This is a genomic window from Nocardia sp. CA-119907 (assembly GCF_050955995.1).
Taxonomy (GTDB): domain Bacteria; phylum Actinomycetota; class Actinomycetes; order Mycobacteriales; family Mycobacteriaceae; genus Nocardia.
This window is the reverse complement of record NZ_CP192091.1, coordinates 2,590,492-2,648,162: the sequence shown is the minus strand read 5'-3', so window position 1 is coordinate 2,648,162 and position 57,671 is coordinate 2,590,492. Positions and strand designations below refer to the sequence as shown.

50 protein-coding genes (2 of these 50 only partly in view) are annotated in these 57,671 nt (G+C 66.4%); 21 read left to right on the top strand and 29 right to left on the bottom strand.

Translation table 11 applies throughout. The features are described 5' to 3' along the window. A protein-coding gene (locus ACQP2D_RS11890) for an MFS transporter (RefSeq protein WP_433685620.1) crosses the window boundary here: on the bottom strand, window positions 1-777 show its 5' portion. 738 nt of this gene lie to the left of the window's left edge; the window shows 777 of its 1,515 coding nt (coding positions 1-777); the start codon lies at window positions 775-777; the stop codon falls past the left edge of the window. A 133-nt stretch (window positions 778-910) separates the two neighbouring features. Beyond that, complete coding sequence (gene cobA / locus ACQP2D_RS11885) at window positions 911-2,131, bottom strand: uroporphyrinogen-III C-methyltransferase (RefSeq protein ID WP_433685619.1); 1,221 nt, start codon at window positions 2,129-2,131, stop codon at window positions 911-913. Between the two features lie 268 nt (window positions 2,132-2,399). On the opposite strand from cobA, the gene ACQP2D_RS11880 reads away from it, so the two are divergent. Beyond that, on the top strand, window positions 2,400-3,809 hold the full coding sequence (locus ACQP2D_RS11880) for a purine-cytosine permease family protein (protein WP_433683764.1): 1,410 nt from the start codon (window positions 2,400-2,402) through the stop codon (window positions 3,807-3,809). A gap of 382 nt (window positions 3,810-4,191) precedes the next feature. On the opposite strand, the gene ACQP2D_RS11875 is transcribed toward ACQP2D_RS11880, so the two are convergent. Beyond that, the gene (locus tag ACQP2D_RS11875) at window positions 4,192-5,727 is read right to left on the bottom strand and encodes a PucR family transcriptional regulator (RefSeq protein WP_433683763.1); all 1,536 of its coding nucleotides are present in this window, start codon (window positions 5,725-5,727) and stop codon (window positions 4,192-4,194) included. An 84-nt stretch (window positions 5,728-5,811) separates the two neighbouring features. Here ACQP2D_RS11875 and ACQP2D_RS11870 point away from each other — a divergent pair, with 84 nt between their 5' ends. Both ACQP2D_RS11870 and ACQP2D_RS11865 read left to right on the top strand, forming a co-directional pair. Then, the gene (locus ACQP2D_RS11870; RefSeq protein WP_433683762.1) at window positions 5,812-6,285 is read left to right on the top strand and encodes a nucleoside deaminase; all 474 of its coding nucleotides are present in this window, start codon (window positions 5,812-5,814) and stop codon (window positions 6,283-6,285) included. A gap of 55 nt (window positions 6,286-6,340) precedes the next feature. Next, window positions 6,341-7,300, top strand: coding sequence for an isopenicillin N synthase family dioxygenase (locus ACQP2D_RS11865; RefSeq protein WP_433683761.1), 960 nt, complete (start codon window positions 6,341-6,343; stop codon window positions 7,298-7,300). 22 nt (window positions 7,301-7,322) lie between these two features. On the opposite strand, the gene ACQP2D_RS11860 is transcribed toward ACQP2D_RS11865, so the two are convergent. Next, entirely contained in the window at window positions 7,323-8,606 is a 1,284-nt protein-coding gene (locus ACQP2D_RS11860; RefSeq protein ID WP_433683760.1) for a DoxX family protein, read from the bottom strand. Window positions 8,607-8,963: 357 nt separating this feature from the next. Here ACQP2D_RS11860 and ACQP2D_RS11855 point away from each other — a divergent pair, with 357 nt between their 5' ends. Beyond that, complete coding sequence (locus ACQP2D_RS11855) at window positions 8,964-10,094, top strand: phosphotransferase family protein (RefSeq protein ID WP_433683759.1); 1,131 nt, start codon at window positions 8,964-8,966, stop codon at window positions 10,092-10,094. A gap of 8 nt (window positions 10,095-10,102) precedes the next feature. Further along, window positions 10,103-11,233: a hypothetical protein gene (locus tag ACQP2D_RS11850; protein WP_433683758.1), complete on the top strand. Its 1,131-nt coding sequence runs from the start codon at window positions 10,103-10,105 to the stop codon at window positions 11,231-11,233. Window positions 11,234-11,320: 87 nt separating this feature from the next. On the opposite strand, the gene ACQP2D_RS11845 is transcribed toward ACQP2D_RS11850, so the two are convergent. The 6 genes from ACQP2D_RS11845 to mqo form a co-directional block, all read right to left on the bottom strand. Continuing rightward, a complete protein-coding gene (locus ACQP2D_RS11845) occupies window positions 11,321-11,770 on the bottom strand; it encodes a cobalamin biosynthesis protein (RefSeq protein ID WP_433683757.1) in 450 nt (149 codons plus the stop codon). After that, on the bottom strand, window positions 11,748-13,484 hold the full coding sequence (locus tag ACQP2D_RS11840; protein WP_433683756.1) for a cobyrinate a,c-diamide synthase: 1,737 nt from the start codon (window positions 13,482-13,484) through the stop codon (window positions 11,748-11,750). The genes ACQP2D_RS11845 and ACQP2D_RS11840 overlap by 23 nt, the downstream gene beginning before the upstream one ends. A gap of 103 nt (window positions 13,485-13,587) precedes the next feature. Next, on the bottom strand, window positions 13,588-14,202 hold the full coding sequence (gene cobO / locus ACQP2D_RS11835; RefSeq protein WP_433683755.1) for a cob(I)yrinic acid a,c-diamide adenosyltransferase: 615 nt from the start codon (window positions 14,200-14,202) through the stop codon (window positions 13,588-13,590). 204 nt (window positions 14,203-14,406) lie between these two features. Further along, window positions 14,407-16,572, bottom strand: a complete 2,166-nt coding sequence (locus ACQP2D_RS11830; protein ID WP_433685618.1) for a VWA domain-containing protein — start codon at window positions 16,570-16,572, stop codon at window positions 14,407-14,409. Window positions 16,573-17,603: 1,031 nt separating this feature from the next. Continuing rightward, window positions 17,604-18,053, bottom strand: a complete 450-nt coding sequence (locus ACQP2D_RS11825; protein ID WP_433683754.1) for a GNAT family N-acetyltransferase — start codon at window positions 18,051-18,053, stop codon at window positions 17,604-17,606. Between the two features lie 38 nt (window positions 18,054-18,091). After that, the gene (mqo, locus tag ACQP2D_RS11820) at window positions 18,092-19,585 is read right to left on the bottom strand and encodes a malate dehydrogenase (quinone) (protein WP_433683753.1); all 1,494 of its coding nucleotides are present in this window, start codon (window positions 19,583-19,585) and stop codon (window positions 18,092-18,094) included. A gap of 261 nt (window positions 19,586-19,846) precedes the next feature. Here mqo and ACQP2D_RS11815 point away from each other — a divergent pair, with 261 nt between their 5' ends. Further along, entirely contained in the window at window positions 19,847-20,914 is a 1,068-nt protein-coding gene (locus tag ACQP2D_RS11815) for an alpha/beta hydrolase (protein ID WP_433683752.1), read from the top strand. On the opposite strand, the gene ACQP2D_RS11810 is transcribed toward ACQP2D_RS11815, so the two are convergent. The 3 genes from ACQP2D_RS11810 to map form a co-directional block, all read right to left on the bottom strand. Further along, window positions 20,894-21,457: an alpha/beta hydrolase gene (locus tag ACQP2D_RS11810; RefSeq protein ID WP_433683751.1), complete on the bottom strand. Its 564-nt coding sequence runs from the start codon at window positions 21,455-21,457 to the stop codon at window positions 20,894-20,896. The two genes, ACQP2D_RS11815 and ACQP2D_RS11810, sit on opposite strands and share 21 nt — an antisense overlap. Before the next feature lie 107 nt (window positions 21,458-21,564). Next, window positions 21,565-23,121: a cobyric acid synthase gene (locus ACQP2D_RS11805; RefSeq protein WP_433683750.1), complete on the bottom strand. Its 1,557-nt coding sequence runs from the start codon at window positions 23,119-23,121 to the stop codon at window positions 21,565-21,567. A 130-nt stretch (window positions 23,122-23,251) separates the two neighbouring features. Continuing rightward, complete coding sequence (gene map, locus ACQP2D_RS11800) at window positions 23,252-24,115, bottom strand: type I methionyl aminopeptidase (RefSeq protein WP_433683749.1); 864 nt, start codon at window positions 24,113-24,115, stop codon at window positions 23,252-23,254. Between the two features lie 154 nt (window positions 24,116-24,269). Here map and ACQP2D_RS11795 point away from each other — a divergent pair, with 154 nt between their 5' ends. After that, a complete protein-coding gene (locus ACQP2D_RS11795) occupies window positions 24,270-25,280 on the top strand; it encodes an LLM class flavin-dependent oxidoreductase (protein ID WP_433683748.1) in 1,011 nt (336 codons plus the stop codon). Between the two features lie 120 nt (window positions 25,281-25,400). Here ACQP2D_RS11795 and ACQP2D_RS11790 read toward each other — a convergent pair whose 3' ends face one another. Further along, window positions 25,401-26,123: a GntR family transcriptional regulator gene (locus ACQP2D_RS11790; protein ID WP_433685617.1), complete on the bottom strand. Its 723-nt coding sequence runs from the start codon at window positions 26,121-26,123 to the stop codon at window positions 25,401-25,403. 135 nt (window positions 26,124-26,258) lie between these two features. Between ACQP2D_RS11790 and ACQP2D_RS11785 the strand changes: the two genes are divergently transcribed. The 7 genes from ACQP2D_RS11785 (at window position 26,259) to ACQP2D_RS11755 (ending at window position 33,008) form a co-directional block, all read left to right on the top strand. After that, window positions 26,259-27,386, top strand: coding sequence for a TIGR03364 family FAD-dependent oxidoreductase (locus ACQP2D_RS11785; RefSeq protein ID WP_433683747.1), 1,128 nt, complete (start codon window positions 26,259-26,261; stop codon window positions 27,384-27,386). An 8-nt stretch (window positions 27,387-27,394) separates the two neighbouring features. Beyond that, window positions 27,395-28,084, top strand: a complete 690-nt coding sequence (locus tag ACQP2D_RS11780) for a phosphonatase-like hydrolase (protein ID WP_433683746.1) — start codon at window positions 27,395-27,397, stop codon at window positions 28,082-28,084. Between the two features lie 112 nt (window positions 28,085-28,196). Beyond that, window positions 28,197-29,267, top strand: coding sequence for a 2-aminoethylphosphonate ABC transporter substrate-binding protein (locus tag ACQP2D_RS11775; protein ID WP_433683745.1), 1,071 nt, complete (start codon window positions 28,197-28,199; stop codon window positions 29,265-29,267). Window positions 29,268-29,298: 31 nt separating this feature from the next. After that, the gene (locus tag ACQP2D_RS11770; protein WP_433683744.1) at window positions 29,299-30,522 is read left to right on the top strand and encodes an ABC transporter ATP-binding protein; all 1,224 of its coding nucleotides are present in this window, start codon (window positions 29,299-29,301) and stop codon (window positions 30,520-30,522) included. A 157-nt stretch (window positions 30,523-30,679) separates the two neighbouring features. Next, entirely contained in the window at window positions 30,680-31,582 is a 903-nt protein-coding gene (locus tag ACQP2D_RS11765; RefSeq protein ID WP_433683743.1) for a 2-aminoethylphosphonate ABC transporter permease subunit, read from the top strand. Window positions 31,583-31,584: 2 nt separating this feature from the next. Then, complete coding sequence (locus tag ACQP2D_RS11760; protein ID WP_433683742.1) at window positions 31,585-32,382, top strand: ABC transporter permease; 798 nt, start codon at window positions 31,585-31,587, stop codon at window positions 32,380-32,382. A 29-nt stretch (window positions 32,383-32,411) separates the two neighbouring features. After that, window positions 32,412-33,008, top strand: coding sequence for a DUF4126 domain-containing protein (locus tag ACQP2D_RS11755; protein ID WP_433683741.1), 597 nt, complete (start codon window positions 32,412-32,414; stop codon window positions 33,006-33,008). Window positions 33,009-33,060: 52 nt separating this feature from the next. On the opposite strand, the gene ACQP2D_RS11750 is transcribed toward ACQP2D_RS11755, so the two are convergent. Next, the gene (locus tag ACQP2D_RS11750; RefSeq protein ID WP_433683740.1) at window positions 33,061-33,696 is read right to left on the bottom strand and encodes a class I SAM-dependent methyltransferase; all 636 of its coding nucleotides are present in this window, start codon (window positions 33,694-33,696) and stop codon (window positions 33,061-33,063) included. A gap of 235 nt (window positions 33,697-33,931) precedes the next feature. Between ACQP2D_RS11750 and ACQP2D_RS11745 the strand changes: the two genes are divergently transcribed. Both ACQP2D_RS11745 and ACQP2D_RS11740 read left to right on the top strand, forming a co-directional pair. After that, window positions 33,932-34,378: a DUF4190 domain-containing protein gene (locus ACQP2D_RS11745; RefSeq protein WP_433683739.1), complete on the top strand. Its 447-nt coding sequence runs from the start codon at window positions 33,932-33,934 to the stop codon at window positions 34,376-34,378. 230 nt (window positions 34,379-34,608) lie between these two features. Further along, window positions 34,609-37,905: a HEAT repeat domain-containing protein gene (locus ACQP2D_RS11740; protein WP_433683738.1), complete on the top strand. Its 3,297-nt coding sequence runs from the start codon at window positions 34,609-34,611 to the stop codon at window positions 37,903-37,905. A 220-nt stretch (window positions 37,906-38,125) separates the two neighbouring features. On the opposite strand, the gene ACQP2D_RS11735 is transcribed toward ACQP2D_RS11740, so the two are convergent. Next, complete coding sequence (locus tag ACQP2D_RS11735) at window positions 38,126-38,485, bottom strand: DUF4254 domain-containing protein (RefSeq protein ID WP_433685616.1); 360 nt, start codon at window positions 38,483-38,485, stop codon at window positions 38,126-38,128. Window positions 38,486-39,284: 799 nt separating this feature from the next. On the opposite strand from ACQP2D_RS11735, the gene ACQP2D_RS11730 reads away from it, so the two are divergent. After that, the gene (locus ACQP2D_RS11730; RefSeq protein WP_433683737.1) at window positions 39,285-40,145 is read left to right on the top strand and encodes a helix-turn-helix domain-containing protein; all 861 of its coding nucleotides are present in this window, start codon (window positions 39,285-39,287) and stop codon (window positions 40,143-40,145) included. Here ACQP2D_RS11730 and ACQP2D_RS11725 read toward each other — a convergent pair whose 3' ends face one another. Genes ACQP2D_RS11725 through ACQP2D_RS11715 form a run of 3 tightly spaced genes read right to left on the bottom strand, consistent with a single transcriptional unit; the run spans window position 40,146 to window position 42,429 of the window. Beyond that, window positions 40,146-40,970: an ABC transporter permease gene (locus ACQP2D_RS11725; protein WP_433683736.1), complete on the bottom strand. Its 825-nt coding sequence runs from the start codon at window positions 40,968-40,970 to the stop codon at window positions 40,146-40,148. Continuing rightward, on the bottom strand, window positions 40,967-41,857 hold the full coding sequence (locus tag ACQP2D_RS11720; protein ID WP_433683735.1) for an ABC transporter permease: 891 nt from the start codon (window positions 41,855-41,857) through the stop codon (window positions 40,967-40,969). The genes ACQP2D_RS11725 and ACQP2D_RS11720 overlap by 4 nt, the downstream gene beginning before the upstream one ends. A 56-nt stretch (window positions 41,858-41,913) precedes the next feature. Further along, window positions 41,914-42,429 carry a hypothetical protein gene (locus tag ACQP2D_RS11715; RefSeq protein WP_433683734.1) on the bottom strand — a complete coding sequence of 172 codons (516 nt, stop codon included), beginning with the start codon at window positions 42,427-42,429 and terminating at the stop codon, window positions 41,914-41,916. A gap of 285 nt (window positions 42,430-42,714) precedes the next feature. On the opposite strand from ACQP2D_RS11715, the gene ACQP2D_RS11710 reads away from it, so the two are divergent. After that, a complete protein-coding gene (locus ACQP2D_RS11710; RefSeq protein WP_433683733.1) occupies window positions 42,715-43,215 on the top strand; it encodes a hypothetical protein in 501 nt (166 codons plus the stop codon). On the opposite strand, the gene ACQP2D_RS11705 is transcribed toward ACQP2D_RS11710, so the two are convergent. Together ACQP2D_RS11705 and ACQP2D_RS11700 are read right to left on the bottom strand one after the other, a co-directional pair. Then, window positions 43,212-43,652: a DUF4254 domain-containing protein gene (locus ACQP2D_RS11705; RefSeq protein WP_433683732.1), complete on the bottom strand. Its 441-nt coding sequence runs from the start codon at window positions 43,650-43,652 to the stop codon at window positions 43,212-43,214. The two genes, ACQP2D_RS11710 and ACQP2D_RS11705, sit on opposite strands and share 4 nt — an antisense overlap. Before the next feature lie 221 nt (window positions 43,653-43,873). Beyond that, a complete protein-coding gene (locus tag ACQP2D_RS11700) occupies window positions 43,874-44,638 on the bottom strand; it encodes an SDR family oxidoreductase (protein WP_433683731.1) in 765 nt (254 codons plus the stop codon). Window positions 44,639-44,703: 65 nt separating this feature from the next. Between ACQP2D_RS11700 and ACQP2D_RS11695 the strand changes: the two genes are divergently transcribed. Then, complete coding sequence (locus ACQP2D_RS11695; protein ID WP_433683730.1) at window positions 44,704-45,042, top strand: winged helix-turn-helix transcriptional regulator; 339 nt, start codon at window positions 44,704-44,706, stop codon at window positions 45,040-45,042. 103 nt (window positions 45,043-45,145) lie between these two features. Here the strand turns inward: ACQP2D_RS11695 and ACQP2D_RS11690 are convergent, their stop codons facing one another. Continuing rightward, window positions 45,146-46,516 (bottom strand): TIGR03118 family protein, encoded by a 1,371-nt coding sequence (locus ACQP2D_RS11690; RefSeq protein WP_433683729.1) that lies wholly within the window; start codon window positions 46,514-46,516, stop codon window positions 45,146-45,148. 109 nt (window positions 46,517-46,625) lie between these two features. Between ACQP2D_RS11690 and ACQP2D_RS11685 the strand changes: the two genes are divergently transcribed. Continuing rightward, on the top strand, window positions 46,626-47,132 hold the full coding sequence (locus ACQP2D_RS11685; RefSeq protein ID WP_433685615.1) for a peroxynitrite isomerase: 507 nt from the start codon (window positions 46,626-46,628) through the stop codon (window positions 47,130-47,132). A 66-nt stretch (window positions 47,133-47,198) separates the two neighbouring features. On the opposite strand, the gene ACQP2D_RS11680 is transcribed toward ACQP2D_RS11685, so the two are convergent. After that, on the bottom strand, window positions 47,199-48,314 hold the full coding sequence (locus tag ACQP2D_RS11680) for a hypothetical protein (RefSeq protein ID WP_433683728.1): 1,116 nt from the start codon (window positions 48,312-48,314) through the stop codon (window positions 47,199-47,201). 284 nt (window positions 48,315-48,598) lie between these two features. On the opposite strand from ACQP2D_RS11680, the gene ACQP2D_RS11675 reads away from it, so the two are divergent. Then, on the top strand, window positions 48,599-49,690 hold the full coding sequence (locus ACQP2D_RS11675; protein ID WP_433683727.1) for a BTAD domain-containing putative transcriptional regulator: 1,092 nt from the start codon (window positions 48,599-48,601) through the stop codon (window positions 49,688-49,690). A gap of 29 nt (window positions 49,691-49,719) precedes the next feature. Here the strand turns inward: ACQP2D_RS11675 and ACQP2D_RS11670 are convergent, their stop codons facing one another. The 6 genes from ACQP2D_RS11670 to dxr form a co-directional block, all read right to left on the bottom strand. Beyond that, window positions 49,720-51,507: a penicillin-binding transpeptidase domain-containing protein gene (locus tag ACQP2D_RS11670; RefSeq protein ID WP_433683726.1), complete on the bottom strand. Its 1,788-nt coding sequence runs from the start codon at window positions 51,505-51,507 to the stop codon at window positions 49,720-49,722. A 66-nt stretch (window positions 51,508-51,573) separates the two neighbouring features. Continuing rightward, complete coding sequence (locus tag ACQP2D_RS11665) at window positions 51,574-52,437, bottom strand: GNAT family N-acetyltransferase (protein ID WP_433683725.1); 864 nt, start codon at window positions 52,435-52,437, stop codon at window positions 51,574-51,576. Between the two features lie 124 nt (window positions 52,438-52,561). Then, complete coding sequence (gene ispG / locus ACQP2D_RS11660; protein ID WP_433683724.1) at window positions 52,562-53,722, bottom strand: flavodoxin-dependent (E)-4-hydroxy-3-methylbut-2-enyl-diphosphate synthase; 1,161 nt, start codon at window positions 53,720-53,722, stop codon at window positions 52,562-52,564. A gap of 1,044 nt (window positions 53,723-54,766) precedes the next feature. Then, window positions 54,767-55,510: an AAA family ATPase gene (locus ACQP2D_RS11655; RefSeq protein ID WP_433683723.1), complete on the bottom strand. Its 744-nt coding sequence runs from the start codon at window positions 55,508-55,510 to the stop codon at window positions 54,767-54,769. A 47-nt stretch (window positions 55,511-55,557) separates the two neighbouring features. Further along, window positions 55,558-56,757, bottom strand: coding sequence for a M50 family metallopeptidase (locus ACQP2D_RS11650; RefSeq protein ID WP_433683722.1), 1,200 nt, complete (start codon window positions 56,755-56,757; stop codon window positions 55,558-55,560). Between the two features lie 216 nt (window positions 56,758-56,973). Next, window positions 56,974-57,671 carry the 3' portion of a 1-deoxy-D-xylulose-5-phosphate reductoisomerase gene (gene dxr / locus ACQP2D_RS11645; RefSeq protein WP_433683721.1) on the bottom strand. It continues 442 nt past the right edge of the window, so 698 of the gene's 1,140 nt are visible here — the last part of the coding sequence; its start codon lies off the right edge, out of view; its stop codon occupies window positions 56,974-56,976.

The following is a 57,671-nucleotide window of genomic DNA, read 5'->3' as shown; positions in this document are numbered from 1 at the left end:
CAGCGACCACGGCAGCAGTGGATCGTCGACGGTGCGCTCCACGACCACGAAGACGATGAGCAGCACCACGCCCGCCACCAGCGCGCCGATGATCGCCGGACTGCCCCAGCCCATTTCCGGCCCTTCGGTCGCGCCGAACACTATCGAGGCGCAGGCCAGGGTGCCGAGCACCGCGCCGCGGATATCGAGTGCGGACCGATGGTGTTCGGTGTCCGCGAGCTGGAACAGCGCGCCGATGATGATCAACGTGCCGATCGGCACATTGATCAGGAAGATCCAGCGCCAGGACAGCTGGGTCAGCGCACCGCCGACCACCAGACCGCCGACCGATCCGATACCGACCATCGAGCCGACGATCGCGACCGCCTGATTGCGTGCCTTGCCGGGCGCGAAGGTCGTTGCCACCAGCGCGAAGGCCGTCGGCGCGGCGATCGCGGCACCCGCACCCTGCACCGCGCGCGCCGCGATCAGCATGCCCTGACTCTGTGCGAGCCCGCAGAGCAGCGATGCGACCGTGAACAATCCGACGCCGAGCATCAGCATCCGTTTACGCCCGAACGCATCGCCGAGTCGCCCGCCGAGCAGCATGAGACCGGCGAAGGTCAGTCCGTACGAGGTCACCGTCCACGCGGCCCCCGCGCTGGTCATCCCCATCTCCTGCTGCAGTCGCGGCAGGGCGAAGATCACCACCGTGCCGTCGAGCACAACCATCAGCTGCAACCCGCTCAATACGAGAATCGCGAGGCCGAAGGCCCGCTCCGTCACCGGATACTTCATCGTCGCCGCGGGATTATCGAGCACGGTGAGCCACTGTAATTGATACCGATCTCACCCCCGCGCCCGCGCGGGCGCGATCCGCGCAGTCATAGCGAGCGCCACTGGGCCTTGTGACATGCCCCAATGGTCTGTGCTACCCGGCCGACGACGCCGCCCGCGGCTCGTCCCGATCGGCCGAAAAACCTGCTGTCGGGCCGATGACGACGATCGCGGGCGGGCGGATGCCCTCTGCACGGACCCGGGCCGCGACGGTGCCGAGTTCGGCACGCAGGATGCGCTGGGTGCGCAGGGTCCCCTCCTGGATGACGGTGGCCGGGGTGTCGGCGGGGCGGCCGCCCTCGATCAGGGCCGTCGCGAATTGTTCGATGCGCTCGACCGCCATCATCAGCACGATGGTGCCGCGCAGCCGGGCCAGGGCGGGCCAGTCGACCAGCGAATCCGGGTGGTCGGGTGCGACATGGCCGCTCACCACGACGAACTCGTGGGTGACGCCGCGGTGGGTCACCGGGATGCCGGCGGCGGCGGGGACGGAGATGGGGCTGGTGATACCCGGCACCACGGTCACCGGAACGCCCGCCTCGACGCACGCCTCGAGTTCCTCGTAGCCACGTCCGAAGACATACGGGTCGCCGCCCTTGAGCCGCACCACGAATTTGCCCGCCTTGGCACCCTCGATCAGCGCGGAATTGATCGCCTCCTGCGCCATCGCCCGCCCATACGGAATCTTCGCCGCATCGATCACCTCGACATCGGAACCGAGCTCGGCCAGCAGCTCCGGCGGTGCGAGCCGGTCGGCGACAACGAGATTCGCGCGCGCGAGCAGGCGGCGGCCGCGCACTGTGATCAGATCCGGATCGCCGGGACCACCGCCGACCAGCGCGACACCCGGGGTGATCGGCGTCGAATCATCGGACACCACACCCGATTGCAGCGCCTCCAGCAGCGCATTGCGCACCGCCGCGGAGCGCCGGTGCTGACCACCGGCCAGCACGCCGAGGGTGAGTCCGTCATGCCGGGCGGTCGCTGGAGTCACCGCGGTGCCGAGCCGGGCAATGTCGGCGCGCACACAGAAGATCCGGCGCCGGGTGGCCTCCTCGACCACCGCGGCATTGGTCTCCGGTTCGTCGGTGCAGGCGATCGCGTACCAGGCGCCGTCCAGATCGCCATCGGCATAGGCGCGCAACGTCAGCGTGAGCTGCCCCGATGTCGCCATCCCCTCCACCGCCGGGGTGACTTCGCGACTGACCACATGCACATCCGCCCCGGAAGCGATCAGCAACCCGAGCCTGCGCTGCGCCACCGTCCCGCCGCCGACCACGACGACACGCCGCCCATGGAGATCGAGGCCGACCAGGTAGTTCGGATCGCTGGCTGGACGGGCATCGGAGTCGCGTTCCGACTGGTCATCGGTGGGTACTGGCGTGTTCGGCACAGTGTTCGAGCCTACGTCCTGCGTGCGCGCTCGCAGCAATCACCCGCCTCAGCAAGTGTGCGGCAAGGCATCGCCCGCGAGCTGGCGGTCCGCGACCAGCAGACAGGCCGACGAACTGTCCGCAGCGCGGCTCGCGCTGGCGTACGATTCGTCGGTTGTCCCGAACCCGATCAGCAACCAGTGTTCAGGGATGGCATTGACCGATGACACGCCGCTGGCATCCGAATACGCCGATCGCGTCATCGCGGTGGAACCGGGCGGCAACGAATACATTCCCGACGACGCGCGGCACGGCACCCCGCGGCAACTCTTCTGGACCTGGACCTCACCGAACCTGGAATTCGCCACCATCTTCATCGGCGTGCTGTCGGTGACCGCCTTCGGCATGAACTTCTGGCAAGCCGGACTCGGGCTGGCAGTCGGCGTCGGACTCGGCGCGGCCGCACATTACGTACTGTCCGCGCGCGGCCCACTCTTCGGTGTCCCGCAAATGGTGTTGGGCCGCACAGCATTCGGCTATCGCGGCAACGCGCTGCCCGCGGCGTTCATGACGGTCATGTGCGGCGTCGGCTGGTTCGCTACCAATAGCGTCAGCGGTGCGTTCGCGCTGAGCACCCTGACCGGGATGCCCAAACTCGCCGCGCTGGTGCTGATCGTGGTGGCGCAGACCGGCTTTGCCGTCTTCGGTCACAATCTGGTGCACGCGTTCGAGCGGATCGTCTTCCCGGTGCTGGCCATGGTGTTCCTGATCGTGACGGTCGTGATCTTCACCAAGGCCGACCTCGGTGCCACGGCGCCGTCCGGTGGCGTGGGCGGTATAGGCGGGTTCCTGCTCACCATCGGCACCGCGTTCGGGTACGCGGGTGGCTGGAATCCGTACGCGGCGGACTACTCTCGCTATCTGCCCGCCGCGGTGTCGAAGGTCGCGACCGGCGGTTACGCGGCGGCCGGATTGTTCGTTTCCTGCCTGTGGCTGTCGGTGCTCGGCGCCGCGTCGGCGACCATCGCCAGCACGGTTGTCGGCAGTCCGACCGATATCTTCACCGCGAATCTGCCCACGGCGCTTGCCGATCTGACATTGTTGGCGATCGCCATCGGGGCCGTCGCCGCCAATGCGCTCAATGTGTATTCGGGTGCGATGGCTTTCGTGACCATTGGTGTCAAGTTGCCGCTGCGCACCCAGCGCGCCGTTGTATCGATCGTGTTCGGCGCCATCGGATTTCTGGTCGCGTGGTGGGCACTGCCCGACGCGGCTGCGAGTTATGAGTCGTTCCTGCTCGTCGTCGCCTACTGGATCGGCCCCTGGCTCGGCATCATGTTCGCCGACCAATACCTGCGACGCGGCCGCAAACTCGACGGTCTGCTGTACAACCGCTCCTACACCAATTGGGGTGGTGTGGCAGCATCCCTGATCGGTCTGGTCATCTCCGTATTGTTGTTCTCCAACCAAGCCAAGTTCACCGGCTACGCGGTTCGCGCGCTACCGGACCTCGGCGATATCACCTTCTTCGTCGGCTTCCTGCTCGCTGGAGTCGCATATTTGGTGCTCGCGCGTCCGCGTAACTCCGCCGACGATTCGGTCGCCGCGTCTACCGAGTGACCGTGTCGGGGCGGTATATGGGCCGACGATCGCCGATTCGGGGGACCTGATCAGGCACGGGCCGTACAGTTGAGCTGTCACGCGAGTGATGCTGGCGATGGGAGGCCGCTGCTACGACGTCCCATCTTGTGGGGTTACTCAGCCCGCAACCAGCGGACCAGAACGAGGGCCCCGGCGACCACGGCAGCTAACCCAAGACAGATGCCGTAGTCGACCGGGGCCTTGCTCTTTTTCCGGCGATGTTTCGCCATCCCCACCACCTCCCTTCTGGGCGCGGAGTAGGACCGAGTCCTCCGCCCCTCGAAGAGAGGTGGCATCACCGTACGTGAGCCCATCGACGAAAACTGTTGTATTGCTGGGATTTTCCGACACCTACGGCGCGTCAGCCCACTGCGGCGAGTCGGTGGGCGCACAGGGCTAGCAGCAAGGTTCCGGCTAATGCCGGGTCGCTCGGGTCGTAGCCGAGGAGTTCGCGGATGCGGTCGAGGCGTTGGTAGAGAGATTGGCGTCCGATATGCAAGGCGGTGGCGCTGCGGGTCGGGCTGGCGCCGTGCCGGAGGTAGACCTCCAGGGTGCGGGACAAATTGCTGTGATGGGTTGCGTCCCAGGCGATCAGGGGTGCGACGGTGGTGGCTATCAAGCGAGTTCGTTCGGATTCCGGGAGAGATTCGACCACCAACTCCGTAGCCAGCTCGCGGCAGGTCGAGATCGGACTGCCCGCCAGCCGATCCCGGCGGTGAAGAGTAGCGAGCCGAAGTGCGGCACGTGTGGCTTGCAGCGAGCCGGTGAGCGCGACCGCGGTGAACTCACAGGGATCACCGACCACGATCGTGACCCCGTCGACCGTATTGGTGGCAAACGACTTTCGCAGTACGCGCACTGCCGCACCGACCGCATCCGCACCACCTCGCTCGACCGTGAGCAGCCCATACGTCGTGGCATGAACCTCACCGACGAGCCCCGGTCTACCGAGTTCCTTTGCCGCGGTATCCAATAGACGCGCGGCAATACGCGCATCAGGCGCGTCGATCGCGACCGGGACCAGTATCCGTCCCGACAGCGCGGGAACTCCGGCTGCGGTACCGCGCACCTTCAGATCGGCCTGCCGAATCGGCTTGCCGTCCAACAGATCCGCCAGCAGCGTCATCGCCGCAAGTTGCGGCCGCCCGGTCGGCGCACTCGAATTCGTCAGGGCCAAACCGAGGCTCGGCGCGGATTGCTCCAGCACCTGCGCCAGCGTGGCCTCGTCGAGAACGGATCCCGGTCCCGCCGTGAGCGTTCCCCAGTTGTTCTCCCGCGCACGGATCGGTGCCGAGGCGACCGCCGCTTCGACGGCGGCCCAAGCCGATCGATCATCGTCCACGCCGTGCGCCGCGATCAACGCACCATTGCCGCTGGTCACGATCAACGCACAGCCGGTAGCCGCACCGATCCTGGCGAGCAGATGCGCCAACCCGTTACCCGCCGCGAGTTCCTTGGTGACATCACGCGCGAGCTCGTTGAGCAACCGCAGCGCCGACACCTCCCGCGACACGATCTCGGTATTGGCCGCCCGGCACAAGTCGATGAACGGCACCACAGCGCGCAGCGCGATCAGCGGCAGCCCATTGCGTGAGGCCTCCGCCACCATCTCCGGCGGCATGGCGTCGAAGGTGCGCCCCAACTCGAACGCCACCCCGGCCACCCCGCGACCCGCTATCTCGCGCAGATAGTGCCGCCGCGTCCCCGCATCGACACCGGCCAAGCCCAGGCCGGTGGTGAGCAGCAGTTCACCACCGGACAGCAGCGGGCTGATCTCGTAGATCTCGCTGGAGTGCACCCAGCGAACCGACCGCCCCAATCTACTGTGACCAGCGAGAACGAGCGGATCGGCCGCACTGAACTGGTCGGCCAGTAGCTCGCGGACGGTGGGCAACATATGGTCATCTTGTCATCCCGACCACGGATCCGAGCGGACGAACTGTACGTTGCGATAGCCGCCCGGTTCCTGGAGGTTGGAGCCATGACGCAGGCGATACCGGCACGGCAACTGCTAGAGGTGGCTTATGACGAGGCGCTGCGGGGACTGGCGGAAGGCGGGATCCCGATCGGCGCGGCCCTGTTCGCGGCCGACGGCACCCTGCTCGGACGCGGGCACAACCGCCGGGTGCAATCCGGCGATCCCAGCATCCACGCCGAAACCGACGCGTTTCGCAATGCGGGCCGCCGCCGCGACTACGGCTCGACCATCATGGTGACCACCCTCTCGCCGTGCTGGTACTGCAGCGGGCTGGTACGCCAGTTCGGCATCGGAGCGGTCATCATCGGGGAGTCGCAGACCTTCCACGGCGGCCACGACTGGCTGGCCGAACACGGCGTCGCGGTGACCGTGCTCGAGGACCAGCGCTGTATCGACCTGATGACCGCGTTCATCGCCGACCAGCCACTGCTCTGGCACGAAGACATCGGGGTGTCCGACCAGGTCGACGCGCAGTAGCAGAACGCCTCCGTCGAGCTTTCCGGCACGCTGGCCGTATTGAAGGGACCGAAGCATGAACGCGATCACCTCGATCGACCTCACCCGGTGGCGGGCGGGCGGACCGGCCGCGGCAGAAGTCGAACGCGACGTGGACGAGGGGTTGCGTCGCGCCGGATTCCTGCTCGTCTACGGGCACGGCATACCGGCGGAACTGCCGGCGCAGGTGCGTACGGCGGCCCGCCGCTTCTTCGCGCTGCCGGACGAGGTCAAGCAGCGCTACGCCGTCACCGTCGGTGGCCGTGGGTGGATCGGTCCTGGTAAGGAGGCCAACGGTTATGCCGAGGGCACCGAAACGCCACCCGATCTCAAGGAGACCTACGCCGTCGGCCCCGACACCCGCACCGGCGATCCCGAGGTCGACGAGGTCTGGTTCCTGCCCAATGTCTGGCCCGAGGAGGTGATCGAACTGCGCAAGCTGATGACGGCCTATACCGCCGCCATGCGCACCCTCTCCGATGAACTGCTCGCCCTGTTCGCCGCCGCACTTCAGTTGCCCGCCAACCCTTTCCGGGGTCTGGCCGCACGTCCTACCTGGACCTGTAATATCAACCACTACCCGCCGCTGAGCGCGGTCGGCGCACCCGAACCCGGTCAGTACCGCATCGGCCCGCATACCGATTTCGGCACCGTCACCGTGCTCGATCGCGAGCCCGGCGCGGGCGGATTGCAGATCTACACCGAAGCCGGAGGCTGGGCCGACGCACCCTACGATCCGGCCGCGCTGACCGTGAATATCGGTGACCTGCTCGCCTATTGGAGCGGCGAACGCTGGCCGTCCGGCAGGCATCGGGTGCTGCCACCGCAACCGGATGCGCCCGAGGAGGATCTGGTCTCGCTGATCTACTTCTACGAACTCGATCACGATGCCGTGGTCACCCCGCTGGACCCGCCGATCGGCCGAGTGAGCGGACTGAAGCCGGTGGTGTCGGCGGCCTTCCTGCGCACCAGGCTGGACGCCATCACCATCGGCTGATCCGGTACTCCGGCAAGGGATTTCAGCGGAAGTACGGATAGTCCTGCACCCAATTGAAGCCACGGCCGCGCAGTGGGAAGCTGTTCAGACCGACCTGCTGCAGGGAGATGGTCACCGGCCGACCGTTCAACTGCCCGTTCAGCATCAGCCGGTCGGGCGCGGGCTGTTCGAAGGTGAACGTGGCGACCGAACTCGGCTGCGCGTCCGGCCGCGGCGGCGGTGCGGATACCGCGATCGTGTGCGCGGCGGTATCGACGGTGGGAACGACCGGCACCAGCGTGCCGTCCATCTTCTGATAGGTCATCCCCGGCACGTCGAAAACAACTCGCTGCCAGCGTGTTTCATCGGTAGTGAGCGGCGGAACCGGCACCCCGTCCTGGGTGAACTCCGATACCGTCCAGATCCCGTACAGCGGCGGCTTCGGACTGCCACCGCCGCCCTCGTTCCAGTACTTCAGCCCCGTGTGCACGAAACCCAACGCCATCCACACACCGAGCGCGACCTGCAGCGCGATCGCGAACCATCGAACTCGGTTGCCGCGGAACGGATCCGGCTGCGTAGCGGGTTCCGACGGCCGGTTCAGCACCAGCACATTCGCCAGCCGCCGCGCCTGCGGCGCCAGCAGGACCATGCTCAGCAGCATGAGGTGGAAGGCCAGGATCTTGACCGGGACGTCGAAGGTCATATTGAGCACGAAGACCTGCGCCAAGCTCACCAGGCTCAACATCGCGCCGAGCGTCGCGGTGCGCGGCAGGAAAAGCAAGAGCCCGCCGAGCACTTCGGCGCAGCCGAGCAAGATCTCGTAGATCGGTGCACTCCCGACCTGATGCCACAGCACCGAGGCAGGGCTGAACTCACCATAGGGTTGCAGCAGTTCAGCGAGCGAGGGCTCGGGCATCTGCGTCGGAATCGCCTTGGCGAACCCGTACAGCAGCATCTGTCCACCCAGGCAGATCCGGATGAAGAGCAGGAACCAGGCCTGCAGCCGCTGATAGTTCGGCCGGTGCCGGTCCAGCACCGTCCAGATGAGCGTCGCCACCACCGCGACGATCAGCAGGCAGCAGACGAATGACCAGAAGAACCACTGATCGCCGCTGCCGGAATCCTCCCGCAGCACTACCTCGGTATCGAAGAACCCTCGTCCGGCCCATTCGATGACCGGGCTCATCACGCGAAGTTCCCAGATCGCCGCGTTATCGGGCAGAGAATCGACCAGTAGTCCGGCGAATGCGAAGGGAATCTGGGAAAAGAGCAGGCAGAACAAGCCGAAATAGCCGAAGCAGAACCGAAACACTATCCGGGCCAACGGATTCCACCGAACCGGGCCCCCGAGCGGTATGACGCTGTCCGTCCGATCCAGAACCTCCGTACCGACCGCACTCACACCGATCCCCTCACTCTCACCCGACGACGCCACGTCAGCCGACGGTATCCGCGCGCTCACCCACCCGCTTCCAGGAAAACCCCGATTTCCACCCCGACCCATCGGGGTACGCGCGTCCGCCGGAAGGATGACCGCCGGCGCGCCGAGCTCTCGGCGCGCTGGAATGTCAATACCGAATATCACCCAGTGAGGGTCGTACGTTTTCTTCGAATTTTTGCGGTAAGCACTGACTAGAACGCGTTACAGTCGCCGCAGGCACATGCGTCAGGAGGACAGAGAATGGCCGAAGATCCGGACCCCACCGCGCGGCGGCAGCTGACCGTCAGCGCGCGGGACCTCGACACCCTCGCCGAGGACCTGTCCCGGTGGCTGGGCGGCAGGGTCGGCGCGGATCACCCGCCCAAGATCTCGGCGCTGTCGCGGCCGCAGGGCGCCGGGATGTCGAGTCCGACGGTGCTGTTCGACGCCGAATGGAGTGTGGGCGGGCGGACCGAGCACGGCTCGTTCGTGGCCAGGATGACGCCGGAGGCCGATTCCTTCCCGGTCTTCGAAAACTATGACCTGGAACTGCAATATCGGATCATGGCGGGGGTCGCGGCGGCCTCGGAGGTGCCGGTACCCGAACTGTGTTGGCTGGAGACCGACGAGAAGGCTCTCGGCACCAAGTTTTTCGTCATGCGCCGGATCGAGGGCAGGGTGCCCTCGGACAATCCGCCGTATGTGTTCATCGGCTGGCTGTTCGACGCAAGTCCCGAGGAACGTGCCGAACTGACCGCGAAGACCGTCGAGGTCATCGCGAAGGTGCACGAAATCCCGGACCCGGCAACGCGATTCCCGATGTTGGACGGTCCCGGGCAGGCGCTGCGCCGCCATGTCGAATGGCACCGCGACTGGTATCGCTGGGCGTTGGCCGATGACGGTTACCCGATCCCGTTGATCGAGCGGACCTTCGATTGGCTCGATGCGCACTGGCCCGCCGATCCCGGCCCCGACGTGCTCAGCTGGGGCGACTCCCGCCCCGGCAATGTGCTGTACGACGGATTCACCCCGGTCGGCGTACTCGACTGGGAAATGGCCGGACTCGGCCCGCGTGAGCTGGATATCGCCTGGCTCATCTTCATTCACCGCTTCTTCCAGGACATCGCCACCCGCTTCGACCAGCCGGGGCTGCCGGACTTTCTGCGGCGCGCGGATATCGTCGCGAAATACGAAGAGATCACCGGATATAAGGTCCGCGATCTCGACTTCTACATCGTCTATGCGGCGCTGCGGCACGCGATCGTCATGGCCAGGGTCAAGCGCCGGATGATCCATTTCGGCGAGGACACCGACACTGCCGATCGCGACGACTACGTGATGCACCGGGCAAGCCTGGAGGCATTGCTCGACGGAACCTACGAATGGGATTAGAGGAAAACATGGCTGTATCCGAGGGTCGCTCCGTAGGCTCCGCGCCTTCGCCCCTTGATGAATACCCGATCCACCAGACCCACCTGTCGATGGCCCGAGTCGCCAGCAGCGACCGGAACTTCTACGACCGAAGCTACTTCAACGGTCACGACCGCGATGGCGGCACCTTCTTCGTCACCGGCGGCGGCGTCTATCCGAACCTCGGCGTGATCGACGCGTACGCCTGCGTCCGGCGTGGCGATATCCAGCGCACGGTCCGCTTCTCCGACGCGCTCGGCGATCGCGGCGTCGACCTGCGGGTCGGCGGCTACCGCATCGAGGTGCAGGAACCGCTGCAGCGCATCCGGGTGGTCTGCGAGCACGATGATCTCGGCTTCGACCTCACCTGGCACGGATCGTTCCCCACTGTCGAGGAGCAGCCGCATCTGATCCTCAACGGCAACCGCCCGATCATCCAGGCGACCCGCTTCGCGCAGGTCGGCTCCTGGGAGGGGACGCTGCACGTCGACGGCACGGACCTCACCGTCGACCCGGCCGTCTGGATGGGCACCAGGGACCGCTCCTGGGGCATCCGCCCGGTCGGCGAACCCGAGCCGCCGGGCCGCGCCGCCGCCGAACCCTCCGGCGGATTCTGGTGGATGTACGTGCCGATTCGCTTCGACGATTTCGCCATCGTGGTAATTCTGCAGGAGGAGCCCGACGGCAAGCGCACCCTCAACGACGCCGTCCGCATCTTCCCGGACGGCCGCACCGAACAGTTGGGATGGCCGCGCTACCACATCGAATACCGTTCCGGCACCAGGCATCCCGTAGGCGCTCGGTTGGAGCTCACTACCCAGGACGGTAAGCCGCTCGAGGTCGAGATCCGCACCGTCACCAATGTCGCCCTGCACGTCGGCTGCGGCTACGGCGGCGACCCGGACTGGCTGCACGGCCGCTGGATGGGCCGCGACTGGTCCTCGAGCAGCACCTACGACCTCACCGACCCGGCCATCGCGGGCCGCGTCCCCTTCGGCGTCATCGACCACGTCGCGCATGCCCGCTGCGGGGAGTCCGAGGGGTGGGGTCTGTTCGAGCACGCGAGTCTCGGTCGACACGATCCGACCGGCTTCGCCGACTGGGGGTCCTTGGCGCCGTAGGGCTTTCGGGCGGGCGCGTCCGCGCGGGCAGGTCTGCGCGGACACGTGCCGCCTATCGAACTCGGCAAACCTTCCGATCGACTCGCGTTATGCCGAAGGCGATTCGGCGACGAGCGCGGCAGCAATCACGATTCCATCGACCATCCGCTTGGGGATGACAAGCGGCCCACCGGCGGCGAGCAGCGCGGCAGCCTCCGCGACACTTGTCGTTCCGAGCGCGTCACCGGTGCGGGCCGACGGATTGGGAACATCAACCTGGGCAAGTTCGGCCGCCGCATAAGCACGGACCACAGCACCCAACCGGCTCGCGACACCGAGCAGGCCACGCTCCCCAGCGCGCCGGTCGATGGTCGCGAGACAGGCAATGGGCTTGTCACCCAATACTTCTCGCAGCGCAGCCAGCAGGCGTTCGCTCGATGTCCCCGGCCGAAACCCGATCCCGACGGCCAACTCACGTGATCGCGCTGGTCTATTGGGCGATGCGACCACGATCGGCGATACGTCGGGTCGCACCTCAGGGGTGTCGGACGGCGGCACGGGTTTGGGCGTAGTGGGCGGCTGCGGCGACGAAACGGCTTGTGGCTTGGGGGTTTCCGGCGGGGTGGGTGTGTAGGTAGGAGGCGTGTACGCGATGGATGAGGGCGCCCTCGCGGATGCGGGCACCTGCGGTGTGCCAGCCCCACGCGGGGGTGTCGGCGCCGGAGGCCACCAGTCGGGTGCGGTGGAATTCGTGGCCGCGTACACGCTCACCCGCTCGCCACAGTGCGGAATCGGTGAGCGCCACGGCATCTCGGTAGCCCAGGGTAAGGCGGGGGCCGAATTCCGCCGTTGCATCGACCACACCCGCCATCGGGTGACCGTCGAGCGAACGGGTCAGATACAGCAGCCCAGCGCATTCGGCATGCACCGGAAGCCCGGCCCGCGCCCCCGCACCCACCTGCGCCAACAGCCGGGTATTCGCTGCCAATTCCGCCGCATGCTCCTCCGGAAACCCACCTGGCAGCACCAATCCCGCTGTACCGGTAGGAAGTTCATCGCGCATCGGATCAAAAACCACAACGCGAGCCCCCGCCGCCACCAACAACTCCCGATGCTCGGCATACCCAAACGTAAACGCAGGCCCACCAGCCATCGCAATCACCGGCCCAACCCCCAAAGCCCCACCGCCGCCCCCCGCCGCAATCGCACCGCTTACCGCAATCCCACGACTTGCGCCCACCACAGTCACGTCGTCCACGCCCCCGGCAACACCTGGGCCACCAGCAGCTCCCCTAGCCTCGGCAGCGTTCGCGACTTCCACACCTACGGAGGCTCCCGCGGCGTCCGTGAGTCCCACACCTCCGGTGCCTCGCGCAGCTCCCACTGCCTCGGCAGCTCTGGTACGCCCCGATCCGGCCGCAATCCCATCGTGCGGACCAGCGGTCACGTGCTGCGCGTCCGCTTCCGGACGCGCTGCGCTCCGCCCGGCGAGCGCATCTCGTTCGGACAGCGACTCGGCGGCGGCGTGGATTGCGGTGGCTGGATCCCATGCGGGGCCGGTGACGGCTGTGTGGGCCAGGCGGGCTATGGCGAGGAGATCTACGTGGGTGGCGACGAGATCTGTCATTGCTTCGACAGCGGCGGTTGCGGCGGGCCCGTGTTCTACGGCGGGGATGAGGCCCAGGTGGCGGGACGGGACCTCGAGTTCGGTCATGCGGGGCAGGGAGCCGAGGACGGGGAGGCCTACTCGGTCGCAGGCGGCGCGCAGGACCTCCTCGTGGCGTTCGCTGCCGACGCGATTCAGGATGACGCCGCCCAAACGGATTCCGGAGTCGAAGGTGGCGAAGCCGTGCAGTAGGGCGGCGAGGCTCTGGCTGTGGCCGCGGGCATCGACGACCAATATCACCGGGGCGCCGAGCAATCCGGCAACCTGGGCGGTGGAGCCCTCGGCGATCGGTGCGGCCTGGTTCTCGTCGATGCGCCCGTCGAACAGTCCCATCACACCTTCGACCACCGCCAGATCACAGCCATTCGCACCATGGCGATAAAGCGGCACAACACGTTCCGCGCCGACCAACACCGGATCGAGATTGCGCCCCGGCCGCCCCGCCGCCAACCCGTGATAGCCCGGATCGATGTAATCCGGCCCCACCTTGAACGGCGCCACCCGATGCCCCGCCCTCCGCAGCGCCCCGATCAACCCCGTAGCCACCGTCGTCTTCCCACTCCCCGAAGCCGGAGCCGCAATAACCACCGCCGGAACTCGCCTCACAACCCCGACCCCCCATCCCCCAACCCGCTGGTCAATTGATCACCATGCACTGATGCAGGCAAACGTCGAGTACCGGCCTGCACCAGCGCATTCTCGCGGGGGATTACCATTCGATGCCTCGTTGGCCTTTGCGGCCTGCGTCCATGGGGTGCTTGATTTTGGTCATTTCGGTGACCAGGTCGGCGACGTCGAGTAAGGGTGGGGGGGCGTCGCGGCCGGTGATGACTACGTGTTGGGTGCCTGGCCGGGTTCGTAGGGTGTCGACTACCTCGTTGAGGTCGATCCAGCCCCATTTGAGGGGGTAGGTGAATTCGTCGAGGACGTAGAAGCGGTGCTGTTCAGCTTGTAATCTGCGGGCGATTTCGCGCCAGCCTGCTCGGGCCGCGGCGGCGTGGTCTTCATCGGTGCCCTGCTTGCGGGTCCAGGACCAGCCTTCGCCCATCTTGTGCCATTCGACCGGGGCGCCGGTGCCGGTCTCCTCGTGTAAGCGGCCGAGGGTACGGAATGCGGCCTCCTCGCCGACCTTCCACTTGGCGCTCTTGACGAACTGGAATACCGCGATATCGAAGCCCTGATTCCACGCCCGCAATGCCATCCCGAAGGCGGCCGTCGACTTCCCCTTACCCGGCCCGGTATGCACCGCGAGCACCGGCTGATTGCGCCGCTGCCGCGTGGTCAGCCCGTCATCCGGAACCGTCTCCGGCACACCCTTAGGCATCGAAACTCCTTGGAAATCCATTGATCAGAGCGCCCGCGCGAGTCGCGGCCCTATCGTTGACCGCCCTCGAGTCGCGTCGGCACCCGGACGACCCGATCCGACGCGAACGACAACCGCCACCGAATCGCCCGTCAGCTCGCCGAGCGAGAGATATCGGGGCCGCACGCCGTAGGCCGAGTCGGCGGCCAGCCTGTGGCACCGCGATCATGCGGCTCGGGTCGCGCTGACACCCGGACGACCGGATCCGGCACGGACTACATCCGCGACCGAATCGCCTGTCAGTTCGGCGAGTTGGAGGTATCCGGCGCGGAGGTTGCGGGCCAGGTCGGCGGCGAGGCCGAGGCGGATCATGCCGCGTTCGCAGTCGACGACGATCGAGGTGATCGACTCGTTGGCAAGCAGATTCGCGGCGGCACGGGCGCGGAGCACCGGGTCGGTGCCGCCGGTGGCGCGGCCGTCGGTGAGCAGCACCAGCATCGGGCGGCGGCGGGGATCGCGGACGCGCTCGCGGTGTACTACTTCGCGCGCCTTCAAAAGTCCTGCGGCGAGGGGGGTTTTGCCGCCGGTGCGCATGTCGGACAGGCGGCGCACGGCGATATCCACCGAGGACGTCGGCGGCAGGACCAGTTCGGCTTCCTGACCGCGCACGGTGATCACCGCTACCTTGTCGCGGCGCTGATACGCATCGCGCAGCAAGGCGACCACGGCGCCGGTGACCGCCGAAAGTCGGTCCCTGGCCGCCATGGATCCGGAGGCGTCGACCACGAAGACCACCAGATTGCCTTCGCGCCCTTCGCGATACGCGCCGCGTAGATCATCGGCGGCCAACTTCAACGGCCCATCGGCGCGACCACGGGAGCGCTGGTGCGCCGCCGCGGCGAAGACGGTGCCGAGCAGATGTAGGCCAGCGGAGGTGTCGGTGCTGGAGCGAACGGTGCGGCCCTGTCTGGTCTGTGCGCGCGAACGGCGACCCGCCGCGCCCTCACCGACGCCGGGCACCTCCCAACGTGGCGGTGTCACAATGGATGTCGTGGGTGCGCCGGTGCGCCCCCCGCGCGCGGACGGCGATTGCCCGCCACCGGGCCCACCGCTCGGCGAATCCGGACCATCGTCATCGGGACCGCCCTCGGGGCCGGCACCATCCGGGCCACCGTTGCGTTCCGTATCGTCCCGATGATCACTCAGACCGGTGTCATCGGCATCGCTCGGGCGGCCGTTGGATGCCACATCGTCCCGATGGTCACTCAGGCCGGCATCGCTCCGGCTGCCAGGGCCGCCTTCTGATGCCGCATCATTCGGATGGCTGTCTGCACCATCGTCCACCGAACTCGACCGCTCCAATTCATCACGCCCACTGGACTTTTCGGCTCGCGCGGCCTCTTCCCCCGCCTCGCGCATCGCCTCGTCCAGCTGCTCTTCGCTGATCCCCGGCTCATCGAACGGATCCCGGCGACGCCGATGCGGCAGTGCCAGCTCAGCGGCGACGCGCACATCCTCCTCGGCCACCGCATCCGCCCCACGCCAAGCCGCATGCGCGGTAGCGGTTCTGGCCACCACCAGATCTGCCCGCATCCCATCGACATCGAAAGACGCGCACAGCGCGGCAATCCGCCGCAGCTCGACATTGTCGAGCGCGACAGCGGCGACCCGATCGCGGGCCGTGAGAATCCGCTCGGCCACTTCCCGATCGGCGGTGGCATAGCGCCCGGCGAATCCGGCCGGGTCCGCCTCGTAGTCGAGGCGACGGCGCACCACCGCCATGCGGACGTCCACATTCCGCGAGGCCGCGACATCGACGGTGAGCCCGAACCGGTCCAGCAGCTGCGGCCGCAGCTCCCCCTCCTCCGGATTCATGGTGCCGACCAACACGAATCGGGCGGGATGCGAATGCGAGACCCCATCGCGCTCGACGTGCACCCGCCCCATCGCCGCAGCATCGAGCAGGACGTCGACCAGGTGGTCGTGCAGCAGATTCACCTCGTCGACGTAGAGCACGCCGTGATGTGCGGCCGCCAAAAGCCCGGGCCGGAACGCCTGCTCACCATCGCGCAGCACCCGCTCCAGATCCAATGAGCCGACGACCCGATCCTCGGTGGCGCCCACGGGCAGTTCGACCAGCCGAGCGGGCCGCGCACCGGTCTCATCGACAACGGGCGGCAGCAACTGCGCGAGTGCCCGCACCACAGTCGATTTCGCGGTCCCCTTCTCCCCGCGCACCAGCACGCCCCCGATCCCGGGATGCACCGCGCACAGGATCAGCGCCAGCTGCAACCGTTCCTGCCCGACCACCGCCGAGAAAGGGAAGCCCGCATCACCGTCCGCGTCCGGACGCGAACCGGTCAGCGAAGAGGCATGCGGCGCGGTTTCCATATGGGACAGGGACACGCCCCAACTGTATTCGCGCCGGAACCACCACCCAGCAGCACCCTCCACCGGCCCGAACCGTACTGCCGCACCGCGCGCATCCGGCCCACCATCGATCGGACCCTTGCGGCGAGACCGCATACGGCGTTTCCACCTCAATGCCCCGGCGATGGCCTCACACGGTCACACCGTGTGCGAAGTAGCAACTCGAACACACGACCGGTCGAGCATGTGCACATGCGCCCGGTCGAACACGCACCGCCCGCACCAAAGCGCCACACTCGACAAGCCAACGGCCCCACCTCGGAGCCGCCTCCACATCCCCCCGGCGACCACTCAAAGGTCCCGCCTACGCGCGCTCCCCCCGGCGACCACCGCACAGGCCCGCTTCCACACATCACCGCCGCTCGAACTCTCAGCGACCAACCTCGCACACCCGCCTTCACGCACTCCCCAGCGACCACCACACAAGCCCACCTCTACACGCTCCCCGGCGACCACCGCACAAGCCCGCGTAAGCACGCTCCCAGCGATCAACCTCGCAAGCCTGCCTTCACAGGCTCCCTTCGACCACCACAACCGTCCGCCTGCACACGCGCCACCGCCGCTCGAACTCTCAGCGACCAACCTCGCGCGCCCGCCTTCACGCGCTCCTCGGCGACCACCGCACAGGCCCGCGTAAGCACGCTCCCCCAGCGATCAATTTCGCAAGCCTGGCATCCGCGGGGTTCCCCCCACGACCACCGCACAGGCCCGCATCGCGCGCTCCCAGGCCAACTGCGAGCCTGCCTCCACACTCCTAGCGACCAGCTGACATGCCCGCGTCTCTGTACTCCCCAGCGACCAATTCACGAGCCCACCAGGCGCTCCAGCGACCACCTCACGAGCCCCGCCTCCCCAGCGACCAGCTCACAAGCCCGCCACGCGCTCCCCAGCGACCCATCACACGCCCGCGTCTCCCCCGCTCCCCCAGCGACCACCTCGCACAAGCTGACACCATTGCGCGAGGCGCCCACGATCTACACGACAGCCAGCGTTCAGCCCTTGCGCATGGGCAGGTGCATAATGCCGTCTTCCTCGAACTCCTCGCCGTCGGGCTTGAACCCGAACTTGGCGTACATGTCGACGAGGTACGTCTGCGCACTCAGCCGCACCGTCGCCGACCCCGCCTCGGCGAGTGCGGCCTGCACCAGCCGGGTGGTGTATCCATGCCCGCGCGCCGGAACCGAGGTGCACACCCGCCCGATGCGGAATGATTTCACGCCGTTCTCGTGCTCCTCGAGCAAGCGGAGCGTCGAAATGATTTCACCCTCGTCATCGAGCCAGAAATGGCGTGTCTCCGGCAGCAGGTCGAGACCGTCCAGCTCCGGATACGCGCATTTCTGTTCGACGACAAAGACTTCGACGCGAAGCTTCAACAGCTGGTACAGGGTGGCGGTGTCGAGATCGAGCGCCCAGGACCGTTTGAGTGCAACCGTTGACATCATCGCGTCTTGCTATCACAACTAGGCGATCGGCGCGACCCCTACCGCTTGGGCGTGTTGGCCGACACGCCGTTCAGGTTCAGGGTTTTGGTCGACCAATCCCAGACTTCCTGGAACAGCGCCTGGTTCTCCGAGAGCTTCACGCCCAGCGAGGGCACCATTTCCTTCAGCTTGGGCGTCCAGTCGGCGTACTCACGCGGGAAGCACCGCTGCAGCACGTCGATCATGGCGCTCACACAGGTCGACGCGCCGGGAGACGCGCCGAGCAGACCCGCGATGGTGCCGTCTTCGGCGGCGATAACCGCGGTACCGAACTCGAGCACACCGCCCGCACCCTTGCGCCGGATCACCTGTACGCGCTGTCCCGCGGTGATCAGCTCCCAGTCGTGTCCGTCCGCGCGCGGCATGAACTCCGTCAGGGTGGCCACCTTGCCCGCCTCGGACTTGAGCAGCTCGCTGACCAGGTATTTGGTCAAGCCGAGCTCGGTGACGCCGACGCCGAGCAGCGAGAAGATATTGTTCGGCTTGACCGACTTGAACAGGTCGGTGTTCTTACCGTCCTTGAGGAACTTCGGCGTCCACCCGGCGTACGGACCGAACAGCAGTCCCGGCTTGCCCTTGATGATGCGAGTGTCCAAGTGCGGCACCGACATCGGCGGCGCGCCGACCGCGGCCTTGCCGTAGACCTTGGCCTCGTGCTCGGCGATCAGCTCCGGGTTGGTGCAGCGGATGAACTGGCCGCTGATCGGGAAGCCACCAAAACCCTTGGCCTCCTTGATACCCGACTTCTGCAGCAGCGGCAGCGCACCGCCACCGGCGCCGACGAAGACGAATTTGCTGATGAGCGTGCGGGTTCGGCGGGTACGCAGGTTGCGCACCGTGACCAGCCAGGAGCCGTCGGCCTGCTTGCTGAGGTCGCGAACCTCATGACCAAAGGCCAGATCGACCCCGGTGCGGCCGAGGTAGGCCAGCAGTTCGCTGGTGAGCGAACCGAAGTCGATATCGGTGCCCTCGTTGGTCCAGTTGAGCGCGATCGGATCGGAGAAGTCACGGCCCTTGGCCATCAGCGGTAGCCGCTTCGCGAATTCGTCCGGGCTGTCGATGTACTCCATGGTGGCGAACAGCGGGTGCCGCGACAGCGCCTCGTAGCGCTTGCGCAGGTAGTCCACATTGTCCGCGCCGTGCACGAAGCTGACGTGCGGGATCGGGTTGATGAACGCGCCGGGATCGCCGAGGACGCCGTTCTCCACGCCGTAGGACCAGAACTGGCGCGAAACCTGGAAGCGCTCGTTGATGTCGATGGCCTTGCTGATATCGACCGAGCCGTCCGCATTCTGCGGGCTGTAGTTGAGTTCACATAGTGCGGAGTGTCCCGTGCCCGCGTTGTTCCACGGATCGCTGCTCTCGGCGGCGGCGGCGTCGAGCCGCTCGAACAGGGAGATCGACCATTCCGGCTGCAACTGCCGAAGCAGTGCGCCGAGGGTGGCACTCATGATCCCGGCACCGATGAGTACTACATCGGTCTTTTCAGTCATGGCAGCGTTCGGCACGGGTAGATCGACTTCCTTGTCCTTCTGCGCACACCCACCCCCACGGTGGGCCTGCTGGGCACGGGCGCTATGTGGTTGTTCGCGAGTCCTGCGTGACTCGGCGGATGTAGGTTACCCGCCGTTCACCTACGCCCAATTGTGCACCTCAGCTGTTCGAAGACCGGCAACGAACTTGCCGAATGTGACATAGATTCCTTCCCGGGTTCGATCTTCGATCCGGCGCAGACGTCGCCTAGATTGGTCCTTGTGACGAACGAAGCCTCGCTCAGCGTGTCCGATATCACGGCTCCGGCCGCCGAGCGGTGGAAGCCGGATGTCCTCGGTGCAGGCTATGAGCAGCGAACCTTGCCCCTCGGTCCGGACCCCGACGGTGAAGGCGAGGCCGTGGCGACCCTGGTGCGGTACACCCCCGATACCGCTGCCGCCGCCACCGAACCCGCGGTGCTGTACCTGCACGGGTTCACCGACTACTTCTTCCAGCAGCACCTCGCCGAACACTTCGCCGAGCGTGGACATCGCTTCTACGCGCTCGATCTGCGCAAGTGCGGTCGCTCGCTGCGCGATGGCCAGACGCCGCACTACGTGACCGATCTGGCGCTCTACGACGCCGAACTGAACGAATCGCTGCGGATCGTCCAGGAAGAGGTGGGCGAGCACGTGCTGGTGGTCGCGCATTCGACCGGCGGACTGGTTGCCTCGCTCTGGCTGGATCGGCTCAACAAGGCAAGGGGCACCGCCGGGTCGGGCATCGTCGGCCTGGTCCTCAACAGCCCCTGGTTCGACCTGCAGGGCCCGTCGTACTACCGGACCATCGGCACCCCGGTGATCAAGGCGCTCGGCCGGTTCCGCTCGATGGTCGAGCTACCCGGCGGCAAGATCAGCTCCTATGGCGACAGCCTGCACCGCAGTGTCGCGGGCGAATGGGATTACAACCTGGATTGGAAGCCCTTGGCAGGGTTCCCGGTCCGACTCGGCTGGCTGCGCGCCATCCGCAATGGGCATGCCGAGCTGCAGGCGGGTCTGTCGGTCGGCGTGCCCGCCTTGATTCTGCGTTCGCGCATCACGAAATTCGCGCGCCAGTACGGTCCGGCCGTCGACGTGGCGGATGCGGTGCTCGACGTCAGGCAGATTCAACGTTGGTCGGGCTGCCTCGGTGATCGGACCAATATCGTCCCCATCGACGGCGCGCGCCACGATGTGTTCCTGTCCTCGGCCGAACCGCTGGCCAAGGCCTTCGCCGAACTCGACAGCTGGCTGGACTGGTTGGCGGTCTTCCGCAAGAAGACCGCCGATTCACCAGAGGCTGGTGCGTAGCACGATCTCGGTGGCCAATTCGTGGTCGGCCTCGGTCGCCACATTGTCGACGTCGATCTCCACGACCCGGAATTCGCCGTAGACGTAGCGACCGGAGGAGTCCGCGACCGAGCGGGCCAGATTCTTGGTGACCAGCACCGTGGCGGCCACCTCCACCGGCCGACAGTTCGGGTCCACCACCGTGCCGTCGGCGGCGGGTACCGCGGGATGGCCGCGATCGGCCACCACGAGGCTGATGAACCGGCCGAAACCACCCGCGCACACCTGCCAGGCCAGCGTCGCGCCCGCACCCCGTCCGGCGACGTTCACCCACGGGACGCCCAGCTCGTCGAGGATGGCGTGCACGCCCGCCGGATCCAGGTCCGCCACCGATTCCACCGCGATCGTGCGCAGGTCCGAGGTGTGCAAACGCGCACATACCTGGTCGTAGACGTCGACCGCATCACCGGCGTCGGGCAACAGCAGCACGCTGTGCCGAGACTCCGGGCCGTCGACCCGCACGGTCCATGCCCGGTCACCGACCGTGATCCGCCGAGATTTCATGCCGGAGTACGGTACACGCCTCAATTGAACGGAACCGCGTGTCACCTACCCCGCGCGTTCGGGACATAAACATTCCAGCGGTTTCACACGGGTGCGAAATCGCACGATCACAGCGGTGTGCTGGCAATTCCCAGACCCGAGACGATGGTGGGCAGCTCGGCCGGTGCACCGTCGGTGAGCAGGCGCTCGATATCGGCGATATCGAGATGATCTTCGATCAGGTCGGCGAGGAGGTCGAGTTGGGCCGAGCGGATCGCCGCTACCGAAGTGTCGTCGGCGACGATGAAATCGTGACGGCGCGCCTGTGCGGCGACCTCGCGCAGCCAGCCGCGGCGGAACTCATCCGACTCCAGCAGGCCGTGCAGATGCGTGCCCCAGATCGCGCCGCAGGCACTGCCCTCGGGTTCGGACGCGTTCAGCTCCAGCCAGGCCGGATCACCGCTGTGCCCGACCCGACCATGATGGATTTCGTAGCCGTGCACGGGAATTCCGGTTGCGATGCCGCGTCCGGTACTGCGCCGCAGGATCTTCGGATCGGCGAATTCGATCTCGAGATCGAGCAGCCCCAATCCCGCGACCATCCCCGCATCGGATTCGACGCGGTCCACGATGCGAGCGCCGAGCATCTGGTAGCCGCCGCAGATGCCGAGGATCGGCCGCCCCGCGGCGGCCCTGGCGCGCAGTGCGTCGGCGATTCCGGTGCGCCGCAACCATTCCAGATCCGAGACCGTCGCCTTGCTGCCCGGCAGCACCGCCAGATCGGCATCGGCCAGCCGCGACGGGTCGCTGACCCAGCGCACCGCGACACCCGGTTCGCAGGCCAGGGCTTCGATATCGGTGGAGTTGGAAATGCGCGGCAGGCGGATGGCGGCGACGGTGAGCCATTCGGCGCCGAGCGGCGGGCGGGGGCGGCCGACCGGTGCGTCGGCGACGGTGCCGAGCGAATCCTCCGCATCGATCCACAGCTCGTCCGCGTACGGGATGACGCCCAGCGTGGGGCGGCCGGTCAACTCGGTGAGCCGATCGAGTCCGGGGCGCAGCAGTTCGACATCACCGCGGAACTTGTTGATGATGAAGCCGCGGATCAGTTGCTGATCTTCGGGTTCCAGCACGGCCACCGTGCCGAACAGGTGCGCGAGCACGCCGCCGCGGTCGATATCGCCGACCACGAGCACCGGCAGTCGCGCCGCCCGCGCCAGACCCATATTCGCCAGATCGGTGGCGCGCAGATTGATTTCGGCGGGCGAACCGGCACCCTCGCAGATCACCACATCGAATTCGGCCCGCAGCGAATTCAGTTCAGCGGCAACGACTTCGCGCAGATCCTGCCGATGCCGGAAGTAGTCGCGGGCGCCGACGGTACCGATGGCCTTGCCGCGCACCACCAGTTGTGAGCGCCGGTCGCTACCGGGTTTGAGCAGTACCGGATTGAACCGCACGCTCGGCTCCAGCCCGCACGCCGCCGCCTGCAGTGCCTGCGCGCGGCCGATCTCGCCACCGTCGAGCGTGACCACCGAGTTATTGGACATGTTCTGTGCCTTGAACGGCGCGACGCGTACCCCACGCCGGGCCAGCATCCGGCAAAGTCCGGCCACCACAACGCTTTTCCCGGCGTCGGAGGTCGTTCCGGCGACCAGCAGCGCGCCCTTCGGCTCGCCGGTCACAGCAGCTCGGTGAATGTGCTCACCGCATCCCCGTTATGCGCGGCCACACTCGCAGCGGCAAGAGCGGAATTTCGGCACCCGACGCCGTGACGACACAACAGCGCACGCTTCGAACCGCGTGGCCCATCCATCACGGCAAGGTCAGGATTTCGGCGCCCGTCTCCGTCACGACCAGCGTGTGTTCGAATTGCGCGGTCCACTTGCGGTCCTTGGTGACCACGGTCCAGCCGTCGTCCCAGATCTCGTAATCGATACCGCCGAGGTTGATCATCGGCTCGATGGTGAAGGTCATACCGGGCTCGATGACCGATTCCACGGCGGGCTGGTCGTAGTGCAGGATGACCAGGCCGCTGTGGAAGGTGGGGCCGACGCCGTGGCCGGTGAAATCGCGCACCACGCCGTAGCCGAATCGGTTGGCGTAGGACTCGATCACCCGCCCGATCACGTTGAGCGCACGGCCGGGCCGAACCGCCTTGATGGCACGCATGGTCGCCTCGTGCGTGCGCTCGACCAGCAGCCGCACCTCTTCGTCGACATCACCGGCCAGGAAGGTCTTATTGGTGTCGCCGTGTACGCCATCGATATAGGCGGTGACATCGATATTGACGATGTCACCGTCCTGGATCACCGTCGAGTCCGGAATGCCGTGGCAGATCACCTCGTTCAGCGAGGTGCAGCACGACTTCGGAAAACCCTTGTACCCCAATGTCGATGGGTACGCGCCGTGATCGCACATGTACTCGTGCGCGATCCGGTCCAGCTCATCGGTGGTGACGCCGGGCGCCACCGCCCGGCCCGCCTCCTCGAGCGCCTGCGCCGCGATCTTGCCCGCGAGCCGCATCTTTTCGATGGTCTCGGCGGTCTGTACCCAGGGCTCGTGGCCCTCGTTCACGGTCTTCTTCCACGCGTACTCCGGGCGCTCGATCGAGCGTGGAACTTCACGAGTGGGTGAAAGCGTGCCGGGAACAAGTGGCTGACGGGTACGCACTGACATGGAACAAGACTATCCGCACCGACCCACCGCGCACCGTCCGTCCCCGCGCCCGACCTGGCCGCGAGCCCATGGCCATCCGATGGAATAGTTTCGGACCACGGTCCGTTTAGGCTAGTGGTTGACACAGAAACTACACAGGAACAGGACTCGAGCTGTGGAACTGGGACTCACGACTTTCGCCGAGCTGTACCCGGTCGGCGACCGACCGGCGCCCACCGCGGCCGAACGGCTGCGCGAGGTGGTGGACGAGGCCGTCGCTACCGAACGCGCCGGACTCGACGTCTATGGCGTCGGCGAACACCACCGCAAGGATTTCGCGGCATCCGCACCCGCGGTCGTGCTCGCGGCGATCGCGGCGCGCACCGAGCGCATTCGGCTGACCAGCGCGGTGAGCGTGCTGAGCTCGGATGATCCGGTACGGATGTACCAGGACTTCGCCACGCTGGACGGCCTCTCGAACGGCCGTGCCGAACTGATGGCCGGGCGTGGTTCGTTCACCGAGAGCTTTCCGCTGTTCGGCTATGACCTGAGCGACTATGACGAGCTCTTCGAGGAGAAGCTGGCATTGCTGCTGCACATTCGCGAGGACGAGCCGGTGACCTGGAACGGCAAGTTCCGCGCTCCCTTGCGCGATGCGGTGATCTATCCGCGCACGGACAGCCGGCCGCTGCCGGTCTGGATCGCGGTGGGCGGCAGCCCGGAATCCGTGGTCCGCGCCGGTTTGCTCGGCCTACCGCTGGCGATCGCGATCATCGGCGGGCAACCCGCGCGCTTCAAGCCGCTGGTCGATCTCTACCACCGCGCCCTCGAGCAGGGCGGGCACGACGAGCAACCGGTGGCGGTGCACGCGCACGGCTATATCGCCGATACCGACGAGCAGGCCGTTGCGGACTTCTATGAGCCGTACGCCGTGGCCATGAGCACCATTGGGCGCGAACGCGGTTGGGGCTCGATGACCGGCCCGCAGTTCGATGCCATGCGCTCGCAAAGCGGTTCACTGTTCGTCGGCACGCCCGACTATGTGGCCGAGAAGATCGCCGATATCCGCGACACCCTGGGGTTGGACCGCTTCATGCTGCACACCAGCGTCGGCACCCTGCCGCACGAGAAGGTGCTGCACAACATCGATCTACTCGGCACCAAAGTCGCTCCGCAGATCGGCTGACGCACCTTCACGAGGTGGTCTACTCGACCAGGACGCCCGCCGCACCGAATTCCTCGCCGGCGACGCACTCCCGCCGACGACCAGCGAGAGCTGACCGGTCCGCTCGGGCAGGTTCGCGCCCTACTTGCTGAGCTGGGCTTCGAAGGCGATGCGGTCGCCGCGGTAGAGGGAGCGGACGCGTTCGACCGGCGCGCCGTGCCGGTCGACGCTGCGCCGATGCAGCAGCAGCAGCGGCAGCGATGTGGTGCATTCGAGTAGGGCGGCCTCGCGGGGTGAGGCCAGCACCGTCTCGATTCGCTCGGTGGCGCTGCCGAGCTCTACACCGGAGGCGCGCACGGCCGCGTACAGCGAGGTGGTCGGGTCGTAGGTGCCGCGCAGGTGGCCGAAACGAGCGAGCGACATGAAGGTGCTCTCCAACCCGATGCGTTCGCCGTCCGCGAGCAGTACCCGCTCCAGGTGCATGACCGGAGTGCCGATGGTGAGCCCGAGGTCGCGGGCGGTATCGGCGTCGGCGGGCACATCGTCCCAGCCGACGAGCAGCCGCCCCGGCACCCGGCCGTAACTGATGGCGCCCTCGGTGTAGGAGCGCAGCTGCAACGGCTGCACCATCTTCGGCCGCGACACCACGGTGCCGCGGCCTTGGCGGCGGATCCGCCCCTCCACCAGCAGATCTCGCAGGGCCTGCCGGACGGTTTCGCGGGCAACCTCGAACCGAACGGCCAGATCCCGCTCCGAGGGGACCGGATCGCCCTCCTCCAGATCGGTCAACAGCTGTTCGAGTTCGGTGCGCACCAGGTAGGACTTCGGCAGCCGCGGCGCCAAATCGATACGCCCACCGCGCATTTCATCGCCATCGGCTCCCGCCGCACCTGATGTCTCCATGCCGACAGCCTACCCGGTATTGGTCTATACCAATTGTTAACCTGGCGTTCGCGCACGAAACACTCCTTGGTCTAGACCATTGCCCACTATGTACCCATGCGATTGGTCATCATCGGCGGCGGCATCCTCGGCACCGCACACGCCATGGCCGCCATCGGCCGTGGTCACGAGGTCGTGCAGCTGGAGCGCGAACCCGAGGCGCGCGGCGCGACGGTGCGCAACTTCGGCCTGGTGTGGGTGTCCGGACGTTCGGCCACCGAACTCGACTTCACCCTGCGCTCCCGGCAGCTCTGGGAGGAGATCGGCGGCAAGGTTCCCGGTGTCGGTTTCCGGCCCATCGGATCGTTGACACTGGTCAAGACGCCGAGCGAACTCGCGATCGCCGAGGCCGCCGCGGCGAGCCCGCATGCCGAGGCGCGCGGCTTCGCACTGCTCGAACCCGAACAGGTGCGCGCGATCAATCCGGCGCTGCGCGGCAAATTCCTGGCCGGACTGCACTGTTGGACCGATGCCGCCGTCGAATCCCGTCAGGCACTGCCCGCGCTGCGCGCCCATATGACGGCATCGGAGCGTTACACCTTCCACGCACGCACCGAGGCTCGCAAGGTTACCGATACCGGTTCCGGCGCAACGGTTCTCGATGATCACGGCCGCACCTTCGAGGCCGATCTGGTGCTGGTCTGCCCCGGTGCCGCCCACACCGGCCTGACCCGCGAACTCGTCGGCACCATCCCGGTCCGCCGGGTCCGGCTGCAGATGATGCAGACCGCACCGCTGGGCGAACCGCTCACCACCGCCATCGCCGACGGCGACAGCTTCCGCTACTACCCGGGTTTCGCGGGGCCGGAGTTGGACGTGCTGAACGCCGAACAGTCGCAGACCGCCATCGCCGCCGAGCACAAGATGCAACTGCTGTGCGTGCAGCGGCTACACGGTGGCCTGACCGTCGGCGACACCCACGAATACGAGGAGCCGTTCGCCTTCGACGTGGACGAGGCCCCATTCGAACACCTCACCGCCGTCACCGAGGAACTGCTCGGACGCAGACTGCCGCAGGTGGTTCGGCGCTGGGCGGGCGTCTACAGCCAGAGCATCGATCCGGCCACCATCGTGACCCGCGCCAAGGCCGATGCGCACATCTGGGTCGTCACCGGGCCGGGTGGCCGCGGTATGACCCTCGGCCCCGCGATCGGCGCGGAAACCGCCGATCTGCTCAACCTCTGAGGAGCGCTGTGTCGGATAAGAACATTGCCCTCGCCGTCCTCGATATGGCGGGCACCACGGTCGCCGACGGCGGACTGGTCCTTCGCGCCTTCGATATCGCCGCCACCAGCGCCGGTATCGAAACCGAAGGGCCGCAACGCGATAGCGCCCACCGGTACGTGCTCGACACCATGGGCCAGTCGAAGATCGCGGTCTTCCGCGCCCTACTCGGCGACGACGACCGCGCGCAGGCCGCCAACCTGGCCTTCGAGGCCGCCTATGACGCATTGATCGACGAGGTCGAGATCAGTCCGATTCCCGGTGCGGCCGATGCCATTACCGCGCTGCGGGCCGCGGGCGTCAAGGTCGCGCTCACCACCGGCTTCAGCCGCACCACCCAGGATCGACTGCTGAATGCGCTGGGCTGGCACGAGATCGCCGATCTGACGCTTGCGCCATCGGATGCCGGACGCGGCCGCCCCTATCCGGACATGGTCCTGACCGCGCTGCTGCGCCTCGACGTCGATGCCGTGGATCAGATCGCGGTACTCGGCGATACCACCAGCGATATCGCCAGCGGTCTGGCCGCCGGTGCCCGCATCGTCGCTGGCACGCTGACCGGCGCGCACAACGCGGCACAGTTGCGTGCCGCCGGAGCCACCCATGTGCTGGCCTCGGTCACCGAATTCGCGGAGCTGATCCTCGCCAGCCGAACCTGACAGCCTCCCGGCGAAAGCCGGGCCCAGAACCGGGATCCCGGCGTCGGCCGAGATGACGGAAACCCCCGCCCCTTCGATTCCACACCCACACGAACCGAAAGTTGCAGTCATCGTGCGTACTTCGAACACGCAGGGCCGTCTGGCACGCACCATCTCCCGAACCGCGCTGGCCGTCGCCGCCGTCACCACCGTCGCGCTCACCGCGGCCTGCGGCGGCACGGGCACCGACAGCGGCGACGGCAAGACCATTACCGTCTACTCCGCCGACGGCGTCGGCAGCTGGTACACCACCCAATTCGCCGAATTCAAGAAGAAGACCGGGATTTCGGTCAACCTGGTCGAGGCCGGTTCGGGTGAGGTCGTCAACCGGGTGGACAAGGAGCAGTCCAACCCGCAGGCCGATGTGCTCGTCACGCTGCCGCCGTTCATCCAGAAGGCGAAGAGTTCGGGGCTGTTGCAGGACAGCGGAATCGACACCAGCTTCGTCGCGGCGACCGATAAGGATGCCGACGGCAGGTACGTCACGCTGGCGGGCAACTACCTGTCCTTCATCGCCAATCCTTCGGTCGACACCACCAAGCTCACCTGGGACGACCTGCTGAAGCCGGAATTCAAGGGCAAACTGCAGTACTCCACGCCGGGCCAGGCCGGTGACGGCACCGCGGTGCTGATCCTGCTGCAGAACCTGCTGGGCAAGCAGGGCGCACTGGACTACCTCGCCAAACTGCAGGCCAATAATGTCGGTCCGTCCTCGTCCACCGGCAAGTTGCAGGCCAAGGTCGACAAGGGTGAGCTGGTGGTCGCCAATGGCGATGTCCAGATGAATCTGACCACGGTCAAGGACAAGGGTTCGAAGTTCACCGTCTTCTTCCCCGCCGCCGCCGACGGCAAGCGCTCCACCGTGGCCGTGCCCTATGTGATGGGACTGGCCAAGGGCGCACCGCATCAGGGCGAGGCGAAGCAGCTCATGGAGTTCCTGCTGTCGGCCGATGCACAGAAGTCGCTGCCCGACACCTTCGCGGTGCCAGCGCGCAAGGAGCTGCGTGATGTCCCAGCGACCGGTGCCGGTCCTTCGGCGAGCACGGTGCTCGAGGGCGTGGAAATCGTGAATGTCGACTGGACCAAGGTGCTTTCCGAGCTGGACGCCGATGTGTCCGCCTATCAGAAGGCGACCGGTCAGTAGCCGAATCCGCGAAAACTCAGGAGCCGCAATCATGTTCGACGGTGACGCGCATCCGACATCGGCCATCGCGACGGCCGTGGCCGGAAAAGTCACGGCCGCAACGGAACCCGCGATCGTCTTCGATCGGGTCGGAGTCCGCTACGGCCGCGGCCGCAAGACCACGGTCGCTCTGCGCGATTTCGATCTGCGCGTCACCGCCGGTGAAACGGTGGCGCTCCTCGGACCGAGCGGCTCGGGCAAGTCGACGGCACTCAAGGCGCTGGCGGGCTTTGTCCGTCCCACCTCGGGTGCAGTCCGGCTGGCCGGGCGCGATGTCACCGATCTGTCCCCCGCCAAGCGCGGTATCGGCGTTGTCGTGCAGTCATACGCCCTGTTCCCGCATATGCGGGCGTACGACAATGTGGCCTTCGGGCTGAAGGCACATCGGGTGCCGCGCAAGGAGATCGACGCACGCGTGGCCGAGGCGCTGGCGATGGTCGGCATGGCGGCCTATGCCGAGCGGCTGCCGCGCGAACTGTCCGGTGGTCAACAGCAGCGGGTGGCGATCGCCCGTGCGCTGGCGATCCGACCAAAGGTGCTGCTGCTCGACGAACCGCTGGCCGCGCTCGACGCACAGTTGCGGCAGTCGATGCTCGGTGAGCTGCAGGAGTTGCGAAAGGCATTGCCGGATACGGCGATGCTGTATGTCACCCACGATCAGGCCGAGGCGTTGGCCTTGGCGGATCGGATCGCGGTGATGCGCGATGCCCGTCTGGTCGATATCGATACCGCCGAGAATCTGTGGCGTCGCCCGCCGAGCGATTTCACGGCAGCGTTCCTCGGTGGCGCGAACCTGTTGTCCTGCACCGTGAATCGCGTATCGGGCAGCTCGGCGCTGGTCACCGCCGGCACCTTTACGCTGCGGGCCGAGGCACCGGATGTCGGGCCGGGTGGTTGGGATGTGAACGCACCCGGATTGCTGTGTGTGCGTACGCATACGGTGCAGATCGATGCCACCTCGGAGCGCAATGCGGTGCGCGGCACCGTCGTATCCAGTGTGTGGCGCGGGGCTTCGACGCGGTTGCGGCTAGCGGTCGACGGATTGACCGACGAGATCACCGCCGATGTGCCGGGGCATCTCGATACCGAGGTGGACGCGGTCGTCGGAGTACGGTTCCCGGACCCTGCGGGTGTGTTGATTCCGCCGCCGATCGGTACCGAAAGCGTCAGTGCGGCAAGGACATCGGCCACATCCGAGCCGGGCGCGCCGGAATGAGGGGCGGCGCGAATCCTGCTCGGTGTGCCGGCACCGTGTTCCCGGTTGCCAGGGGCGGTCTCCGTTGTCCCGGCGGCGACCGCAGCCCGACCGCCGGGACCGCGCTGATCTCCGTCGGGACAGACGGACTCATGACAACCGGCACGGGGGTCCGACGATGAGCACTTCCGCACTGCTCGAACCGCCGATCCACGATGCAGCTCCGACCGCGGACACCGCGCTGCGGCGGAATTGGCGGCCGGTGCTGTGGACACTGCCGCCGCTGCTGGTGGTCCTATTCATCGCGGTGTACCCGATCGTGCGGGTGCTCGCCGAATCAACCGAGACCGAGGACGGCCGAAGTACTGCGGTCTGGTCGCAGATGCTCGGCTCCGAATCGTTCCGCAATGCGTTGTGGCGCACCATTTCCATTGCGGTCTGCGCCACCGCGGGGTGTCTCGTGCTCGGCGCCTTCCTCGCGATCGTGCTGGCGTTCGTGCCCTTCCCCGGTTCGTCGCTGGTCGGCCGATTGATCGATACGGTGCTCACGCTGCCGTCGTTCTTGATCACACTCGCCTTCACCTTCCTCTACGGCACCGCGGGTGCGGTGAACGCCCTGATCGCCCGGATCACCGGAGATCGAACGCCGGTGCTCGACTTCCTGAGCACCCCGCTCGGGGTGATCCTCGCCGAGATCACCTTCTTCACCCCGTTCGTGGTGCGCCCGCTGCTGGCCGGATTCGCCCAACTGCCGCGCGAACAATTGGATGTGGCCGCCAGCCTCGGCGCCTCGCCCTGGCGGGTGCTGCGTCAGGTGGTCATGCCGGAGGCGTGGCCCGCGCTGGCCGCGGGCGGCAGTCTCGTCCTGCTATTGACGCTCAACGAATTCGGCATCGTGCTGTTCACCGGCGCGAAGGGCGTGACAACCCTGCCCGCGCTGATCTACACCCGCGGCATCGTCACCTTCGACCTGCCCGGTGCGGCGGTCCTCGCCACGGTGCAGGTGCTGCTGTCGCTGAGCCTGTACGTCGGCTACCGACTGATCTTCGCCCACTTCGGGCGGCCCGGAAAGGAGAGCTGAGCATGCTGGTCTGGACCCGTCGTGGCCGTGCGGTGGTGCTCGCGGTCTTCGCGGTGGTCGTGGTCGTGGTGTTCCTCGCCCCGATCGCGACCGTGATCGCGGCCGCGCTGGCGGGCAGCTGGACCGGTCCTCTGCCCTCGAATCTCGGCCTCGCCAACTTCCGAGCGGCGCTGTCCGGTCAAGATGCCGCGAGTCTGTCGGTCAGCCTGCAGACCGCACTGCTGTCCGGCGGCATCGCCCTGATCCTGGGCACCTGGGGCGGACTCGCCGCCCGCGAGGCGCCCGGCTGGTGGCGCAAGATCACCGACGCGGTCTTCCACCTGCCGGTGGCGGTGCCATCGGTGGCCATCGGCCTCGGCGTGCTGATCGCCTTCAACGAACGACTGCTGCTGCTCGGCGGCACCAAATGGATTGTCATCGTGGCACATTCGGTGCTGGTACTGGCCTATGCCTTCAGCGCCGTCTCGGCCGCACTGGATCGACTCGATCCCGCCTATCGCCAGGCCGCGGAATCCCTTGGGGCAGGGCCGGTTCGGGTGCTGTTGCGAGTGACGCTGCCACTGCTGCTGCCCGCCCTCGGCGCCGCCGCCGGGTTGGCCCTCGCGCTGTCCATGGGTGAACTCGGTGCGACCATCATGGTGTATCCGGCCACCTGGAAGACATTGCCGGTCACCATATTCGGTCTCACCGACCGCGGTGAAGTCTTCAATGCGGCCGCGAGTACCTGTCTGCTGCTCATGGTGACGCTGGTCGCCTTGGTCGTGCTGGGTCGGCTGCGCGGTCGCGCCGCGCTGCGCTGATCCCGAGGCGAACACCATACGATGACGCAATGTCAGCACTGCCCTTGATCTTCACCGCCGGCTGGGCGAGCGGGGTCAACGCCTATGCGGTGGTCCTGCTGCTCGGCATCTTCGGCGCGACCGGCCTATCCGACGATGTGCCGGAGGCACTGCAACGCACCGATGTGCTGATCGCTGCCGCGGTGCTGTTCCTCATCGAGGCCGTCGCCGACAAGATCCCCTACCTGGACACCTTTTGGGATGCCGTGCACACCATCGTGCGTCCCGCATCCGGCGCCGTTGTCGCCGCACTGCTCGCCGGGCAGGACGGATCGCTGCCCCAACTCGCGGCCGGTGCCCTCGGCGGCACCACCGCCCTGGCCAGCCATCTCATCAAGGCCGGTACGCGCATGGCGATCAACACCTCACCGGAGCCGGCCAGCAATATCATCATGAGCCTCGTCGAGGATCTGGCCGTCGGCGGCATTGTCACCATCGCGATCTTCCATCCGATCGTCGCGGCCTGCTGTGCTGGCACGCTGCTGGTGATCGGCGTGATCCTGGTGTATCTGTTGGCGAGCCGGATCCGCCGCTATCTGATCCGGCGCCGACAACGCCGTGCGGCCAAACGCGCAGCCGCCGTCTGACCACGCAGCGTCACCATCCGAAATTTCCGCGGCGCTGGCGATTTCAGCCGATTCAGGCGGGTTTGCGCCACACCAATGAGTAGCGCCAGAAGACCAGCCGCCGCACCCGCGCACCGGGAAGTATCGTTGCCACCTGCTCCCGCACCTGCCGCGTCGTCAACGGCGGATCGAGCACAACCGGCATGGCATCATGGGCCGCCTCGACCGCATACCAGCTCCCCCGACCCCGCGCGCGCAGGATCCGAAACACCATTCCGAGCACCCGATGCCCGATCGCCGCAACCAGCTCAACGGGTGCCTCCCGCACCAGATCATGATGCGGCAATGCCACGGCGGCGAGCACACCACCCGGACGCAATGCCTGCGCCAACAGCGGCAACACCTCGTCGACCGGCATATGGTGCAACGTGCTGATCGACACGATGGCGTCGTAGGTTCCCTCGTGTAACGGCTCGGTCCGCACATCGCCGAGGATGCAGTTGACATTGTCCGGCGTTGCCTGCTCGGCCGCATCGATCATCGCCGGTGATCGATCGATGGCGTCGACCCGCTCGACACGTCGTGCGAGTTCGGCCGCGAAAGCTCCTGCCCCACAACCTACATCCAGCACACGAGTGCAAGGGTCGGGCAGCTGTCGCAGGAGAAACCGGTGGTAGTACGCGTTGTGACTCCAGTTGAACTTGCTCATCGAGCACACTCCCGGTCGCCGGACACAGCGCTGTGTCGATGGTCGGGCACCTCGGGAATGCTGAATGCTCGTCGAAATTCACCGATCACCGAATACATAACCTGCCGACCCATCACCACCCGGCCATGGTAGGTCGGTTGTCGTCTCCGGTGTGTTCAGCTTTCGGTCGGACGACGTGCGTACTCTCTCCGGGTATCCGAAGATAGACCGACGGGTCCAGCAGTGAGGATCACCGATGTCGTACAGTCCGCCGCCGGACCCGACCAACCTGGCCGAGCAACCCGGCACGGCGACTCCCGGCCCGAACGCCGGATACCACGCACCCCTCGCGCCGCCGGATCCGCTCTATCCGAATCCCCCTCAGCAGCAACAACCCTGGGCCTATCCCAGCGGCACCGGATGGCAGGGCGGGCCACCGCCGACCGATCAGCGGCGGGGGGTGGGGCCCGCTGTCGGAGCGCTGATCCTCGGCATCGTCGGTTGCCTACTCCCGTTCCTGCCGATCGACCTGACCGGCGTGCGCCCCTTCATCGGCCTCCCGTTCGCCACGGCCGGACTCGTCCTCGGGATCGTCGGCTGCACCGGACAACGCCGCGGCAAGGGCCTGGCAGTCACCGCAATGATCCTGTCCGCCATCGCACTTGCCGTCGAGTTCATCATGATCGTCAACCAGGTGAGCTGAGCAGCATCCGCCGTCGAGGACACCCACGAAATCCGAAAAGGGTTCCAGTCCAGGAATGTTGGGCCTATATTCGAATACACGTTCGAAGCATCGTCGAACGGGGTTTACCTCGAGTAGTTCCGAATCCGGGTCCGTTCGGGTTCGGCGTTATCCGGTGTGGGCGGCATATCCTTGCAGCACGAATCCGATGAGCGGAGCACAGGCAGCGCGACGAAGGGGGCTATCCAGACATGGCAGCGCAGGCGGCGAAGCTACTGCGGGATATCGAACCGCTGGCGGCGCCGGATCGACAGCGTGCAATCGCGGCCGGGGCGCTGTGGCTGGCCGGGTCGCCCGAGTTCGGACCGTTACTGGCCGAATTCGCGGGGCGGGGCTATTACGAGCGGGTCATCGCCATCCGCATGGCATCGGTCGCCGCCGAACACGAGCATCTGGTTGTTGAACTCGACTCGGTCGAGCCCGAATTCGCCGCGCGGGCGGTGGTCGCACTGGTGCGCAGCGGGGTCGACCCCGAGGTCTTGATCGAGCGACTCCCTCGGATGTCACAGCGGATCCGGCGCACCATGTACCGGGCCCTCGGCTACGGCCAGCGCACCCGGCTGGCCGATCCCCTGCTGCCGGAAGTGCGGCGCCGTTTCGGAGATGCCGAGGCCGCGCGGGTGCTGCCGAATTGCTCGACGCCGGTGGTCGCCAAATATTTGCCGGAGCTCGACTACGCCGTCGCGAACTGGACGGCATTGGGCCGCAGACACATCGATGCGGTCCTCGATCATGTCGAAGGGCTCGCGGCGCAAGCGGGTGAGGCGGATTGGCCCGGGTTATGGGAGTGGATCGCGGCGGTAGCGGTCCCCGCCGCACGCCACGATCCCGACCGAATGCTCGCCCTGGCCGCCAAGGCGATCCGGCACACCTCGATCTACCGAATGAACGGGGCGGCGGGACAACTCGCCCGGCACGATCGTGCCCGGGTGGTCGACCTGATCCTGGATCCGACCGGCAATGGAACCGGACTGGGCGGGACCGCCCTGTGGCGCGCGCTGAGCGAACTCCCCGACGACCGGCTGGTGGCACTGGGCGCCGTCTACTCCGGATTCCAGCGCGACCGGTTCCTGCGCGCACTTCCGCTGACTCGCCGCGCCACCGTGGTACGGCAGGTCTACGCACGCCCCGGAACCGATCCCGGCCAGATCCCGATGACGGCACTCGATGCCCTGCCACGCCTGGAACGCACTGCCCTCGCGCGCGAACTCCTGGACCGCCCCGGCGGCTCCGCCGTGCGCGAGGTCCGCGAGCGCTTGACGGCTCGACTGCCCTGGAACGAGGCCGAACCGGTATTGGCCGAGGCGATTCGGCGCGCCACCGCGGAGGAGCGCGGCCGGGCATACCCCCTGTTGATCACCGCCGCCGCGGGCACTCGCGATCCCGCCGTGCTGGCCACCATGCTCGAATCCCTGCGCCGACTGCGCAATGAGCAGGATCCGGTGCGCTACGCCGCGTTCCAGGCGATCGGTCACCTCCCGCCGTCATTGCTGCGCGCCGACAACCTCCCCGCCCTCGAACAACTCGGCACCGACGCATTGCAGGCGCGCGACTGCTCCTACGCGACCACCGCGACGATCTCCGGGCTGGCTCGAATGCTGCTGCGCCGTGGCGCGGAAGCAGACGACCCGGCATTCACCGACTCGGCGCTGCGGCTGATCGAGAATCTCGCGGCACATGCCATCGCACCCGACCTGGCCGATCTGGACCGGTCACTGCCCCACGGCGCCGAACAACGCATCTTCGCGGCGCTGCGCCGACGGCTCGACAACGACGCCGCCCGCGACAAGTGGCGCCTGACCCTCGATCTCGCCGAGGGCTTGGACAGGCGCGCCTGGAAAATTCCTGCCCTGCAACAACTCCTGATGCGCGCGTGCGGCGCCCGCGACGACGCGGTGGTCCGGCGAGCGGTTCGATTGGCGCTGAGCAATCCGGCCACTCGCGACCAGCACCTGACCGCCCTGCTGAACCGGGACCGCTCCCTGATCACCATGGATATCGTGCAGCGGCTGATCGCCACCCGGCGCACTGATCTGCTCGATTCGGTGCTGGGCTCCGCGACGCCAGGACGCTTCGCATCGACCGAAGTGCGCCTGGTGCCGGACTTCCCGGGCGGATTCGATCGATGGACGCCACGACAGGTCGAATCGTATGCCCAGCTGTTGACCGCCCACGCCGATTCGAACATGTCGTCGCAGTACGAGAAGGTCCGGGCCGTAAGGATATTGGGCCGCCTCCCGGGCAGCCCGGAGCGTCTCGCGGAGTACACGAACCACCCCGACATCCCTATCGCGGAAGCGGCGCTCACCGCATTGGGTCGCAGCGACCGACCAGCGGCGGCAATCGAACTGCTGGCCGGGCACGTCGATTCCGATCGCGCACGCGTCGCGGTCAGCAGCATCGCAGCCTGCGCAAGAAGCATTGCCCCCGACAAGATCACGACCACGATTGCGCCGCTGGTGCGGTCCCCCAAGATCACCTCGCGCAAGGAAGGCGTCCGGCTGCTCGCCGAACTGCACGCCCCCGATGCGATGACCGCGATCCGAACCCTCTGGGAGCAGCCGGATCAGCACCGTGATGTGCGACGCGCCGTGGTCTTCGCCTGCCGCTGGCTGCTCGACGACGATGCGGCCTGGCGGATATTCGCCGATGCCGTAGCCGATCCCACGGTGGCCGAGGAAATCCTGAACCTGCGACCGGAACTGCTGCCGGTCGCGCAGCGCCATCGCATGGCCGCACTGATCCGGCGGATCGCGGGCGAGACCGACCGCCAACTCGCCGCCCAGGCCATCCCGGTACTGACGCGCTGGCACCGGTGGAGTCCACCCGATACCGCGATGATGTTGGCGCACCGAATCTGCGACCTCGATGAACTCGGCCTGTGGTGGTCCGCCGCGCAGGCCCTCGTCGACCATATCGAGTCCGACGCTTCGGCATTGCCGGCCGCCGTCGATCGCCTGCTCGCTGCGGGCGATACCGCCATCGACGGACGCGACCTCCCCGCCGTGCAGCGGTTGGTCGGGCTGTGCAACGCACTGGTTTCGGCGGCCGCGCGCTCTGATGCGGCGGCATCCGCCGCGGGTGCGCTCGCCGGCCGATTGTCCACCGACCCGTTCTGGCGCAGGGCCGCTATCGAGCTGTACCTGGCCCAAATCCGCTGGGCAGAAAGCGAACCGACCGTTCAGTTGATTCAACAGGCGGGCGCAATCGCGGACGGCGCACTGGTCGAGCATCCGGCACAGCGACTGAACGCGACCTTGCCGGCCGCACTGCGCACCGCGCAGCCGGAAACAATGCTCACCATCGCGGCCGGCCTATCCCATGGCAGCGCATTGGCCACTGCGCTCGCTGCGGTGGTGCTGATCCGGCACGGCGGCGAGCACTTCGGCTGGTCGGCACCGTGGCTTGGCCTGCTCACCGCATTGCGCACACACGACACGGTCGATATTCGCGCTGCGGCGGCGTCGGTCTGGACGGTTGCCGAATGAATTCCGGCACTGGGTAATTCGGTAGCGGGCGTGCCGCGCCAGTCGACCACGCGGCACGCCGGGCGGGGCGCCCCGTTGCGCCCGCCGTCACTGTTTCGGCGACGTCAGCGTCCGGGGCGGGTCACTGGTCGGATAACGCGGACCCGGGACGTCACCGAGAGTTGCAGTGACGCTGTCGGGGCAGTGTCACTATTGCGGACGAGAGTCGCCGTCGAATACTTCACTGCTCGGGCAAACGGCGGCGGCCACCGGCCACGTCGGTTACCAGATCAGTGTAGCCGTCAACGAGTTCTGCCAGGTGGTACCAGTGTTTATGGGTATTGTCGCTGCGCGCGCCGTCGACATCGATGGCCGTATTCGCATCCACCCAACTGCGCGCCATGCGATCCACCACCGCCCCGAGGCTCTCGGTATGTAGCGAAGCACCGTTGCGATGCTGCGGGATCTCCTGCGCGATCCACTCATTGATGTCGTCGACGAGTTCGCTGCGGCGGCAGTCGATTTCGGCAATTAGGCCCATATCGTGCACCTGAGCACGGCGTGCGTGCAGCTCGGCCAGCGCGTGCGCGGATCGCAGCAATTCGAGATCTTGGAAACGACGCCCCTGAAATGCACACAAAATCTGCGGAGCGGTCGGCAGCACCCCTACCGTTGGCGCGCTCATCGCCATACCCCGAATTCACCCGACACCAACGCGCTTTGTACCAACATGATTGGCTCTCGATTCGGTTATCCCGGTCATCGGATCGGTTGTTCTCAACTAGCGTAGCTGGATCATGCTCTTACAAATGCAAGAACGCAAGAGTGCGTTCTCATTGCTGCGGTCACGACCCGATCACCAGCTCCATCCCCACAACCCGCTAGCGACAACACCTTTCACACTCGCCACACATCGACGAACAGCGCCGGTGGCCAAGAGTTTGCCACTCTCACTCACACCCCTCCGCGGCTCCAACGCCACGCCGATCAGCGGCGTACATGACGCATCACAAATTCGCCCGAGGACACCGCTCTGAGAACGCGCTCAGCACCAACGGGTCGGACGCACCGGTCAGGCGCAATAAACGCGCCTACCCGCATCCGCGGCCGGCAAGGCGACCAACTTCGGTCGCCCAGCACTGGCCCACCCGAACCACCACCAAGCACCCGATAGTCAACCGAGAATGCGCTGGCGCAGGAGCGCTCTCGACGATTGCCTACATGAGCGCATGGTGATCACTCGTCCAACAGTGCAGCGGCAGCTGGCACGTCTGGAAGTTCGGCTCGTGTCCGGTGTGGTCTCCACCTGCGAAGGCATGCGGGTGCACCGCCGAAATCGGCATATTCTCGCAGGAAAACTCCGAACTTCCTTGCTGTAAAAGGCGGTATTCTCTGACGCTATGGCAGGCAAGCGCACAGTCCTCACGGCGGGTTTGCGGCGGCTCTCGGTGCTGCTGACCGAGATGCGCGAACATGCGGGCCTCAGCAAAGAAGAGGTCAGCGGCAGGACCGGAATCAATATCACCACGCTGTACCGCATCGAGACGGCGCAGGCGCGGCCGCAGCGCCGCACACTGATGGCGATGCTCGACCTCTATGGTGTCACCGAACAGCAGCGCGCGGATGCGGTGGAGTTGTTGTCGGACGCGCTCAAGCCCGGCATGTCACGGCCCTACGAGGCGACGCTGACCGAGGTGCACGCGGCCTATATCAACTTCGAATCCGAGGCACTCTCGGCCCGGCACTACCAGACTTCCTATATCCCAGGGCTATTGCAGACCTCGGAGTACGCCGAGGCGGTCATCGATACCAATATGCCGAAACTGGACGCGGCCACGGTGCAGCACAATGTGCGGGCGCGGATGGATCGGGCCATGCACCTCACCAAGACCGATCCGCTGGAGCTCTGGGTCGTACTCGATGAGGCGGCGATCCGGCGCGTGGTCGGCGGGGTGGATGTCATGAAGGGGCAGCTGAAGCGGCTGCTGGACGATTCGCAGATGAAAAACGTTATCCTGCAAATACTTCCGTTCTCCGCAGGCGTGCATCCCGGCATGGCCGGTGCGTTCACACTGCTGGACTTCAAGGATCCCGCCGATCCGGAGCTGGTCTATGTGGAGGGCATCGCGGGCGATCAGCTGATCGAGGGTCATCCGCAGATCCGCCGCTTCGGCATCATTTTCGATCAGCTGCGGGCGATGGCCTTGAGCCCGCGCGACTCCATGGCGCTGATCGCCAAGGCATCCGACGAGATGCGCTGATCAGCTGCGACTGGCCCGCCGATAGCCCAGTGCCGCAGGTATCGCGAAAACCACGAGCGCACCGACACACCAGGCGAGGGTGGCCAGCAGCGGCTCCCGCACCGGACCGCCGAGGGACAGACCGCGCATGGCGTCGATGGCATAGGACATCGGCTGGTGGCGCACGATCGGCCGGGCCCACGCCGGATAGGCGACCAGTGGTACGAACCCGGAACTGAAGAACATCAGCAGCGAAGAACCGAGCGAAACCGCCTCCACCAGTGCGGCTTTCGCGCTGAAAACGGCCACCGCGGTGACCATGGTGGCGAAGGCGATACCGAACAGCAGCGGCACCCCGAACAGCGCGATACCAGCGAGCAGCCCCTGCTGGAATCGGAAGCCGAGTACCGCCCCCACTGCGAACAGCACAGCGGTGCACAACAGGATCCGGATCCCCTCCGCGACGATGCGCGCGGCCAGTCCGGACGCGCGGTGCACCGGCAGCACCCAGAAGCGGGCCAGCAAGCCCTCATCGCGCTCGCGTCCGAGGGTGATGGCACCGGCCACCGAACCGGACATCACGCCCACCAGCGCCACCATCGGCACCGAACCGTAGAGCGCATTCACACCGGAGAAGGCCGAAATCTGGTTTCCGAGAATGGTATTCAGCACGACCAGCAGGAGCGCGGGAAAGACGAGCGACTGTACGACGGTCAGCGGGTCACGCCACCAGCGCACCAACAGCCGCTTGGTCTGGATCATCGTTTGCGGGATCAGCAAACGCCAGGTCTCGGTCCGGCCGCTGACCCTCGGCAGTTCGCGGGCAGGATCCAGTACCTCGGTCATGACGACCTCCGCATCGACATGTATACCGCCCCGGCGCCGAACATCATCGCGGGGATGAGCGTCCAGGCCAGCGCGGGCCCGAAGATCGACCAGCCGACCACGCCCGCATGGCCCGATGGATCACCGGCCAGCGCCCGCAGCCCGTACACGAAGTGCGAGATCGGCTGGTTGCGTGCGAAACCCTGGATCCAGTGCGGAAATTGGTGGGCCGGTGCGAATCCGGTGGAGACCATGCCGAGGATCAGCTGGGGCAGGATGAGCGCCTGGGTGGTCGCCTCCGGGCTCTTGGTCGCGGTGCCGAGCAGATCCGCGCCCAGGCACAGGTCCAGTGCTATCAGCATCGCGAACCCGAGGAAACCGATTGTGTCCCACCAGCTGCCATAGAAGCGAAAGCCGATCACATGGGCGGACACCAGGGCCGCGGCCAGTGCGACCGCCGCCCGGAACAGTGCGGTCGTGACCCGCGCCGCGAGCGGCACCACCGAAAACATCGGCATCGATCCGAACCGGGTATTGAGCCCGTCCCTGGCATCGGAGGCCGACCGGAATGCGGCCGTGATCGCGCAGAAGGCGACCGCCTGCATGACGATCATCGGCGTGAGGTATTGCGCATAGCTGCTCAGCCCGTGCCCGCGGACTGTCATCACCAGATTCAGCGGCACATAGAACCCGACGGTGAAGACCGCCGGCGCGAGCAGTGCGGTGATCAGTTCGCCATTGCGCCAGGCCGGCCGGACCAGGCGCCAGGTCAGCGCCCACCACTGCGCCACGGTCGCCATGCGCGGCGGTGGCGCGTCCACCAGCCGCTCGCTGCTCAGGCGGCGGGTTTCCCCGTCGCCGCGTTGCTGCTGGACGGTGATCGATCCAGCGTCGCTGCCGATGCTCATCCGCACGCTCCCATCCTGCGCGTCATCCGTGCCCGTTGGTGGGGAACCAGCTGTTCTCAGCATGTCGCACACACCCGCGGCCGGTCCAGCTTTCCGCGCTGCTCCTGTACCACCGCAATCTCCTGTAGCACCTCGGCAGCCGTCATCGAGTCGCCGGCCATGCCCCGCGTATCCGCGCAAATGCGGCCTCTGACGTGCGGGCGCCAGCACCGCCCCGCGACTCCCGAATCGCACTCGGCCGACCCGCAGAGTTCCGGCGCGTCGGAGGAACCGCTCAGGCGCCCGGAATGGCCATCATCGATGGCGATAGCGTCGCGGACCACCGCAGTCTCGAAAACCCGCAGGTAGCCGATGCCGACCTCGCGACCGGCCCGCAGGCCGAACTCGGCCAGCACATCGAGATGCAGATCGCCGACTATCTCGATATATCGGGCCATGGCGATCGGCGCCGACCCGGCTACCCGCTCGGGGAATCGGATACCGTGCCAGGCGGTCGACAATGGAGACCTTCCGGCCGCCATATCGCGCCGAGACGTTTCTTCGATATCCGATACCACCGGTCGATACCGCATAATCCCCTCGTCCGCTTTCGTCTCTGCCCACCGAAACCGGGCGCGCCGCCACATCGCGTCGTTCATCAAATTTCGTAGACGAGAGCATGTTTCGATACCGCCCCCGAGTGTCACAACGACGACTCCGAGGGTCCCGAAATCCCCACCAAGGTGTATGACCGAGACCTTCGTCATATCCCGCCCGCACGGCGCGGGCCGCGAATTATACTGTGCCGCTATCATTCTCGGCGGACTGCCCGAATCGTGGGGTGACGAGCGCACAGGGGGTGAGTAAGGTATGCCCCGATGACCAGCATGGAAGCCCGGTTCCGTGACGCCGCACGGACCGTGCCCCTCCCCAGTCCTTGGAATCTGTCCGCCTACCTCGCAAATGTCGCCGCGCACCGCGGCCGTTCCATCTCGCTGCAGGCGGTCCCCGCGTCCGCGCTGGCGGATATCGGCTGTCGCGGCAGTGGACTCTGGGTGGCGCGCGGCCGCGACGACATCATCGTCTACGACGCCTCCGCCACCGAGCGCAATGTGGACCACATCATCCTGCATGAGATCGGCCACATGCTCTTCGGACATGGCAGGGGCGAGACGGCGGCCGCCGCGCCGATCGCGCCGACGCTGGCCGCACTACTACCTTCCATTTCACCGGCATCCATCGAACATGTGCTCGGCCGCAATGAATTCGGCGCCGAGCGCGAACGGGACGCGGAGGTCTTCGCCGATATGACCATGGTCTACGCGACCCTGCCGCGCCGCAAGGATCGGTCGTTTCGGCTGTTCGGGCGCGGTCGCTAGAGACCGTCGGGTAACCGACGAGTTCCGGCACGCAGCTCGTCGACGAGATCCTGATAGGCGTCGGCCAATTCGTTGAGCCGCACCCACGCGTCATAGAAGACGGACTCGGGCGCGTGCGCGAGCGGTACGAAGGCCTGCGTGGTCATTCTGGCCAGTCGATCCACGATCTGGCCGACGGTCTCGGTGTGCAACTGCGCGGCGGTGCAGGGCACCGGCATCGCCAGCGTTACCCAGAGGTCGATCGACCGGACCAACTGGGCGCGCCGCCGATCCAATTTGGCCATCTCACTCACCGGCGTCCGCTCGCGAATCTCGTGTAGCTGCGCCAGTTCCCCCGCCGCTTCCAACATCGGATGATCCTCATGCGGCAGCCCGCGAAACGCGAACAGCAACAGATCCCGCCCCGGCATCATCCGGTTGCTTCCGACATAGCTCATCTCGGCCTCCCACCGACGCCCGACGCCGTCGGTGCACCATCCGACCAGCAATGTCGTTGCCGCACCGCCCGACCGCACCCAACATCCCGATTATCGACCCGGATCCCCGTCCACGACCAGAAACCGCCGATACCAATTTGTTACAGATCGGCCTGGGGCGGCACTACCTGCCTAGATGGGTGCGAGCAGTCGAGGCGGGGGCTTGCCGGCATGGCCGTCGACTAGGCGGGTATGCCCTCCGCGCCGTCGGCCAGGTAGTCAGGACCACCGACGTAGAAGGTGCGCCCGGATTCGGTTGCGGCACTTGCGGCCTCGGCGACGACGGCGGCGAACTCGACGATGGTCGGGAGTGCGCCGTGGTCGCGGCGGGCCGAAACCGCGTCGGGATTGCGACGTTCGAGCAGGCGCACGATGATCGTGCCGTCGATCATGTCGCCGGACACCACATTCAGCCCGATTCCCCGCGCGGTCAGCTCGGGAGCCATGGCCCGCAACGCGTCTTCACCCGCCCGCTTACTCGCGGCGATCGGCTCATAGTCCGCCGGAACGGGCTTGCGGCCATGGAAGTGCGCCTGATGACTGGTCACGAAGACGATCCGGCCGCCGGAAGGCAGATGCGGCGCGGCTTGGCGCACCAATCGAACCTGCGCGTCGCGGTTGAGCGCCATCGCGTAGTCGGGACCGGCATTGCGCTCGAGTCCGCCGGATGCGTTGAGCACCAGCACATCCAGCCGCCCGTACGCCGCCACCACACCGGCGATCAGTGCGGCGGTCGACTCGGCATCCGCGATATCCGCGCCCGCGATCGACGCGCTGCCACCGGCCGCGATGATCTCCTCGGCGATCGCCTCGGCGCGCTTGCGCTTCTCGCGATAGTTGACGATCACGTGGTCACCGCCCGCCGCCAGCACCTTCGCCGTCTCGGCACCGATCCCTCGCGAAGCACCGGTGATCAGCACAATCCGTCGTTCCGTCGAGTCGCCCACCGTCTCCCTCTCGCCGATCAGCCCACAGCAACGCTTCTAATTTAGAATCACTATGGTAGTTCGAAATGAGAAGTGCAAGCGGAGCGAAACCGTCCAGGGGTCGAACCGACCCGGCGCACGCGCCGATGCTGGCGACCATGGACCTCATCGGCCAACGCTGGATCCTGCGCGTCCTATGGGAACTCGAACCCGGCCGCCTGGGCTTCCTCGAACTGCGCCGCCGCATGGGCAACTGCTCATCGAGCATGCTTTCCACTCGCCTGCAACACCTGCAGTCCGCGGGCGTGATCATCAAGAATCCGGACAAAACCTACGAACTGACCCCTGCCGGACAAGAACTCACCCAAGCCCTGCAACCACTCTGGGACTGGTCCGAACGCTGGACCCCAGCACTGCCCGACTAGCCGCGGTCCGGCTCGGGAGCCGCACCTCACATGCGGTTCCGGATGGCGGATACGACGAAGGCGGCCCCCGGAGCACATCCGGGAACCGCCTTCGGGGGCAGCGTTACTTCAACCGAAGCTTGCCGAACAGACCTTCCTTCTCGTCCTCCGGCCCGGCGGTGAAGTACAGCGAGTCGGCGTCGCCGAGGCTCTCACCATTGCCGAACATCAGGGCCCACAGACCAGGGATCTCGACCGGCTTACCCTTCTCATCGCGCAGGTAGTCGACGAACTTGCCGGTGGCGTCGTCGTAGGCGAGCACATGGCCGAGGCCGCCGAAATTGCCGACGAGCAGCTTGCCGCTGAGCGGACCGAAGTTCGCGGGAGCCACCGCGACACCCCACGGCGCGTTGAGACGACCGCCGTCGTCGAGGATGCGGACGAGCTTGCCGTTGGCGTCGAACTCGGCGAGCTTGCCCTTGGCGGGCTTACCGTTGGCGTCCTTCTCCTGGTCCTTGTCGAGGGAATCCTCTTCGGCCTTGTCGAACTTCGTCGCGTCCTGCTCGTCGGGCTTGGTGTCGGCGTAGGCGACGAAGACGCGGTTGCCGATGGTGGTCACATTGAACGGGGCCGGATCGCCGGGCTTGGCCTTCTTACCCTTTTCCGGTGCCGCCGTATCGATCTGGTCGCCGGTGGCGAACGGGTTGGCGAAGCCGACGGTCGGAATCAGCTGCCAGTCCTTGTCGAATGTGCGGATCTGCGGGTTCTCGCCGAAGTCGGCGGCGAGCAGCTTATCGGCGGACGGCGTCAGCGCGATGCCGAAGAACGCCATACCCTGCGATTCGCCGTCGAAGACCAGATTCGCGGGACCGTCGTGGCGGATGATCGCGCCCTCCGGGCCGAGTTCGGTCCACGCCGAGATCTTGCCGGAGTCGGTGGCGAATATGAACCGCGACGAACCGGTCAGCAGCAGCGGGCCGCCATCCGCGTCCACCGGCTGATCACGCACGACGAACACATCCGAGGTGATCGGCGCGCCGTTGAAGACGACGCCGGTGGTCTTGCCGATGCTCTTATCCGAGGTGTCGGCGTCCGCGCCCGGAATCGTCACGATCTTCAGCGGATCCTGGAACAGCTTCTGCACTTTGGGATCCGCCGACGCGCTGACATCGCCGACGAACTGGAAGGACTTGCCGCCCGCGCCGACCCAGAAGTGCCCGCCCGCACCCTTGGGGCGATCGGCCAGGCCCCAGGCATTCACCATGTCGGGGAAGGTGTACTGCGCCTTGTATTCGGCCTTATTGGCGGCGAGGTTGGTCTGCGCGTAGTGATTGCCGTCCAGGGCGGGCACATCGTCGCTCGACGACTTCGAATCCGAGCATGCCGCAGCGACGACCAGGGCCGCACCCAGCACCGATACGCGCAGCAGACCATTGCGGGTCCGGGACCGCCACGCACCGTTCCGGCGCGATTCACTCCAGCGTCCGTTCAACATCTTCGTCCTTTCCAGCCTTCGCTGCCCTCATATGGCGATTAGGCGATGCTAACCTTAGCTTGGCGGAATTTAGACAGTATGGGAACACCCGGGAATCGACAGGTTTAAGCTGTCGCCCGTGGTCGCCCCCCAGCCTTCCGTCGCACCCCATCCCGATATCGCTCCGCTCGCCGCGCTACTCGGCACATGGCGCGGCCCGGGGCACGGTGAATACCCGACCATCGAATCCTTCGACTATGTCGAGGAAATCAAATTCGGCCATCTCGGCCGACCGTTCCTCACCTACCGCCAGCGCACCCGCGCCGCCGACGGCAGCCGCCCCATGCACGCCGAAACCGGTTATCTGCGCTGCCCGCGCCCGGATCACGTCGAGCTGATCCTGGCGCATCCGACCGGTATCACCGAGATCTGTGAGGGCAGCCTCACCATTGCCGACGGTGCGCTGCAGATGGAGTTCGAATCGACCAGCATCGGCCGCAGCAGCACCGCGAAAGTGGTGACCGCTCTCGGCCGTTCGATCGTATTGACCGATGACACCATCGAATACACGCTGCGGATGGCCGCGGTCGGCGAACCACTCACCCACCACCTCGCCGCAACTCTCCACCGCGCCTGACCCCGCAGATCCCGGTTGGTCACCGCACGTCCGCGCGGTGACCGAGTCGCAAAGCGGTGTGCCAGGTCAGTCGCGCGCTGGGTCGGGGCGCCAGGGAATGTAGAGCCGCCCGTCGGCCTTCGCGGCGGCCTCGGCCGAATGGAGCTGGTACGGCGTGATACCGCCCGCTTCCCAGGCACCGACCGAACCCGCCGCAATGGCCTCGGCCGCCTTCGGCGCCAAACCGATCTCATTGCGCACCACCGCGATCGGACGGTCGGCCAGTGCGAACCAGTCCAGGTCCAGGAAGTCGTAACTGCCGTGGGTCAACGCACCACGACGCATGGCATCGCCGAGGCGGGTCGCCATGCCCGCGGTGCTCAGATGTCCCTCGTTGGCCTCGAACAACCCCGCACCCGCATGCAGATAGCCGGTCTCGAACAGCGAAATCACCATGGCCAGCAGGCTGAACGCGCGCGGATCGTCATTGGCGCGCGCCATGAACGCGAACACCTCGATCTCGTTCTCCAGGGTGGTGCCGTATCCCGCGAGCACATGCACCCAATCGTGCTGGGCCAGCAGCGGCGGCGCCGAACCCGGCAGACCCGGGGTGACGAAGCCGCGGTCGGCATAGAAATCCGATACGCCGCGCCCGAGCGTGCCGACCGGCAGCTCGCGCAGGGTGGCCCAGCGCGCCGCCAAGGCCGGATCGTCGCTGACCTGCCCCCAGGACGAATCCAGGCTTTCGGTGTGCAGCGCGGTCAACCGGCTCGGATCCAGTCCGCCGAGGTAACCGTTGCGGTCGAAGTCGACCGCGGCCAGTTCGATCGCGCCCTCGGCGTACTTCTGCGCCACCGCGATCATGTCGTCGTCGACCTCGAGCGCATCGGCGAACTCCCGCAGTTTGGTCGCGACCCCGGGCGGTAGCGGCCGCACCACCAGTGCGGACAGCAACATGGTCTGCACGATCCGCTCGCGGAAGATCCGGTTGCGCCGGGCCAGCCCGACCGCGAAGGTCTCGGCATCGATGGGCCGCAGCGTCTCCAGATCGACGCGATGGCCGGTCATCGACAGAAACAACGATGGGATCAGCAACTGCTGCAGCGGGGTCAATCCATCTTCACCGCCCGCCGCGGCCACCACACCGCTCGCGAGCAGTGCGACTTCAGCCGCATCCGGCGGGGTCAGCAGTACATCGTCCATCCGGGTCAACACTCCAGCAAGATCGCCAATGACGTCCACCGCCGCGGTGGACGATTCACAGTATCGAACCGAATTACCCACGGCGACTAGCAGTTTCGCCGAGGGCGTAGTCACCGCGGACCGACGCGGCCAAAGGGATTGCTTCGATGCGTATGCTGAATCCATCGCGTGACGCTTCCGGTCGGCGAAACAACCGTGGACACAGGCGGTCCGGAAGCAGAATTGCGTTCGGAGGGAATCAAGTGGGCTCTGCGAGCTCGAATCGACCGTCGCTCGATCTTCGAGTGCTCGGACCGGTGCGCCTGCTGGTCGACGATCAGGCGATACCACTACCCGGTGCCAAACTCCGCGCCCTGCTCGCCATACTCGTCATCAACCGCCGCAGTGCCGTCGCGAAAACCACACTGGCGAACAGTATTTGGGATGACGAGATGCCCAATCGCGCCCTCGACGGCCTCTACGCCTATGTCTCGAATCTGCGCACCATTCTGCGTTCGGCCGGGGTCGACGACCGGGCCATCCTGCGCACCGTACACGCCGGATATCTCCTCGATATCACCGATGACCAGTGCGATGTCGGCCGCTTCGAGCGGTCGCGGACCCAGGGTTCACTGGCCTTCACCACCGGTGATCTGGAAACCGCGGCCGAATGCTTCGCCGCCGCGCTCGCGGAATGGAGCGGCGAGGCCGTCACCGGGCTGCGCGGCCTGCGCTTCTTCGACAATTTCGCCACCGATGTGGACGAACGCCGGTTGAATGCCATCGCCGACCGCCTGGACGCGGATATCGCATGCGGTCGCGAGGGTGCTGTCCTCGGCGAACTGACCGCGCTGACCACCGAACACGCGGTGAACGAGCGGCTCTGGCGACTGTTGATCTCCGCGCTGTACCGCGCCGGCCGACAGGCCGACGCGCTGGCCGCCTGTCTGCGCATCCGTCGCAACCTCGCCGACCAGCAGGGCATCGATCCGGATCCGCGCACGCTCGCGCTCGAGGAGGCGATCCGCAGCCAGCAGGCGCTGCCGGCGGTCATTTCCTCGCCGGGTGCGACCAAGCGGGATCTACCCGATGTGCTGCACCAGGCCTGGCTGCGGGTCGGTGACGGTGAGGCGATCGCCATTCCGGCGACCGGGCTGCGGATCGGCCGCGAATGGGATAACGACATCGTGCTCGACGATGCCAGGGTCAGCCGCAAACACGCGCGCATCGTGCCGCGCGAGAACCGGATCTTCATCCGGGATCGGGATTCGGCGAACGGCGTGTACGTCAATGGCGTCCCGATCGGTGCCGATACCGCGCTCGCGCACGGCGATGTCATCCGAATCGGTTCCACCACACTGCGTTACGAAATGCCGGAGCGGCCAGCGCGGCCGTAACACGGCCACCGCACCACGCACCGACGTGGTCAGTAACCCGCGGGCAGGGCGGCGAGCATGTCACGCGTCACCGCGACGGCATGATCCGAACTGCCGCCCTTGACGAGCAAGGTCGCGAAGGCGAGATCCCCGCGATAGCCGACGAACCAGGAATGCGATCCACCGTCGACCTCGGCCTCCCCCGTCTTCCCGTACACCTCGCCCTGGTCGGCAACGCGTTCGGCGGTACCCCCGGTGACCACTTTGCGCATCATCATGCGCAACCCGTCGACCACCTCTGCTCCGATGACCGGCCGATCACCCGTGATCTCCGTGGTGCGTCCGGCGATCAGATACGGCACCGGTGCGGAACCGCGCGCGACGGTCGCGGCGAGCACCGCCATCCCGAACGCACTCACCACCACCTTGCCCTGCCCGATGCCGTCCTCGGTGCGCTGGATCAAATCGTCGGCCGGTGGCACCGAACCCGATACCGTCGGCAGACCGGGAACCGTATATCCCTGTCCCACACCGAACTTCGCAGCGGTATCGTGCAGAGCATCGCCCGGCAGTTCACTGGCCAGCTTCGCGAACGCGGTATTGCAGGACCGCTCGTAGGCGGTCGCCATCGGCACATCACCGAGCTGGAAGAGATTGTAGTTCGGAATTGTCCGCTCCCCGATGACAATTCGACTCGGGCACGGCAGCACCGTTTCCGGCGTCGCCTTTCCGGCCGACATCGCGGCCGCCGCGGTCACCGTCTTGAATACCGAGCCCGGCGGATACTGGCCGATGGTCGCCACCGGACCGTCGCGATCGGCCGCCCTGTTCTGTGCGACAGCGAGAATCGCGCCGGTCGATGGCCGCAGCACCACCATCATGGTCTGCTCCTCGCGGGCCGCGACGGCGCGCTGCGCGGAGTTCTGCACATTGCGGTCGATGCTGAGCGAGAACGACGGTGCGGGTTGCGAGGGCACCTCGGTGAGCACATCGGTGTCGGCGCCATTGGCATTCATGGTGACAATGCTCCAGCCCGCCTTGCCGTCCACCTCGGCTATCACCGTCTTGCGCACCTGTGCGAGCAGATCGGGCGCGAAATCGCGGTCGGTGGGGACCAGATCCCACTGCTGGGTCAGCGTTACCCCGGGCAGACCGATGAGATCGGCACTGACCTGGCCGAATTCACTCTCGCTCAAGAGCGCGACGGTGTAGGCGCCCTTGGCGCCGTACGCCGCGCTGAGGATCGCGTCGGGGGTGAGCCGCTCGTCGAAGCGGTGCAGCGCCGCCGCCAATGCGGTCGTGGTGTACCCGGGATCCGGTGCGGACGCCACGGTGAACGCGACCCGGGATACCTTGCCCGGCACCAGCACATCACTGCCCGACTGCTCATTTACCCTGGCGCGCGGGGCCGGGTTGGCGCGCAGTGCCATGGTCTGGGTGTCGCCGAGTTTGGGATGGATATCGGAGGAGGTCCAGCGCACCATCCAGCGGCCATCGCTGCGGCCCATCTGTAACTGGCCGGTGTATTTCCAGATCCGGTCCTTGGGCAGCCGCCACTGGTAGGTGTAGTCGACGGTCGCGGTGTCGCCGGTGACCCTGGCCGCGCCGCTGTGCGCGCTCAGTTGCTCGGCCTGTAATTCGTCCCATGCGGAACGCAGTGCGGCGGTTGCCTTCTCGGGCTGACTGGTCAGCTCGGCGGCAGCGGCGACATCATGGTTCGCGAAGGCGGCCAGAAAGGCGTCGGCCGCGGGCACCGGTCCCTGCGGGCTGGCCGAACAACCGGTTCCCGCCGCCACGAGCGCCACGACGGCCAGCGTGAGAAACATACGTCTCGACATCGGCACCGATCGTATAGCCAATCGCGGGCAAACGGCTGTGGCACACCGATGTTCGACACGCCGTATTCAGTCGAGCAGAACGGTGGCGAAGGTGGCGATCTGCCGGAATCCGACGCGGCTGTAGGCCCGGCGGGCGATCTTGTTGTAGTCGTTCACGTACAGGCTGGCGGTGCGTCCCGAGGCCACCACCGCATTGGCGACGGCGGCCGTGCCGCGCGTGCCGAGTCCGGCGCCGCGACGTTCGGGATGCACCCAGACACCCTGGATCTGCCCGGTGCGCCGCGACAGCGATCCGACCTCGGCCTTGTACACCACTTCGCCGTCCTCGAAACGTGCCCAGGCGCGGCCGGATTCGATCAAGCTCTGGATCCGGCGACGGTAGCCACGGCCGCCATCGCCCGCGCGCGGGTCGACGCCGACCTCCTCGATGAACATGGCGATCGCCGCATTGAGATAGCGTTCCAATTCGTCCCGCCGGACCCGGCGGACCTGCGCATCGGCGGTGGCCAATGCGGGTTGTCCGAGGGCGAGCAGCGGCTGCGCACCGCGCAGTTCCCGTGCCGGTCCCCAATGCGCGGACAACATCTCCCACAGCGGCAGCGTCAGCTCCTGGCGTCCGACCACCGACGAGCACACCCGTGGCCAGCGGATCGCCCGCGTCGCGAACGCGCGCAGCGCATCCTCATTGCCGCGCAACGGCACCAGATTCGCACCGGAGAAGCACAACGATTCCGACGGTCCACCCCGGCTCCACAGCTCGCCGTATCCGGCGCCGGTATCCAACCCGAATTCCTGCAACCGTGCCGCCACCATGCACGAGGCGACCGGATCGCTATCGAGAACTCGAAGCACCTGCGCCAGATCCCGGTTTGCGAGCTGACGCGCGGGGGCATCCTTGGCCCGTCGCGTCGGCTCCAGCAGACTCCGCACATCGACAGCCTGCCATGAATCAACTCGAAGTGGTACGTCGATCTCTAGAAGAGATGCGTCGATCCGTACGAGCAAACCACGGAGCGAGTCTTACCAGCGACCGTTCGCGGCTCCGCGGGCGCGGCTAATTGGACACCGTGACGACGGGTTCGCCTGCACCCACTTGCTCGCCCATCTCCTCGGCGATGCGCATCGCCTCTTCGATCAGGGTCTCCACGATCTGTGCCTCCGGCACGGTCTTGATGACCTGCCCCTTGACGAAGATCTGGCCCTTGCCATTGCCCGATGCGACACCGAGGTCGGCCTCCCGCGCCTCGCCCGGTCCGTTCACCACGCAGCCCATGACGGCCACCCGCAGCGGAACCTCCATGCCCTCCAGGCCCGCGGACACCTCATTGGCCAGGGTGTACACGTCGACCTGGGCCCGGCCGCAGGACGGACAGGACACGATCTCGAGCTTGCGCGGCCGCAGGTTCAGCGACTGCAGGATCTGCCCGCCGACCTTGACCTCCTCGGCGGGCGGCGCGGACAGCGAGACCCGAATCGTGTCGCCGATGCCGTCGGCCAGCAGCGCGCCGAATGCGACGGCGGATTTGATCGTGCCCTGGAACGCCGGACCGGCCTCGGTCACACCCAGGTGCAGCGGGTAGTCGGACTGGGCCGCCAGCTGGCGGTACGCCTCGACCATGACCACCGGGTCGTTGTGCTTGACCGAGATCTTGATATCGCCGAAGCCGTGCTCCTCGAACAGGCTCGCCTCCCACAGCGCCGATTCGACCAGCGCCTCGGGAGTCGCCTTGCCGTACTTCTCCAGCATCCGCTTGTCCAGCGAACCGGCGTTCACGCCGATGCGAATCGGGATGCCCGCCGCGCCAGCGGCCTTGGCCACCTCGCCGACGCGGCCGTCGAATTCCTTGATATTGCCGGGGTTCACCCGCACCGCGGCGCAACCCGCGTCGATCGCGGCGAAGATGTAGCGCGGCTGAAAATGGATATCCGCGATGACCGGGATCTGGCTCTTGCGCGCGATGGTCGCCAGTGCGTCGGCGTCCTCCTGGCGCGGGCAGGCGACGCGCACGATATCGCAGCCCGAGGCCGTCAGCTCGGCGATCTGCTGCAGCGTCGCGTTGACATCGTGGGTCTTGGTGGTGGTCATCGACTGCACCGAAATCGGGTGATCGCTACCGACGCCGACACTGCCGACCATCAACTGGCGGGTCTTGCGTCGAGGCGCGAGAACGGCCGCTGGTGCGGTCGGCATCCCCAATCCGATTGTGCTGGTCACTTTCGGCTGCCTACTTTCGTGCGTTCTGATCGGGCCGTTCGCCTACCGAGCTTAGCCGTAGGCGGGTTGCGTCCACCTGTGACGGCCATGACATGGGCCATAACAGCTCAATGTCCAGAATTGCCACTGATCCGGGGCCCGCGACAGGCTACCGCGATTTATCGCGTCAACGAAACAGCTGGATCGGATCACGATGTCCGCTACCAGAGATGGGTCACGCTCGAGGCCACCACCTGACACGCCGTTGGGGCACAGTCCTCCGGCCCACCGGTCGATCTACGACGGTACCATATCGACCCAGTACAGCGAGGCCAGCAGTCGACGGCCTCATGGTCGATCAGCTCGATATAGGCCCCTGATGTCTGATCTGTTGTGGCCCGTACGGGGATCGAGATCCCATACGACACGAGGAGCGCGATTTGGCCGCCGACCAACTGTTAGGAGCGCCAGCGGCAGGATATCGAACACACCGATGGCCAAACGGCCAGTGTCTATCTGCTGATAATTCGGTCTGGCCAGTCCACTGAAAGCTTCCTTGATATTCAGGTAGTCGGCTGCGGATTACCGACGAGCGCGGTCACCCCATTCGCCAAGGGGACGCACCTCACATACGGGCCGTAGGCACCACTTGCCCTTACGTTCTCACATTCTTGAGCAGAATTGAACAGGCGGATTACAGTGTCTTCCCAGTTGTCGTCAATCGCATGAGGGTCCGCTACCGAATACGTCCCCCCTGAACTGTCGAGAAATTCTCGAGCGATTGCCGTCGCACCTGCAGATTGAGCACCTACGGCGCAAACCAAGCCGCACGCGACGACAACGGCGGCGATCTGACGGATCATGAATCCCTCCCAAATGAACTCCCCTGCCCCAATAGGGCTAACTCGAATCTTGGCCTGCGCCAACGGGTTCTGTCAAGCGGTACGTCGCCTCATCGAGCCTCGGGTAGATCCGGTCGATGACAGGCAGAGACGTTCCGAGGGTTCGACCAATTTGCCCAATCGGCGAGTCGTCATGCGACTCCCGGCTGACATCCGGGCCTCGCTAGAGCAGATGTCGGAGGTATCGGTCCGGTTGAGCGAGAAAATCCCTTGTCAGTCGGACCGGTAGGGCGTCGTCGTAGGCAACCGTCTCGATCTCACCGTCATCAGCGATCTCGTAAATCGTCGCTCCAGGCAACGCCAGCAATATGGGCGAATGGGTCGCCACGACGATTTGACACCGCTGAGCGACCAGTTCCGACAGTCGAGCCAGCACCGCCATGCAGCCGCGGGGTGACAATGCCGCCTCAGGTTCGTCCAGCAGATACAGTCCATCTGGGTAGAAACGATGCCGCACCAGATCCACGAACGACTCGCCGTGAGAACGTTCGTGCAACGACATCCCGCCGAAGACCGCCAACTGATCCGGACCGAGCATTTCGGTTGCGGTAGCAACGTTGTAAAACGACTCGGCGCGAAGAAAGAACCGGCTGCGCGGTTTATTTATGCCCCACCTCAGAACAAGATGCTCGCCCAGCGAAGACTCGGTCGAACGAGTAGCGAAACGGTAGTTCTGGCTGCCACCTTCCGGATTCATCCCGGCGGCGACCGCTATGGCTTCGATCAGGGTCGACTTCCCACTACCGTTCTCGCCCACCAGGAAGGTCACGCCCGGTGCCAATGTCAGTCCACTAGCTCGATCGAGGTGCGTCACCACGGGCAGGCAGAACGGATATTCATCTGAGCGAGTATCCGGCTCCAGCCGTACCTCATGGATATACTGACTCGCTCCAGCTTCTCTCCGCACAGCTCATGCTAACCATGGCGTGAGCGCAATGAGGTCGCCGCGCAACCCTAGAACAGTCGGATCGGGTTGATGATATCCGCGGCGATCGTCAACAGCATGTAGGCGCCACCTATCACCACCGCGACATAGGTGACGGGCAACAGTTTCAGATAGTCGACCGGCGCGCCCGGCGCCAGCCCCTTCCAACCGCGAATCGTGTTACGCACCTTCTCGTACAGCACCACCGCGATATGCCCACCGTCCAGCGGCAATAGCGGCAGCAGGTTGAACGCGCCGAGGAAGAAATTCAGGCTGGCCAGCACCAAAATGAAGACGTTCCACAGGCCGCGCTCCGCGGTCTCGCCGCCGATCTTGCTGGCGCCGTACACACTGACCGGCGTCTCCGGATCACGCTCGCCGCCGGTCACCGCGGTCCACAGCGCCGAAACCTTCTGCGGCATCTGCGCCAGCGATACGAAGGTACGAGTGAATACCTGCCCGGTATACGCACCGGCCGCCGGGATCGCGGCCAACGCGTTGTACTGCAGCGGCTCGTAGTACTCGGAGCCGACGCCGACCGCGCTGACCTCCTTGCCCGGTCCGTTCTTCTGCGCGTAACGGGTGACACGCTGCGGGGTGACCTCGATCGTCTTGGTCTGGCCGTTGCGTTCGATGATGTAGGTGAACGTGCCGGTCTGTTTCTGTGTTTCGGCGGTGAACTGCTGCCAGGTGTCCACCTTCACGCCGTTGACCGCCTTGACCACGTCACCGCGCTGCAGTCCGGCCTGCTGCGCAGGCCCGGTGCCGTCACAATGCACCATCGACTGATCCGGATTCTGCGGCGGCACGCAGCTCATCGCGCCAATAGTGGTGGCGGGCGGCTGGTCCAAGCGCGGTAGCCCCCAGCCGACAGCGAGTACGACCAGCAGAATGAAGCCGAGCAGGAAATTCATCGCGATCCCGCCGAACATCACCACCAGCCGCTTCCAGGTGGCCTGCCGGTACATGGCGCGGTCGAGATCCTCGGGCGCGAGTTCGTCCAGCGCGGTCATGCCCGCGATATCGCAGAAGCCGCCGAGCGGGAGGGCCTTGACGCCGTATTCGGTTTCACCGCGCCGGAAGGAGAACACCTTGGGACCGAAGCCGATGAAGTACCGCCGCACCTTCATGCCGGTGGCCTGGGCGGCCCACATATGCCCGCATTCGTGCAGCGCGATCGAAATCGTGATGCCGAGGGCGAACAGTACGAACCCCAACGCGAACACCATTTGCTGTACAGCCCTCCTGCGTTGCGCAGCTCGCCTCAAATGAAGTGCGGCCGCCCGCAGCGGCCGCGACTACCCGCGGACGCGCATCCGTTCCCGCGCCGCGAGCACCCCGACCACAGTAACCGGACACCGAGCACCACTCGCTGCCAAGTCTGCCAGGCCAGCATCCGACGGCGCGTCCGATCACATCGAAGGTCGTTCGGTGCGGGCTGCCGGTCACCGATCGACGAGCGCGCGGGCGTAGTCGCGCGCCCAGGAGTCGGCCGCCAGCACGTCTCGCAGTGTCTCGGGTTCGGCGCGCCATTGATCGGCCGCCTCGACGGCACGTGCGACCGTGCGCACGATATCCGGGAAGCGGATGTGTCCGTCCAGAAAGGCTTGTACCGCAATCTCATTGGCCGCGTTGTAGACCGCGGTAACGCTGCCGCCCGCGGTTCCGGCCTGCCTGGCCAATTCGACGGCCGGGAACACCGCATTGTCGACCGGCTCGAATTCCCAGGTCGACGCGGTGCTGAAATCGCAGGCCGTGGCCGCGCCGGGCACTCGATCGGGCCAGCCGAGTGCCAGTGCGATCGGCAGCTTCATATCGGGCGGACTGGCCTGGGCCAGCGTGGAGCCGTCGGTGAAGGTCACCATGGAATGCACGATCGACTGCGGGTGCACGGTGACGTCGATGCGGTCGTAGGGCACGCCGAACAGCAGATGCGTCTCGATCAGTTCGAGGCCCTTGTTCACCAGCGATGCCGAATTCAGGGTATTCATCAACCCCATCGACCAGGTCGGATGCGCCTTCGCCTCGGCCGGATTCACCGATTCCAGCATTTCGGTGGTCCAGCCGCGGAACGGGCCGCCCGACGCGGTCAGGACCAGCCGATCCACCTCCTCGGCCCGGCCGCCGCGCAGGCACTGGGCGA

Bases quoted from the DNA above. Each gene is read 5' to 3' on its own strand.
- ACQP2D_RS11880 (WP_433683764.1), top strand. From the start codon at position 2,400: ATGGCATTGACCGATGACACGCCGCTGGCATCCGAATACGCCGATCGC.
- ACQP2D_RS11875 (WP_433683763.1), bottom strand. From the start codon at position 5,727: ATGTTGCCCACCGTCCGCGAGCTACTGGCCGACCAGTTCAGTGCGGCC.
- ACQP2D_RS11870 (WP_433683762.1), top strand. From the start codon at position 5,812: ATGACGCAGGCGATACCGGCACGGCAACTGCTAGAGGTGGCTTATGAC.
- ACQP2D_RS11865 (WP_433683761.1), top strand. From the start codon at position 6,341: ATGAACGCGATCACCTCGATCGACCTCACCCGGTGGCGGGCGGGCGGA.
- ACQP2D_RS11855 (WP_433683759.1), top strand. From the start codon at position 8,964: ATGGCCGAAGATCCGGACCCCACCGCGCGGCGGCAGCTGACCGTCAGC.
- ACQP2D_RS11850 (WP_433683758.1), top strand. From the start codon at position 10,103: ATGGCTGTATCCGAGGGTCGCTCCGTAGGCTCCGCGCCTTCGCCCCTT.
- cobO (WP_433683755.1), bottom strand. From the start codon at position 14,202: ATGCCTAAGGGTGTGCCGGAGACGGTTCCGGATGACGGGCTGACCACG.
- ACQP2D_RS11830 (WP_433685618.1), bottom strand. From the start codon at position 16,572: ATGGAAACCGCGCCGCATGCCTCTTCGCTGACCGGTTCGCGTCCGGAC.
- ACQP2D_RS11825 (WP_433683754.1), bottom strand. From the start codon at position 18,053: ATGATGTCAACGGTTGCACTCAAACGGTCCTGGGCGCTCGATCTCGAC.
- mqo (WP_433683753.1), bottom strand. From the start codon at position 19,585: ATGACTGAAAAGACCGATGTAGTACTCATCGGTGCCGGGATCATGAGT.
- ACQP2D_RS11810 (WP_433683751.1), bottom strand. From the start codon at position 21,457: ATGAAATCTCGGCGGATCACGGTCGGTGACCGGGCATGGACCGTGCGG.
- map (WP_433683749.1), bottom strand. From the start codon at position 24,115: ATGTCAGTGCGTACCCGTCAGCCACTTGTTCCCGGCACGCTTTCACCC.
- ACQP2D_RS11790 (WP_433685617.1), bottom strand. From the start codon at position 26,123: ATGCGCGGTGGGCGTATCGATTTGGCGCCGCGGCTGCCGAAGTCCTAC.
- ACQP2D_RS11785 (WP_433683747.1), top strand. From the start codon at position 26,259: ATGCGATTGGTCATCATCGGCGGCGGCATCCTCGGCACCGCACACGCC.
- ACQP2D_RS11770 (WP_433683744.1), top strand. From the start codon at position 29,299: ATGTTCGACGGTGACGCGCATCCGACATCGGCCATCGCGACGGCCGTG.
- ACQP2D_RS11765 (WP_433683743.1), top strand. From the start codon at position 30,680: ATGAGCACTTCCGCACTGCTCGAACCGCCGATCCACGATGCAGCTCCG.
- ACQP2D_RS11760 (WP_433683742.1), top strand. From the start codon at position 31,585: ATGCTGGTCTGGACCCGTCGTGGCCGTGCGGTGGTGCTCGCGGTCTTC.
- ACQP2D_RS11755 (WP_433683741.1), top strand. From the start codon at position 32,412: ATGTCAGCACTGCCCTTGATCTTCACCGCCGGCTGGGCGAGCGGGGTC.
- ACQP2D_RS11750 (WP_433683740.1), bottom strand. From the start codon at position 33,696: ATGAGCAAGTTCAACTGGAGTCACAACGCGTACTACCACCGGTTTCTC.
- ACQP2D_RS11745 (WP_433683739.1), top strand. From the start codon at position 33,932: ATGTCGTACAGTCCGCCGCCGGACCCGACCAACCTGGCCGAGCAACCC.
- ACQP2D_RS11740 (WP_433683738.1), top strand. From the start codon at position 34,609: ATGGCAGCGCAGGCGGCGAAGCTACTGCGGGATATCGAACCGCTGGCG.
- ACQP2D_RS11730 (WP_433683737.1), top strand. From the start codon at position 39,285: ATGGCAGGCAAGCGCACAGTCCTCACGGCGGGTTTGCGGCGGCTCTCG.
- ACQP2D_RS11725 (WP_433683736.1), bottom strand. From the start codon at position 40,970: ATGACCGAGGTACTGGATCCTGCCCGCGAACTGCCGAGGGTCAGCGGC.
- ACQP2D_RS11720 (WP_433683735.1), bottom strand. From the start codon at position 41,857: ATGAGCATCGGCAGCGACGCTGGATCGATCACCGTCCAGCAGCAACGC.
- ACQP2D_RS11715 (WP_433683734.1), bottom strand. From the start codon at position 42,429: ATGCGGTATCGACCGGTGGTATCGGATATCGAAGAAACGTCTCGGCGC.
- ACQP2D_RS11710 (WP_433683733.1), top strand. From the start codon at position 42,715: ATGACCAGCATGGAAGCCCGGTTCCGTGACGCCGCACGGACCGTGCCC.
- ACQP2D_RS11705 (WP_433683732.1), bottom strand. From the start codon at position 43,652: ATGAGCTATGTCGGAAGCAACCGGATGATGCCGGGGCGGGATCTGTTG.
- ACQP2D_RS11695 (WP_433683730.1), top strand. From the start codon at position 44,704: ATGAGAAGTGCAAGCGGAGCGAAACCGTCCAGGGGTCGAACCGACCCG.
- ACQP2D_RS11690 (WP_433683729.1), bottom strand. From the start codon at position 46,516: ATGTTGAACGGACGCTGGAGTGAATCGCGCCGGAACGGTGCGTGGCGG.
- ACQP2D_RS11680 (WP_433683728.1), bottom strand. From the start codon at position 48,314: ATGGACGATGTACTGCTGACCCCGCCGGATGCGGCTGAAGTCGCACTG.
- ACQP2D_RS11670 (WP_433683726.1), bottom strand. From the start codon at position 51,507: ATGTCGAGACGTATGTTTCTCACGCTGGCCGTCGTGGCGCTCGTGGCG.
- ACQP2D_RS11650 (WP_433683722.1), bottom strand. From the start codon at position 56,757: ATGGTGTTCGCGTTGGGGTTCGTACTGTTCGCCCTCGGCATCACGATT.